The sequence below is a fragment of the Agromyces sp. PvR057 genome, from assembly GCF_040547485.1.
In the GTDB taxonomy this organism is placed as follows: Bacteria; Actinomycetota; Actinomycetes; order Actinomycetales; family Microbacteriaceae; genus Agromyces.
On the sequence record NZ_JBEPPT010000007.1, the window covers coordinates 1 to 57,132 of the forward strand.

General features: G+C 70.9%; 49 protein-coding genes (1 of these 49 only partly in view). 24 read left to right on the plus strand and 25 right to left on the minus strand.

Annotation, left to right across the window (positions count from 1 at the left end):
- The 7 genes from ABIC29_RS18670 to ABIC29_RS18700 all read right to left on the minus strand — a co-directional run.
- A partial coding sequence (locus ABIC29_RS18670) for a hypothetical protein (protein ID WP_158551821.1) occupies positions 1-2,351 on the minus strand: 2,351 nt, incomplete at its 3' end.
- A 196-nt stretch (positions 2,352-2,547) separates the two neighbouring features.
- On the minus strand, positions 2,548-3,756 hold the full coding sequence (locus tag ABIC29_RS18675; protein ID WP_354247953.1) for an ABC transporter ATP-binding protein: 1,209 nt from the start codon (positions 3,754-3,756) through the stop codon (positions 2,548-2,550).
- A complete protein-coding gene (locus ABIC29_RS18680; RefSeq protein ID WP_116083304.1) occupies positions 3,756-4,619 on the minus strand; it encodes an ABC transporter permease in 864 nt (287 codons plus the stop codon). Before ABIC29_RS18680 ends, ABIC29_RS18675 begins: the two co-directional genes overlap by 1 nt.
- A 40-nt stretch (positions 4,620-4,659) precedes the next feature.
- A complete protein-coding gene (locus ABIC29_RS18685) occupies positions 4,660-5,826 on the minus strand; it encodes an alginate O-acetyltransferase AlgX-related protein (RefSeq protein ID WP_116083301.1) in 1,167 nt (388 codons plus the stop codon).
- A 29-nt stretch (positions 5,827-5,855) separates the two neighbouring features.
- Complete coding sequence (locus ABIC29_RS18690) at positions 5,856-7,079, minus strand: acyltransferase family protein (protein WP_116083299.1); 1,224 nt, start codon at positions 7,077-7,079, stop codon at positions 5,856-5,858.
- Positions 7,079-8,998 (minus strand): rhamnan synthesis F family protein, encoded by a 1,920-nt coding sequence (locus tag ABIC29_RS18695; protein WP_116083296.1) that lies wholly within the window; start codon positions 8,996-8,998, stop codon positions 7,079-7,081. The genes ABIC29_RS18690 and ABIC29_RS18695 overlap by 1 nt, the downstream gene beginning before the upstream one ends.
- 31 nt (positions 8,999-9,029) lie before the next feature.
- Positions 9,030-10,076 carry a glycosyltransferase family 2 protein gene (locus tag ABIC29_RS18700; RefSeq protein ID WP_158551820.1) on the minus strand — a complete coding sequence of 349 codons (1,047 nt, stop codon included), beginning with the start codon at positions 10,074-10,076 and terminating at the stop codon, positions 9,030-9,032.
- A gap of 275 nt (positions 10,077-10,351) precedes the next feature.
- On the opposite strand from ABIC29_RS18700, the gene ABIC29_RS18705 reads away from it, so the two are divergent.
- Positions 10,352-11,413: an NAD-dependent epimerase/dehydratase family protein gene (locus ABIC29_RS18705; RefSeq protein ID WP_354247958.1), complete on the plus strand. Its 1,062-nt coding sequence runs from the start codon at positions 10,352-10,354 to the stop codon at positions 11,411-11,413.
- 36 nt (positions 11,414-11,449) lie between these two features.
- Positions 11,450-12,442, plus strand: coding sequence for a glycosyltransferase family 2 protein (locus tag ABIC29_RS18710; protein WP_354247961.1), 993 nt, complete (start codon positions 11,450-11,452; stop codon positions 12,440-12,442).
- A 12-nt stretch (positions 12,443-12,454) separates the two neighbouring features.
- Here the strand turns inward: ABIC29_RS18710 and ABIC29_RS18715 are convergent, their stop codons facing one another.
- From ABIC29_RS18715 to ABIC29_RS18725, 3 genes are all read right to left on the minus strand, one after another.
- Positions 12,455-13,756 carry an O-antigen ligase family protein gene (locus tag ABIC29_RS18715; protein WP_116084746.1) on the minus strand — a complete coding sequence of 434 codons (1,302 nt, stop codon included), beginning with the start codon at positions 13,754-13,756 and terminating at the stop codon, positions 12,455-12,457.
- Positions 13,753-15,189 (minus strand): O-antigen ligase family protein, encoded by a 1,437-nt coding sequence (locus ABIC29_RS18720; RefSeq protein ID WP_354247964.1) that lies wholly within the window; start codon positions 15,187-15,189, stop codon positions 13,753-13,755. Before ABIC29_RS18720 ends, ABIC29_RS18715 begins: the two co-directional genes overlap by 4 nt.
- Before the next feature lie 158 nt (positions 15,190-15,347).
- Positions 15,348-16,526, minus strand: a complete 1,179-nt coding sequence (locus ABIC29_RS18725; protein ID WP_116083282.1) for an acyl-CoA dehydrogenase family protein — start codon at positions 16,524-16,526, stop codon at positions 15,348-15,350.
- 104 nt (positions 16,527-16,630) lie between these two features.
- On the opposite strand from ABIC29_RS18725, the gene manA reads away from it, so the two are divergent.
- Positions 16,631-17,944 carry a mannose-6-phosphate isomerase, class I gene (manA, locus tag ABIC29_RS18730; protein WP_354247967.1) on the plus strand — a complete coding sequence of 438 codons (1,314 nt, stop codon included), beginning with the start codon at positions 16,631-16,633 and terminating at the stop codon, positions 17,942-17,944.
- A 57-nt stretch (positions 17,945-18,001) separates the two neighbouring features.
- On the opposite strand, the gene ABIC29_RS18735 is transcribed toward manA, so the two are convergent.
- The gene (locus tag ABIC29_RS18735; RefSeq protein WP_354247970.1) at positions 18,002-18,988 is read right to left on the minus strand and encodes a GlxA family transcriptional regulator; all 987 of its coding nucleotides are present in this window, start codon (positions 18,986-18,988) and stop codon (positions 18,002-18,004) included.
- 112 nt (positions 18,989-19,100) lie between these two features.
- On the opposite strand from ABIC29_RS18735, the gene ABIC29_RS18740 reads away from it, so the two are divergent.
- From ABIC29_RS18740 to ABIC29_RS18760, 5 genes are all read left to right on the plus strand, one after another.
- Positions 19,101-19,241 carry a hypothetical protein gene (locus ABIC29_RS18740; RefSeq protein ID WP_354247972.1) on the plus strand — a complete coding sequence of 47 codons (141 nt, stop codon included), beginning with the start codon at positions 19,101-19,103 and terminating at the stop codon, positions 19,239-19,241.
- Positions 19,242-19,276: 35 nt separating this feature from the next.
- Positions 19,277-20,245 (plus strand): UDP-glucose 4-epimerase GalE, encoded by a 969-nt coding sequence (gene galE, locus ABIC29_RS18745; RefSeq protein ID WP_354247975.1) that lies wholly within the window; start codon positions 19,277-19,279, stop codon positions 20,243-20,245.
- Between the two features lie 192 nt (positions 20,246-20,437).
- Positions 20,438-20,758: a WhiB family transcriptional regulator gene (locus tag ABIC29_RS18750; protein ID WP_082462249.1), complete on the plus strand. Its 321-nt coding sequence runs from the start codon at positions 20,438-20,440 to the stop codon at positions 20,756-20,758.
- Between the two features lie 123 nt (positions 20,759-20,881).
- Complete coding sequence (locus ABIC29_RS18755) at positions 20,882-24,106, plus strand: glycosyltransferase (protein ID WP_354247978.1); 3,225 nt, start codon at positions 20,882-20,884, stop codon at positions 24,104-24,106.
- Complete coding sequence (locus tag ABIC29_RS18760) at positions 24,096-25,562, plus strand: DUF5719 family protein (protein ID WP_354247981.1); 1,467 nt, start codon at positions 24,096-24,098, stop codon at positions 25,560-25,562. The genes ABIC29_RS18755 and ABIC29_RS18760 overlap by 11 nt, the downstream gene beginning before the upstream one ends.
- Positions 25,563-25,628: 66 nt before the next feature.
- Here ABIC29_RS18760 and ABIC29_RS18765 read toward each other — a convergent pair whose 3' ends face one another.
- Positions 25,629-26,069, minus strand: coding sequence for a hypothetical protein (locus tag ABIC29_RS18765; protein ID WP_055859648.1), 441 nt, complete (start codon positions 26,067-26,069; stop codon positions 25,629-25,631).
- A gap of 44 nt (positions 26,070-26,113) precedes the next feature.
- Here ABIC29_RS18765 and ABIC29_RS18770 point away from each other — a divergent pair, with 44 nt between their 5' ends.
- The 3 genes from ABIC29_RS18770 to ahcY all read left to right on the plus strand — a co-directional run bounded on the left by ABIC29_RS18770 (position 26,114) and on the right by ahcY (position 29,313).
- Positions 26,114-26,332, plus strand: coding sequence for a DUF3499 family protein (locus ABIC29_RS18770; protein WP_116083265.1), 219 nt, complete (start codon positions 26,114-26,116; stop codon positions 26,330-26,332).
- Positions 26,329-27,765, plus strand: coding sequence for a phosphomannomutase/phosphoglucomutase (locus ABIC29_RS18775; protein ID WP_354247985.1), 1,437 nt, complete (start codon positions 26,329-26,331; stop codon positions 27,763-27,765). The genes ABIC29_RS18770 and ABIC29_RS18775 overlap by 4 nt, the downstream gene beginning before the upstream one ends.
- A gap of 69 nt (positions 27,766-27,834) precedes the next feature.
- Positions 27,835-29,313 carry an adenosylhomocysteinase gene (gene ahcY, locus ABIC29_RS18780; RefSeq protein WP_354247988.1) on the plus strand — a complete coding sequence of 493 codons (1,479 nt, stop codon included), beginning with the start codon at positions 27,835-27,837 and terminating at the stop codon, positions 29,311-29,313.
- Between the two features lie 55 nt (positions 29,314-29,368).
- On the opposite strand, the gene ABIC29_RS18785 is transcribed toward ahcY, so the two are convergent.
- The gene (locus ABIC29_RS18785) at positions 29,369-30,217 is read right to left on the minus strand and encodes an RDD family protein (protein ID WP_354247991.1); all 849 of its coding nucleotides are present in this window, start codon (positions 30,215-30,217) and stop codon (positions 29,369-29,371) included.
- 17 nt (positions 30,218-30,234) lie between these two features.
- Here ABIC29_RS18785 and ABIC29_RS18790 point away from each other — a divergent pair, with 17 nt between their 5' ends.
- Positions 30,235-31,230 carry a stage II sporulation protein M gene (locus ABIC29_RS18790; protein ID WP_354247994.1) on the plus strand — a complete coding sequence of 332 codons (996 nt, stop codon included), beginning with the start codon at positions 30,235-30,237 and terminating at the stop codon, positions 31,228-31,230.
- A gap of 147 nt (positions 31,231-31,377) precedes the next feature.
- Here the strand turns inward: ABIC29_RS18790 and ABIC29_RS18795 are convergent, their stop codons facing one another.
- The 6 genes from ABIC29_RS18795 to ABIC29_RS18820 form a co-directional block, all read right to left on the minus strand.
- Positions 31,378-32,136, minus strand: a complete 759-nt coding sequence (locus ABIC29_RS18795) for an aquaporin (RefSeq protein WP_116083253.1) — start codon at positions 32,134-32,136, stop codon at positions 31,378-31,380.
- Positions 32,137-32,419: 283 nt separating this feature from the next.
- A complete protein-coding gene (locus tag ABIC29_RS18800) occupies positions 32,420-33,757 on the minus strand; it encodes a DUF58 domain-containing protein (protein WP_354247996.1) in 1,338 nt (445 codons plus the stop codon).
- A 1-nt stretch (position 33,758) separates the two neighbouring features.
- Positions 33,759-34,745, minus strand: coding sequence for an AAA family ATPase (locus tag ABIC29_RS18805; RefSeq protein WP_116083248.1), 987 nt, complete (start codon positions 34,743-34,745; stop codon positions 33,759-33,761).
- Positions 34,742-36,121 (minus strand): DUF4350 domain-containing protein, encoded by a 1,380-nt coding sequence (locus ABIC29_RS18810; RefSeq protein ID WP_354247999.1) that lies wholly within the window; start codon positions 36,119-36,121, stop codon positions 34,742-34,744. Before ABIC29_RS18810 ends, ABIC29_RS18805 begins: the two co-directional genes overlap by 4 nt.
- The gene (locus ABIC29_RS18815) at positions 36,118-36,822 is read right to left on the minus strand and encodes a DUF4129 domain-containing protein (RefSeq protein WP_354248002.1); all 705 of its coding nucleotides are present in this window, start codon (positions 36,820-36,822) and stop codon (positions 36,118-36,120) included. Before ABIC29_RS18815 ends, ABIC29_RS18810 begins: the two co-directional genes overlap by 4 nt.
- Entirely contained in the window at positions 36,819-38,147 is a 1,329-nt protein-coding gene (locus tag ABIC29_RS18820; protein ID WP_354248005.1) for a DUF7847 domain-containing protein, read from the minus strand. Before ABIC29_RS18820 ends, ABIC29_RS18815 begins: the two co-directional genes overlap by 4 nt.
- 182 nt (positions 38,148-38,329) lie before the next feature.
- Here ABIC29_RS18820 and mtrA point away from each other — a divergent pair, with 182 nt between their 5' ends.
- The 6 genes from mtrA to secA all read left to right on the plus strand — a co-directional run bounded on the left by mtrA (position 38,330) and on the right by secA (position 47,108).
- The gene (gene mtrA / locus ABIC29_RS18825) at positions 38,330-39,010 is read left to right on the plus strand and encodes an MtrAB system response regulator MtrA (RefSeq protein WP_116083239.1); all 681 of its coding nucleotides are present in this window, start codon (positions 38,330-38,332) and stop codon (positions 39,008-39,010) included.
- A 5-nt stretch (positions 39,011-39,015) separates the two neighbouring features.
- Positions 39,016-40,707, plus strand: coding sequence for an MtrAB system histidine kinase MtrB (mtrB, locus tag ABIC29_RS18830; RefSeq protein WP_354248008.1), 1,692 nt, complete (start codon positions 39,016-39,018; stop codon positions 40,705-40,707).
- Positions 40,700-42,391, plus strand: coding sequence for an LpqB family beta-propeller domain-containing protein (locus tag ABIC29_RS18835; RefSeq protein WP_116083233.1), 1,692 nt, complete (start codon positions 40,700-40,702; stop codon positions 42,389-42,391). Before mtrB ends, ABIC29_RS18835 begins: the two co-directional genes overlap by 8 nt.
- 96 nt (positions 42,392-42,487) lie before the next feature.
- Positions 42,488-43,261: a ComF family protein gene (locus ABIC29_RS18840; RefSeq protein ID WP_116083231.1), complete on the plus strand. Its 774-nt coding sequence runs from the start codon at positions 42,488-42,490 to the stop codon at positions 43,259-43,261.
- Between the two features lie 101 nt (positions 43,262-43,362).
- Positions 43,363-44,064: a ribosome hibernation-promoting factor, HPF/YfiA family gene (gene hpf / locus ABIC29_RS18845; RefSeq protein WP_116083228.1), complete on the plus strand. Its 702-nt coding sequence runs from the start codon at positions 43,363-43,365 to the stop codon at positions 44,062-44,064.
- 251 nt (positions 44,065-44,315) lie between these two features.
- Positions 44,316-47,108, plus strand: coding sequence for a preprotein translocase subunit SecA (gene secA, locus ABIC29_RS18850; protein WP_116083226.1), 2,793 nt, complete (start codon positions 44,316-44,318; stop codon positions 47,106-47,108).
- A gap of 80 nt (positions 47,109-47,188) precedes the next feature.
- On the opposite strand, the gene ABIC29_RS18855 is transcribed toward secA, so the two are convergent.
- Positions 47,189-47,620 carry an Rv3235 family protein gene (locus ABIC29_RS18855; RefSeq protein ID WP_354248013.1) on the minus strand — a complete coding sequence of 144 codons (432 nt, stop codon included), beginning with the start codon at positions 47,618-47,620 and terminating at the stop codon, positions 47,189-47,191.
- Positions 47,621-47,794: 174 nt separating this feature from the next.
- Between ABIC29_RS18855 and ABIC29_RS18860 the strand changes: the two genes are divergently transcribed.
- The gene (locus ABIC29_RS18860) at positions 47,795-48,403 is read left to right on the plus strand and encodes a hypothetical protein (RefSeq protein WP_116083223.1); all 609 of its coding nucleotides are present in this window, start codon (positions 47,795-47,797) and stop codon (positions 48,401-48,403) included.
- 95 nt (positions 48,404-48,498) lie between these two features.
- On the opposite strand, the gene ABIC29_RS18865 is transcribed toward ABIC29_RS18860, so the two are convergent.
- A complete protein-coding gene (locus ABIC29_RS18865; protein WP_158551817.1) occupies positions 48,499-48,792 on the minus strand; it encodes a helix-turn-helix domain-containing protein in 294 nt (97 codons plus the stop codon).
- A gap of 121 nt (positions 48,793-48,913) precedes the next feature.
- Between ABIC29_RS18865 and ABIC29_RS18870 the strand changes: the two genes are divergently transcribed.
- Genes ABIC29_RS18870 through ABIC29_RS18880 form a run of 3 tightly spaced genes read left to right on the plus strand, consistent with a single transcriptional unit; the run spans position 48,914 to position 52,343 of the window.
- Entirely contained in the window at positions 48,914-49,537 is a 624-nt protein-coding gene (locus tag ABIC29_RS18870) for a hypothetical protein (RefSeq protein WP_158551816.1), read from the plus strand.
- Positions 49,534-50,790 (plus strand): CpaE/TadZ family protein, encoded by a 1,257-nt coding sequence (locus ABIC29_RS18875; RefSeq protein ID WP_116083215.1) that lies wholly within the window; start codon positions 49,534-49,536, stop codon positions 50,788-50,790. The genes ABIC29_RS18870 and ABIC29_RS18875 overlap by 4 nt, the downstream gene beginning before the upstream one ends.
- Positions 50,791-50,849: 59 nt before the next feature.
- Entirely contained in the window at positions 50,850-52,343 is a 1,494-nt protein-coding gene (locus ABIC29_RS18880) for a sensor histidine kinase (RefSeq protein WP_116083212.1), read from the plus strand.
- A 72-nt stretch (positions 52,344-52,415) separates the two neighbouring features.
- Here ABIC29_RS18880 and ABIC29_RS18885 read toward each other — a convergent pair whose 3' ends face one another.
- Positions 52,416-52,664, minus strand: a complete 249-nt coding sequence (locus tag ABIC29_RS18885; RefSeq protein ID WP_055859573.1) for a WhiB family transcriptional regulator — start codon at positions 52,662-52,664, stop codon at positions 52,416-52,418.
- Between the two features lie 203 nt (positions 52,665-52,867).
- On the opposite strand from ABIC29_RS18885, the gene ABIC29_RS18890 reads away from it, so the two are divergent.
- Positions 52,868-53,326: a hypothetical protein gene (locus ABIC29_RS18890; protein WP_354248019.1), complete on the plus strand. Its 459-nt coding sequence runs from the start codon at positions 52,868-52,870 to the stop codon at positions 53,324-53,326.
- 67 nt (positions 53,327-53,393) lie between these two features.
- Here ABIC29_RS18890 and bcp read toward each other — a convergent pair whose 3' ends face one another.
- Genes bcp through aroA form a run of 3 tightly spaced genes read right to left on the minus strand, consistent with a single transcriptional unit; the run spans position 53,394 to position 56,333 of the window.
- Entirely contained in the window at positions 53,394-53,870 is a 477-nt protein-coding gene (gene bcp / locus ABIC29_RS18895) for a thioredoxin-dependent thiol peroxidase (protein ID WP_116083210.1), read from the minus strand.
- Between the two features lie 58 nt (positions 53,871-53,928).
- The gene (gene rsgA / locus ABIC29_RS18900) at positions 53,929-54,966 is read right to left on the minus strand and encodes a ribosome small subunit-dependent GTPase A (protein ID WP_116084741.1); all 1,038 of its coding nucleotides are present in this window, start codon (positions 54,964-54,966) and stop codon (positions 53,929-53,931) included.
- Complete coding sequence (aroA, locus tag ABIC29_RS18905; protein ID WP_116083207.1) at positions 54,963-56,333, minus strand: 3-phosphoshikimate 1-carboxyvinyltransferase; 1,371 nt, start codon at positions 56,331-56,333, stop codon at positions 54,963-54,965. The genes rsgA and aroA overlap by 4 nt, the downstream gene beginning before the upstream one ends.
- A gap of 166 nt (positions 56,334-56,499) precedes the next feature.
- Here aroA and ABIC29_RS18910 point away from each other — a divergent pair, with 166 nt between their 5' ends.
- Positions 56,500-57,132, plus strand: the 5' portion of a protein-coding gene (locus tag ABIC29_RS18910; RefSeq protein ID WP_116083205.1) for a sigma-70 family RNA polymerase sigma factor. The gene runs 9 nt beyond the window's last position; the window shows 633 of its 642 coding nt (coding positions 1-633); its start codon is at positions 56,500-56,502; the stop codon falls past the right edge of the window.

The following is a 57,132-nucleotide window of genomic DNA, read 5'->3' on the forward strand; positions in this document are numbered from 1 at the left end:
AAGGTCGTTCCGCCGTAGGTGTTGGCGGCGACCTCGAGCCATCCGCCGTTCGTGAGGATGAAGGCGCGGGAGTCCGAGAACAGCCGCAACGGGAGTGCTCCGCTGCTCGCGACCAACGCGAACGACTCCGGTGCGAGGCGCGTCGCCGTATGACCGATCATGCCGATCGCCGCGGCCGAGAGATCGTGGTTCCCTCCGGGCGTCGCCGTGCGGAACGCACCCGAGCCGTTGGTGAACAGGCCCGACGCGAGCACCGGCGCGCCGACGCGAGCCCTGGTCACGGTCGCATCGGTCAGTGCGGTCGTGCCCATGGGCACCCCGTACGCCTTGAGGACGGTCGGATCCGGGGTCTGGCGGCGCAGGCCGGACTGCATGAACCAGATGCTGCCGTCGGACATCCTGACGAGGCTCGTGAGGACGCCGCCGTTCGCCGTCGTCGCGAGCTGCGCCGACGAGATCGACGGGATGGCGGAGCAGAGCTGGCCGAAGTCGTTCGCCTGCGGGCAGCCGGTGAAGCGGTAGTGCTTGCCGCCGTCCATCAGGTACATCGCCCCATCCGGCGTGCGACCGGTCGTGACACCGGACATGACGGTCAGTTCGAGGACGCCGGTGAGGGCACCGTCCGCGAGGATCAGGACCGTCTTGGAGACGCCGAACGACGCGCTGATGGAGTCGATCTCCGCCTGGTCGGCCACGGGTTGGCGGTAGCCGCCCGTGATGAGGTAGGTGCGGCTCGACGAGTTCTCGCGTACGAAGTGCGGCGACGACTGCTTCGCCAGCACGGGGATGGCGGTCGTCGCGCCGGTGCCGAGATCGGTGAACAGCCCGGTGCCGCCGTAGAGCGCCGGATCCACCTCGAGCCAGCCGTTGACCGCGAGCACGTAGGCGCGACCGCCGCTCTCCATGCGCAGGGGTGCAGAACCGCCGCTCGGCAGTCGATCGAACGAGTACGGATGCAGTCGGATGCCCGATGCGACGGTGTTCCCGACGACGGTCGGGAGACCGAAGGACCCGGCGGGGGTGAGGACCCGGTACCGGCCTGCGCCGTCCGTGTAGAGCTTGTCGCCCACCACCGGAGCGCCGATCTGGTTGCCGCCGATCGAATGGTTCGACAGCGACACCGCATTCGACGGGATCCCGTAGGGCGCGAGCAGTGACGGGTCGGGCGTCTCACGCCGCGCACCGCCCTGCATGAGCCAGAGACTGCCGTCGTCGAGGCGCACGAGGCTGGTGAGGTAGCCGCCATCCGCGAGGAGTGCCGACTGGGCTCCCGAGAGCATCGGGATGCCCTCGCAGGCCTGCCCGAAGTCGTTCGCCTGCGTGCAGTTCGTGCGGAACCGTCGGTTCCGGTCGATGTAGAACAAGGAGCCGTCCGTGGCCTTCACGGTGCGCTGCACCGCCGGCCCCTCGGCGTACGCGGAGAGCTGCGCCCATGACACGTCCCGCACCTCGCCGAGCGAGGAGTACTGGGCGAGCATCTCGCTCGACGTGAACGGATAGCGTCGGCCGCCGCTCGCGAGGAAGACCGTGCTCGTCCCGGCCTGCCGGATCAGGTTGGCGATCGGTGCGGTCGGCGAGCCGAACCAGTCGGTCCAGATGCGCCAGAAGTTCCGGTTGCCGTAGGCGGAGCATCCGTCGCCGGTGCCGTAGAGGTTCGCGAGCGCGGCGGCGTTGGGCTGGTACGGCGTGTAGTTGTACAGGCCTGCGGTGGCGGAGTTCCGGATGAAGACGGCACCGCGTCCGCAGGCGGCGTTGGGGTGGTACAGCACGTTGTTCCACGCGTTGGGCTGGTGGTTGAACGAGCGCGGATTCGCCCGATACACCTGGAACATCCGGGCGGCGTTGTAGACCTGGTAGAAGAAGCCGCCGTACGAGGGATCGCACGGAGCCGTGTCCGGGCAGCCGAACCCCGTCGCCGACTCGAACGCGCCGCGGCTGGGCGAACTCGAGGTGACGAGGCTCTGCTCCTTCTGCAGGAGCACGATCAACGCGATCTGGCTGATTCCGCAGGCGTTCCCTACACGGGCGATGATGCTCGCCGCGCTCTCGTTGCCGACGCCCGACATCGGCTGGCAATAGGAGGTACCGGCCATGGAGGGCGTGTTCTGCCGGTAGTTGAACAGGCACGCGAATGATGAGGAGCAGCTGGAGTTGCGCGACGAGAGGAAGTTCTGCACGTCGGGCGCGGTCATGGCCCAGCCGTTGTAGAAGTTCTCGTCGCTGACGATGTACCCCGGATCGAAATCGGATGCGACGGCGGCAGCGGCCGGCTCCGTCGGCGGCGCGAACGCGGTGAGCGTTGCTGCGGCGACGGTGAGCGCGACGACCCACGTGACCATTCGTCGAATCACGACGCTCTCCCCCCGGCGCTGCCCCCGCGCGCTCGTCTCACCGTACGACGGTTTGCGACGATGGGCCAGCAACCGGAGGCGCGGGTTCCGCAAGACGCAGATCCGGGAGCGCGACCGGTCAGGGGAAGCCACCCGGACTCGGGGCGGGATCAGGCGTGCTGCAATCCGCCCCGGAGGCCGGACGGCCGCACCGGGACTACACGAGCGGGCGCGGGGGAGAGACGTTGGTGAAGGTGCTGCCGAAGGTCGTCACGCCGCCGGACTCGGTCGGAGTGCCGTGGAGGACGTCGACGCGGACGGCCTTCTGGAGGGCGTCGTAGACGTGCGTCGCCGCGTGGTCCTGGAGGGACGCGCTCACGTCGAACGTGCCGGGCCGGAGGGGGAGCGCCGGGATCTCGATGTCGACGCTGCCGACGCCGGGCCGGATGCTCTCGACCACGTATCCCGCGTCGAGGGAGTGGTGGCCCCAGACGAACACCCCGTCGCGGGTGTCGATCGACGCGCCGAACGTGGGCCGCGGGATCTCGATGTCCGACTCGTAGTGCAGACGCAGGGTGACGTGGTCGCCGGTGCGCGTGGTTCGCGTGTCGGCACCGTCGACGAGCCATTCGATCGACGAGATCCTCGCCTCGCCGGAGCCGAAGCGGGTGCCTCCGCTCTCGACGCGTCGGACGCCGTGCTCGGCGTTCGCATACGAGTCCACGATCGTCATCGCGTCGCCGACGTCGATGACCTTGCCGTTGCGCAGCCACGCCGCCTGGTCGCAGAAGGTGCGCATCTGGTCGATCGCGTGGCTGACCACGATCACGGTGCGTCCGGCAGCCTTGAACTCCGAGAACTTCTCCATGCACTTCTCCTGGAACTGCAGGTCGCCGACCGCGAGGACCTCGTCGACCAGGAGGATCTCGGGCTCCACGTGGATGGACACGGCGAATCCGAGGCGCACGTACATGCCGCTGGAGTAGTTCTTGACCGGCTGGTCGATGAATCGCTCGACCCCGGAGAAGTCGACGATCGAGTCGAACTTCGCATCGATCTCGCGGCGCGACATTCCGAGGATCGTGCCGTTCAGGTAGACGTTCTCGCGTCCCGACAGGTTCGGGTGGAACCCCGACCCGACCTCGAGCATGGCCGCGAGGCGCCCGTCGACCGTGATGCGCCCGGCATCCGGTGTGAGGATTCTGGCGATGGTCTTGAGCAGGGTCGACTTGCCGGAGCCGTTGTGGCCGAGCAGGCCGAAGGTGGTCCCGCGCGGAATCTCGAGCGACACGTCGTCGAGCGCGAGGAAGTCCTCGTACTTCGCGCGACGCCCCGCCAGGAGCGCGGCCTTCAGGGACTGGTTCCGGTCGGTGTAGACGCGGAACGACTTCGTGACGTTCTCGACACGGACTGCGAGGTCTTTCATCACAACTCCTCGACCACTCGGGACTGCTTGGCTCGGAACACGAGCGCGCCGACGGCGAGTGCTCCGAACGCCCACAGGGTGCACGACAGCCAGACGCCGGGCGGGGGCGTCACGAAGTGGTAGATGATCGCCCGGAACGCCTCGAGGAACTGCTCGGCCGGATTGAGCCGGAAGATGGCCAGCAACGGGATCGGCTCGCCGTTGATCGAGACTCCGGATTCGTAGAGACGGATCGAGGCCTGCGCGACGAGCGTGATCGGGAACACGACGCCCGAGGCGTACATCCAGACCTGACTGAACAGGCCCCACAGGTACTCGATGTCGCGGAACCAGACGACGCCGATCGACAGCAGCAGGCCGACGCCGGTGCAGAAGATCGCCGCGAGGAGGACGAACACGAGCAGGACCGGGATGCCGAGCAGAACGCGCGGTCCGCCCACGAACGCCATGATCACGACCACGACCAGCAGTTCCGTGAGGAACGTCACGATCGTCGCGATGATCGCCGAGACGACGAGGACCGCGCGCGGGAAGTAGACCTTGGTGAGCAGCCCGGAGTTCGAGAGCAGCGAGCTCATGCCGACGCCGATCGCGCCGGAGATGAAGGTCCACGACACCACGCCGACCGCGATCCAGAGCGCGAAGTTCTGGATGCCGGAGTTGATGCCCTCCGGCGCCTCGCCCGCGAAGATCAGCCCGAAGACGACGCTGTAGACGGCGATCGTGACCAGCGGGCTGATCAGCGACCACGCTCGACCCAGCACCGTCTTGTTGTACTGCGCGCGAACCTCGCGCATGGCGAGCGTCCAGGTCAAGGCGACCGCACGACGAAGGTCGTCGCGGCCAGGTCCGTTCGTACGCATCAGACCTCCGATCCGTCTGGGCAGGGAAGCACGTTCACGCTCACTCCGTCGGGGGAGGGAAGTTGAGGTGGCGCTGTGCGACCTCGAGGATGACGACGTCGGGGTGGTGCTCGTCGATGAGCGCTCCGAGGTCTGGGAGCTCGCTCGGCAGATCGAAGTTGTGGCGGACCTGCCACGTACGGCTGAACGTCTGCTGCCACGGAACCGAGAGGGCGTTGCCCTGCGAGTCGCGGAGGATGAGCGCCGACGAGTCGTTCTGCGCGCCGTCCGTGGTCGTCGAGACCGGGAGCAGGCTCAGGTCGGTGCCCTTCTCGCCCGCCACGACCGTGACCGCACCGTCGGCGCCCGTCACGGAGACGGGCTGGAGCGGGTCGGTGTAGTCGGGCGTCGTCCAGTCGGGGACCGGGCTGGAGAGGCCATAGCCCGCGAACTCGTTGAAGTCGTCGACGGTGTTGACGCCGTCGATGGGCAGCGCGCTCATCTCGCCGAGCTCCGGGGAGCCGGCGCTCATGCACTCCGAGATCGTCTTCCAGGCGACGTAGCCGCCGTAGTCGGTCCAGTGGCTGTTGACGCGGCTGTAGACGGGGTTCTCCGCGCTCTCGTCGTCGAGCGCGGCGCGCACGTCGATGATCGGGAGATCGGTGGAGGCCGGCAGCAGCTGGTCGAGCGGACCGGATCCGCGGATGTCCTGGGCCCATGCGGGGAGCTTCTCGTCGTAGATCGCCCACTTCGCCGGAGCGATCACGATGTAGAACGGGATGCCGGCCGCCTCGGCGGTGTCGCGCATCTCGGCGAGGTAGTCGTGCCATGCCGTGACCTCGTCGACGGAGAGCGCGCGCCGTCCGACCGCCTGCGAGAAGTTCATCGCCTGGATGTCGTTCCAGAAGACGAAACCGTCTTCGCCGAGGACGTAGTCGTTCGCGAGGTCCGCCGCGTGGGCGTCCCAGACCGACTCGGCGGCCTCGGCGTCACCGTCGAGCCACGGTTCCTGTGCGGGAGGGGTCACCGGCAGCGTGCATGCGCTGCCGAGCTCTCCCGCGCCCGCTGCATCGGTGGCGATGGGCGCAGCGTCGGCGGGGAACGGCGACGCGTTCTCGAGCTTGCGGTCGACGTAGAATCCCGTCGCGGCGGCCCCGGTCGAGAGCACGACGAGGATGATCAGCGGGACGTAGAACAGGCGGCTCCAGATCGATCTGGTGCGGTGCACTTCCTGATCGGGTGGAAGTTCGCGGAGGCTCACGGCTTCTGCTCCCCTGCTTCAGGCTCTCGCAGCGTGGCCGCGAATCGGGTGGACGAGTACATCGGGTTGACGAGGCGACGTTTCAACCTGAGGCTGACCGGCGCCCAGCGGTCGAGCAGCCAGGCCAATGGGGCCGGTGTCCAGTTCTTGAGGCTCATCGCCGGCTTCTCGATGAGATGCCAACTGATGAAGGCGAGGATGTGGCACGCGATCACGATCACGACGTGGTAGACGAGCCATCCGCTGTTCTGCAGTCCGAAGAACGCGGCGAGCGTCATCACCGGCCACGCGAAGATGTAGATGCCGTATGAGAGGTCGCCGTACTTCTCCCAGTGCTGGAGCTTCGTCGCACGGATCGCGATCCACATCAGGAAGTACTGGAATCCGTACTGGCCGTAGGCGAGCCAGCCGCCGATGTTGTACGTGACGATCGCGACGACGAGGGCGCCGACGGCCAGGCGGTCGTCGATGGGGATCTTCTTGCCGAAGAGGGCGAAGAGCATGCCGAACGCGAAGGGACCGAGGAAGAGGAGGTTGTAGATGTTCTGGAATGCCGGGACCACGTGCTGCAGGTCGCCCGCGTACGCCCACTGCATCGAGCTGAGCACGATGATGATGCCGGCGACGGCGCCGGCGAGCCACCGGTGGGCGAAGACGCCGAAGAGCCCGAGGATGCCGACGAGGATGTAGGCGCGGAACTCGTACATGAGCGTCCAGGCGGAGCCGTTCCAGTCGTAGCCCCCGTGGATCGTCGCGAACGGGAGTTCCGAACCCATGCCGGCGATGTTGTGCTGACCGAGCACGAGCCACATGTTGTTGAAGAAGTACGTGAGCGGGGAGTCCTCGGTGGCGCTGAAGTACCCGTCGATGCTGCCGTTCTCCTGCACCCATCCGATGGGGCCGAAGATGAACGCGACCGTCAGCAGGGTGAGCCACCACGCGGGCAGGATGCGCAGGGCGCGGCGCCAGAAGTACCGCAGCGTGGACGACCGGCCCATCCGGCTCTGCGTGATGAGGAAGCCGGAGAAGAAGAAGAAGCCCGCGACGGCGACGCCGCCGAGCGACTGCTCGTCGCTCAGCTGGGTGCCGAGGTCCTGCCCGCCGTAGAAGCCGCCGATGGGCCCCGCGTGCGAGAAGATGACCATGAACGCCATGAGCCATCGGAGGAAGCCGATGCTGTTCGCCCTCGGGTCGAACGCCTCTGCCAGTGTCTTCGGCATCAGCGGCCGACTCCCTTCTTGACCGCCCGAGCGGACCTGCCGGCGGTGCGGTACACCGTTCTCATGGCGGCGTAGACGTGCACGAGCACCCTCGCGGAGCGCGGATGCCGCTGATTGACGTACATCTTCAGGTAGCCGACCGGGTCGCTCGCGCCCGCGCCGGCGTTGTTCTGCAGGCTGTGCACCTGGTCGATCGGATATCCCGAGACGACCGAGCTCATCTGGTCGAGCTTGTACTCCAGCAGCGTGTGGCTGATCGCGGCGTACTCGGCGTTCGCCACGGTGCGCGAATGGAAGCCGAGCTGGCCGGCCGCATACGCGACGATGCGTTCCTGGACGTGTGCGAGGCTGCCGTCGCGGTGATCGGTCTCCGGCGCGTACTCGTCGTACGACCACTCGACGTCGGTGAGCAGGCGCAGGGCCTCGGGACGGGCGATGAACATGGCGCCGAGCGGTGCGAGCGGGGACGCGTCGTCGAGCGGCACGTGGATGCCGAGCTTCTTCGAGAGCACGCGGGTCGGTTCGAGGTTCGCGAACCACGCGTGGCCGAGGGTCGGGTATCCGATGTGGATGGTGGGAGGGAACACGAGCCCGAGGCCGGGCTCCTGCTGGAAGAGTGCGAGCGCGTTCGCCGCATAGCCGGGCGAGTTGAGCAGGTTGTCGAACTGCTGGCGCTTGAAGAAGTTCCCGGCGTTCGGACCCTGCTGGACGGTCTTCTTCGAGTGGATCTTGACGACGAGGTCGTACTCGTCGCTGATGAGCACGTCGCGGGTGCCGATGTAGAAGGCGCTCAGGTCACGGCCGCGGTTCGAGGGCAGCACGCGGACGTCGACGCGTCCGAGCCGCTCGTCGTTGCGGCCCGCGATGATCCCGCGGATGGTCTCCGCCTTCTGCTCGGTCGTCGTCGTGGCGTACAGGTCGTACGTCGAGGGCAGGTAGGCGAGGCGGTCGAGCAGCTCGTCGGTCATGTCCTCGTAGAACACGTGCACCGCCGCCGCGATGCGGAACGGCTTGGACGCATCGTAGTTCTGAGCCGTCTCGGGGAGGATCTCGAGCATGGCGGCGTTGGTGTTGAGGACCTTGGGCTGGGCGTTGCGCGCCATGTTCTGCAGCACCAGATCGATGGGATATCCGTGCTCCGCTGCGGCATCGAGCAGCCAGCGGCCGATGATCGCCTCGCGGTCCAGATAGAGGGGGCTGTGGAAGAACGGACGTCGCTTGAGGACGGGGCATCCGTCTTCGATGAGCGACTGCGCGCTGACGAACGCCGGGTGGTCGCTCGGATAGTCCTCTTTGGGGAACGCGAGTTCGTAGCTGAAGCCGAGCGTGGCGAAGTGGTCGGTGAACTTCGACTCGTGGCTCAGGATCGAGTCGACGTAGGAGGTGATCATCGGCATCTCGGACCAGTAGGCCGCCCATTCCGGACTCTGGAACATGCTCCGGCGCACGGCGATCCAGTGGGACTGGATGTGCGCGTGCATGGTTCCGGTCTCGGTGTACGGGTTGGGGGTGATGCCCGCGTGATCGGTCATGCCCCAGAAGTCGACCTGTTCCGCATCCATGCGCTCGAACACCGGGCCGAAGCTGCCGACGGGGCCGAACCAGGTGTAGTTCATGAGGATGAGCTCATCGAACTCGGCGAGCCGCTCGGCGCCGAACTCCGCCAGCGCGCTCTTGTAGCCCCAGACGTCGAAGCCGACGTTCTCGCGCTGCCAGACGGTGTCGGCGACGCCCTCGAGCGCGGTCCGCCCCTCGTCCGTCAGGGCGCCGTTCACGACCACGAAGATGTGATCGGCGAACGGACGCAGGCGCTCGAGCTTGTACGGGATGTAGTCGTCGATGATCCCCTGGGGGTCGTAGACGAGATAGAAGATCACGCGTCGTCCGCCCTGCGGGAACGCGCTCGTTTCATCCGTCACTCTTCACCAACTCCTTTGATCTGCCGAACGCTCAGTTCGACTCCGTCGCGTCGGCCTGCGTGCCGTTGCCGCGTCCGCGGCCTCGGACGCGAGCGACCGCGCGGTCGTATCTGGCGCGGAAGGTCCGCGATTCGAGCTCGTCCAGGCGGTGCTCGAGGCCGTCGAGCGAACGTGCGATCCAGCCCAGATGGTTGCTGATGGTCTCGAGCCGTTCGGCCACCTGATCGAACCGGAGATCGGATCGGTGCATGATCTCCTCGCGGCCCCAGCGCTGGCGCTCGGCGTCGCGACGGAACAGCTCGGCCGTGAAGAGCACGTCGCCCAGCCCGTGTCCGCTCTGGACGTCGCGCCGGAGGAATCCGTCGCGCACGGTGAGGTCGTGCGCCAGGTGCAGGTCCGCATCGGCGTGCACGCTGTTCCCGAGGACGCCGGTCTGCTGCTCCCTGCGGTGCCAGAAGGCCAGGGGTGCGCCGTCGATGAACGCGATGGTCGTGACGGCGAGGAGCTTCAACGTGAAGTCCCAGTCCGCCAGCACGGGGAGGCTGCCGTCCCATCCGCCGACCTCGTCGAACCGCTCGCGTCGGACGATGAGCGAACTCGGGGGGACGTACCCGCTCAGGGCGGTCTCGAACAGGGTCACGCGCGACGAGTCGGACTTCAGGATCTCTCGCCCGAGCTCGACGACCTCGTCGCCGACGATCTCCTCGTAGACCACCTCGGTGCGCACGGCGACACCGCCGTCGTCACCGTGCTCGAGCACGGGGAGCGCGGTCTCGAGGTACGTGGGAGCCCAGCTGTCGTCGTCGTCGTGGAACGCGACGTACGGAGCGGTCGAGGCGTGCACGCCGACGTTCGTCGCCTCTTCTCGGCCGACGGAGACGGGGTTGTGCACGATGACGACGTCGGCGAGGTCGGGGTGCCTCGCAACGGCGTCCTCGACGGTCCGGAGTTCGCCGCCGTCGTTGACGATCACGAGCTGGTAGTCGCGGCGGGTCTGTCCTGCGACGCTGCGGAGCGCCCGTTCGAGCAGCACTGCGCGGTCTCGGGTGCGCATGATGACTGCGACGCTGCTCGTCATTCCGCTCCTTCCTGCAAAACGCCCCGGCGAGAAGGCACGCGGGGACGACGTGCAGAGCCGGGGATCGCAGATGATCATACCCGGCCCTTCCTGAAGTCGTGACCCGAGCGCGCCCGTCGCCGGTGGGCCACGCGCCCGCAGGTCGCCATCGACGGCGGATTTCTATAGGATTCGGGAACCCCCTTCCACCACCGCAGTGACACTGTCTGATCGCAGTCTCGTCGTTCGCGAAGGTCTTTCGTGTGCGGGGTCGGAATGAGAGGAGCGCGTTCGAGATGACCGCGATCGGCACGGTACTGGTCACCGGAGGCGCCGGCTTCATCGGCTGCGCGCTCTCGCAGGCCCTCGCGGGATCCGCCGAGCGCTGGGTTGCGCTCGATTCGCTGCATCCGCAGGTGCATGCCGAGCGGCAACGACCTGCCGCGCTGCATCCGACGGCCGAGCTCGTGATCGCCGACGTGACCGATCGCGCGGCATGGGACGCCCTGCTCGAGGACGTGCGTCCCGACGTCGTCGTGCACCTGGCCGCCGAGACCGGCACCGCCCAGTCGCTCGACGAATCGACGAGGCACGCATCCGTGAACGTCGTCGGCACGACCACGATGCTCGACGCGTTCTCCGCGATCGGGCACACGCCCGCGCGCATCGTGCTCGCCGGAAGTCGGGCGGTCTACGGGGAAGGCGACTGGATCGATGCGGACGGGCACGTGTTCCAGCCCGGCATGCGGTCCCACCGCCAGCTGGAGTCCGGGCAGTGGGACTTCCCGGGAGCCACGCCCGTCTCGAGTCGGGCGGACCGCACGACCCCCTCGCCCACGAGCGTCTACGGGGCGACGAAGCTCGCGCAGGAGCACATCCTGCGGGCCTGGTGCGGCAGCCGCGATTCGGACCTGTCCGTGCTCCGCCTCCAGAACGTCTACGGGCCGGGGCAGTCCCTGACCAACCCCTACACGGGCATCGTCTCGCTCTTCTCCCAGCTGGCCCGCCGCGGCGAGTCCATCCCCGTCTACGAGGACGGCCGGATCACCCGGGACTTCGTGTTCATCGACGACGTCGTCGACGCCTTCGTCGCGGTGCTCGCCGAGTCGAGGTCCGAGCCCGACGAGTGCTACGACGTCGGCCTCGGCACAGCTCACACGATCATGGAACTCGCGATCGCGATCGCCGAGTTCCACGGTGCCCCGCAGCCCGCGGTGAACGGCGCGTTCCGAGACGGCGATGTGCGACACAGCGCCTGCGAGATGGATCGGACCGTCGACGCACTCGGGTGGCGGCCGGTGTGGACGCTCGAACAGGGCATCGCGGCGCTGCAGGAGTGGATCGATTCGCGTGTCTGACGGCGCCCCGTCGCGCGAGGCGTGAGGAGGCAGGACGTGAGTCGTGATCCCGCATCCGTTTCGGTCGCGCTCGGCACGCACAACGGCGCGTCCTTCGTGCGCGAACAGCTGCTGAGCATCCTCGCCCAGACCAGGCCCGTCGATCAGATCGTCGTCTCCGATGACGCATCGGCCGATGCCACGGTCCGGATCATCGAGGCCGTCGTGCGCGAGCACGAGCAGTCGACCGGCCGCGCGCCGGAGCTCGTCGTGCTCCGGAACCCGGTCGCGTTGGGCGTGACGGCGAACTTCGAACAGGCGCTCGGCGCCGCCTCGGGCGATGTCGTGATCCTCTGCGACCAGGACGACGTGTGGCATCCCGACCGCGTCGGCGCGGCGCTGCGCGCCATGCAGGGGGAGCGCCGTGTCGACCTGGTCGCCTCCGATGCGCGCCTGGTCGACGGGGCCGGCGAACCGCTCGGGCGAACGCTGTTCGACACGCTCGGGGTCGATGCATCGCTGCAACGCCGCCTGCAGTCGGCCGACGCGTTCGACGAACTCCTCCGCCGCAACGTGGTGACCGGCGCGACCGTGCTCGTCACGCGCGACCTCATCGAACGGTCGACGCCGTTCCCGACCGCGTGGGTGCACGACGAATGGCTGGCGATGGTGGCCTCCGTCCGCGGCGGCATCGCCCTCGTCGAGCGCCCCCTGCTCGACTACCGGCAGCACGCATCGAACCAGATCGGCGTGTCGAGGCTCAGCCTCCGCGGCCGGTTCGCACGACTCGGCGAATCACGCACCGACCGCAACGCGAGACTGTTCGACCGGGCGGCCCAGCTCGCCGATCGGCTGCCGCGGCTCACCGACGACGAGCGCGTGGCGGCCGCCGTTCGCGAGAAGCTGGCGCACGAGCAGGCCAGGCAGGCCCTGCCGGCGTCGAGGGTGCGACGACTGAAGCCGGTGCTCCGTGGGTGGCGCTCGGGTGGCTACCGCCGATTCGGTCTCGGCGCGCAGGACGCCCTGCGCGACCTGGTTCAACCGGTCTGAAGCCGCATCCCGTCAGGCCCGAGGCTCGACGGCAGGCGTGGGCGGTCGGTTCGCCGCCAGGGCGTCGCGCCAGCTCATGTCGCGGGCGGCCTTCACGGCGCAGACGATGAGCAGCATCCATCCGCCCTCGGTGATCGCGAAGCTCTCGGCGAACGAGGTCACGGCGATGATCACGAGCATGAGCGCGGGCCAGAGGTAGACCACGCTCCGGCGCCCGGTCGCCAGCATCCAGGCGCGCACGAGCGCGACGCCGATGAGCGCGGCGAAGAGCAGGACGCCGATGACGCCCACCTGGAAGTACACGTCGACGTAGGCGCTGAGCGCCGAGGACTGCTGCCGGCCGGTCGCCGCCTCGATCCAGCTGTAGGGGGAGGAGTCCGGCCATGAGCCGACCCATCCCCAGCCCTGCAGCGGGTTCAGCGCGAGATACCGGGATGCCTCGCGCCAGACGTCGAGGCGGACATCGAACTCCGCCCGGGCGTCGAGGAGTTCGATGATGCGGATGCGCAGGAGCCACGCGGTGACGAGCACCGCGATCGAGGCGACGAGCAACGCGATCTGCCAACGCCACCTCGTCGCGGGCTCGGCGCGGCGGAGGCCGTAGATCGCGGCGAGGGCGACGAGCGCGACCGCGAGGGCGATCCACGCGGCGGGCGAGCCCGAGAGCACGACGCAGGCGAGCGCGAGCGCGATCGACGCGATCGCGGTGATCCGGGGAAGGATGTGCGTCCGCCACTCGACGATGAACGTGAGCAGCGCGACGACGGCGATGAAGCCGAGCAGGTTCCGGGAACCGAAGATGCCCTGGATGGGCCCGAAGGTCGTGATGTCGCCGCGAATGCCGAGGAAGGCGATCGGCAGGTCGAGCAGGATGCCGGAGAGCACCTCGAGCGCGAGGGAGACCCCGAGCAGCACCCTGGTGACATCGCCGAATGCGCGCACGATCTGGATCGTGTCGCGCATCAGGGCGACGTAGACCCCGATGAAGGCGAACCCGATGAGGTAGGCGACCCGCATGGCGCTGGCGGCCGGCGTGGTGCTCCAGAGCACCGAGGCCGCGCACCACCCGACGAACACGAGGATCGTGAGGGGCAGGATGCCGTACCACTCGACCGCCCGCCACCTCGCCACGAGCGAGCCGGCGCAGAGCGCGAGCAGGCAGGCGAGCATCGCGAGCAGCCCGGGCCATCCGATGAGGCTGCGGATCAGATGCGTCGAGAAGGCGGTGCCGATGGCGGCCATCGAGAGCGCCTGGGCGAACCTGGCGGAGCCGACGAAGTCGCGCAGCGGCCTGAGGGCGGTGGCGTCGATCATGCGGGCGGCTGGGGTGCCGGCGGCCGGGGTGCAGGCGGTGCAGGCGGTGCGGGGGGCGTCGCTGCCGAGGAGGTCGGCGGCTCGGCCACGGCGACCGCGTGCGAGCGTGCGGGTCGCGGTTCGGCGGGCAGCGGGTCGTTCGACCACTGCCTCCGCTTCGTGGCCCACGCGATGGCGATGAGCAGCAGCCAGCCGATCTCGATGAGGAGGCGGCTCTCGGCGAGGCTCTGCCCGAGCAGGGCGACGAGCACGAGCAGGGGCAGCAGCGACGCGGCGGAGTACGGGATCGGCCGGCCCGCGACATCCCGAGGCTGATCGACCGCGAGGAACCACGAGCGCCACAGTGCGCCGATCACGATGGCGGCGAAGGCGATGAGGCCGAGGATGCCGAGCTGCATCCACATGTCGAGCCAGGCATTGTGCGCCTGCAGGTACGTGACGCCCTTGCGCACCGCGAGATCCTTGAAGGGCTCGACCCACGGCACCCAGTAGCCGACGTACCCCCACCCGGCGACCGGGCGCTGCTGGGCCAGCTCGATGACGCTCGCCCAGATGTCGGTACGACCGGTGAGGTCCTCGCCCTTGCCGAACAGCTGCAGCAGCAGGTTCCACGAGAACACGAGCACGGCGACGGATGCCGCGAGCACGCCGGCAGCGGCCCAGTAGACCTTGCGGCGGTGCCGGGCGCCGACACGCCGCGTCCACAGGGCGAACACGAGGGCGACGGCCACCGCCGCGGCGACCAGGATCACGGTCGACGATCGCGTGAGCGCGAACACGAGGCCGGCCGTGACGAGCCACGAGATGCCGGGAGCGCGGCGCATGCTGCCGGCGGCGAGGAGGCAGCCGAACACGATGATGCCGAGCAGCGCGATCATGCCGAGCAGGTTGCGGCTCGCGACGATGCCCTCGATCGGTCCGCCGTGCAGCAGGAGCCCGCGCGACCAGTAGAACGCCATCGGCAGCTTCTCGCCGGTGACCTCGAAGTCGGGGAAGTTCGGCAGCAGGGGTTCGCGCACGAAGAGCGCCACCCACAGCTCGAAGACGATCGAGAGGGCGAGGATCCACTTGATCGCCGAGGCGAGCGACGCGACGATGCGCGACCACGGCAGGCAGAGCACGAGGGCGACCGCGGCGAACGTGGTGACGCCGCAGATCGCGAGCCCGAGCGCCGTCGCACCCGGATAGAACGACCACGCGAGGGAGGCGGTCGCGAGCAGCAGGAACGCGAAGGTCGACGTCGGCGTGCGGCGCCAGCTCCAGTGAGGGCGCACGTGCACGATGAGCAGGATGCCGCCGACCACGACGATCGCGACGGCGGCGCCGAACCCCCACCAGCCGAGCAGGTTGCGCCAGAACTGGCCGGCGAACGCCGTGAACAGCACGAACGTCGCGTACGCGCCCGCGAGGGCTGGGCGGCGAACGGGGCTCATGCGGTCAAGGCTATCGCGCGCGATGTCGCGAGCCGGTTGCGACCTGGCATCGAGGGCGTCGGCCGGCGTCGGCGAGTACGACGGATGCCGCGGGCGAGGGCTCGCCCGCGGCATCCGATCGCCGTCGTGGTCGGGGCGCGGCCGGCGCGCCCCACAGATCACACGAACGCGGCGCTGCCCGTGATCTTGCGGCCGACGATGAGCGTGTTCATCTCGCGCGTGCCCTCGTAGGAGTAGAGGGCCTCGGCGTCGGCGAAGAAGCGGGCCACGTCGTACTCGAGCGTGATGCCGTTGCCGCCGCAGGCCTCGCGGGCCCAGGCGACGGTCTCGCGCATGCGGGCGGTCGTGTAGGCCTTCGCGAGGGCCGAGTGCTCGTCGCGCTGCTCGCCGCGGTCGAGCATCTCGGAGACGCGCACGACCATGCCGAGCGACGCGGTGATGTTGCCGAGGCTCTTCACGAGGAGGTCCTGGATGAGCTGGTGCGACCCGATGGTCTTGCCGAACTGCACGCGCTCGCCGGCGTACTTCACGGCCGCCTCGTAGGCGCCGATCGAGGTGCCGACCGCGGCCCACGCGACCTCGGCGCGGGTCAGGCGCAGCACGCTCGCGGTGTCGCGGAAGGAGTTCGCGTTCTGCAGGCGCAGCGACTCGGGAACGACGACGTTCTCGAGCGTGATGTCGGCGTTCTGCACGGCGCGCAGGCTGATCTTGCCCTGGATCTTCGTGGCGGTGTAGCCGGGCGTCGAGGTTGGGACGATGAAGCCCTTGACCTGGTTGTCGTCGACGTCCTTCGCCCAGATGATCGTGATGTCGCTGAAGGTGGCGTTGCCGATCCAGCGCTTCGCGCCGTTCAGCACCCAGGTGTCGCCCTCGCGCTTCGCGGTGGTGCGCAGGCCCTGCGCCGAGTCCGAACCCGACAGCGGTTCGGTGAGGCCGAAAGCACCCAGGACCTCGCCGCTCGCGAGCTTCGGGATCCACTCCTCGCGCTGCTCCTTCGAGCCGCAGACGCTGATGCTGCCGGTCGCGAGCCCGTTCTGCACGCCCACGAAGGTCGCGACGGACGCGTCGACGCGCGCGAGCTCCATGGCGACGAACCCGCGGAACACCGCCGAGTTCTCGAACGGCTTCGTCTCGTCCCAGCCGTACGAGAGCACCCCGAGCTCGGCGAGCGGCTTCACGATCTGCATGGGGAATTCGGCGCGCTCCCAGTGGTCGCCGACGATGGGCTTCACGTCGGCCTCGAGCCAGGCGCGGAGCTCGGCGATGGCCTGCTTCTCGCGGTCGGTGAGAAGGGATTCGTAAGCGTAGAAGTCGCTCGCGAGCGGCTCGAAGGTCATGACAGCTCCAATACGTCGTCGGATGCCCCGAGCCTACGTCCGTCATCCGATCGTCATCCGGCCGTTGGTAGCTTTGAGGGAATTCTCGGAAGGGGCCACACGGGATGTTTGTACCCATCGGCAATACCCCGCGCGACTACGCGTGGGGCTCGACGACGGCGATCGCGGAGTTCCGCGGAGCGCCCGCGACCGGGGCCCCGGAGGCCGAGCTCTGGCTCGGCGCCCACGCCGGATCGCCCGCGCGGATCACCGGTCGTCCGGCCCCGGATGGCGCCGGATCCATCGCGTACGGCGACCTCGCCGAGTGGATCGCGGCCGACCCGGTCGCCGCGCTCGGCCCCGCGCTCGCGGCACGGGGCGCCCGCCTGCCCTTCCTGCTGAAGGTGCTCGCCGCCGCCGAGCCGCTGTCGTTGCAGGCGCACCCGACCCCGGAGCAGGCTCGTGCCGGCTTCGCGCGCGAAGAGGCGGAGGGGGTCGAGCTCACCGCCTTCGACCGCAACTACAAGGACGAGTTCCACAAGCCGGAGCTCATCGTCGCCGTGAGCGACACGTTCGACGCGCTCTCGGGCTTCCGCCCGCTCGAGGAGGTCGCCGGCGTGCTGCGGGTGCTCCGCGAGGCGGATGCCGCCGCGGCCGACCCGCAGCCGGCCGCCCTCGACCTCCTCGCCGGCCATCTCGACTCGGCGCAGCCGCTCCGCGACACCGTCGAGTGGCTGCTCCGCGACGGGCGGGGCGGCGACACGGGGGAGGCCTCGTGGGTGATCGAGCGCGTGACGGCCCTCGCGGCATCCGCCGTCGCCCTCGACTCGGCGTACGCGCTCTCGTTCGACACGGTGGGCGCGCTCGCCGCGGCGTACCCTGGCGACCCCGGCATCGTCATCTCGCTGCTGTTGAACCGGGTGCGCCTCGTGCGCGGCGAGTCGCTCTCGCTCGCCGCCGGCAACATCCACGCCTACCTCGAGGGCCTCGGCATCGAGCTCATGGCCGCGAGCGACAACGTGCTGCGAGGCGGTCTCACGCCGAAGCACATCGACGTCGCCGAACTGCTCGACGTGCTCGACTTCACGCCGATCGCCCCGCCCGTCCTCGCGCCCGAGCAGGTCGGCCGGGGGGTCGAGGTCTTCCGTCCCGACGTGCCTGACTTCGTGCTCTACCGGGTCGAGGTCGGCGAGGTCGGCGAGGTCGGCGGGGCGGTCGAGGGGCCGACGGCGGACGTCGGGGGGCCGGATGCCGCGGGCGCGCCGATCGTGCTCGACGGCCCCGCGATCGTGCTCGCCGAGGGCGGCGACCTCGTGGTCACCGGCGCCTCGGGCGCCGCATCCGTCGCCCGTGGCGATGCGCTCTACGTCACGCCCGACGAGCGGCGGCTCATCGTGGCGGGCGCCGGCATCGCGTGGATCGCGACCACGGGGCGCTGACGCGCCCTTCGGGCGGCGCGATCGTCGCCGCGCCTCCTCGAGACGGATGCCCCGGCCTCAGGCCGAGCGTGCGACGAGGCCCTCGTCGACCGACCCGGCGCGCACGCCGAACAGGCGCCGGTAGGCGGTCGGCGTGGTCTGCAGCACCTTCACGAAGTGATGGCGCATCACGGCGGACGCGCCGAATCCGGTCTCGCGGGCGATCTCCTCGAGCGACAGGCCCGTCTCCTCGAGGAGCTGCTGCGCTCGCAGGAGGCGCTGTCGGTTGAGCCACGCGTTCGGCGTCGTGCCGGTCTCGGCGCGGAACCGTCTGGCGAAGGTGCGCGGCGACATCAGTGCCTTGCGTGCGAGCAGGTCGACGGTGAGGTCCTCGTCGAGGTGCTCGAGCATCCATGCCGTGACCGTGGCGAACGAGTCGCTGTGGCATTCGGGCACGGGGGACTGGATGAACTGCGACTGGCCGCCGTCGCGCTGCGGCGGCACGACCATGCGCCGGGCGACGATGTTCGCGGCGCTCGCGCCGAGTTCGGTCCGCACGATGTGCAGCGCGGCGTCGATGCCGGCCGCGGTGCCGGCTCCGGTGACGATCCGGCCGTCCTGCACGAAGAGCACGTCGGGGTCGACCTCGGTGTCGGGGAACATCTCGGCCATCTGGTCGGTGTACATCCAGTGCGTGGTCGCCCTGCGGCCGGCGAGCACGCCGGCGTGACCGAGCGTGAAGGCGCCGGAGCAGACGGAGAGCACCCAGGTGCCCCGGGCGACGGCGTGACGGATGACGTCGAGCACGCGTTCATCGGGCTCGGTGCCCACGACGGATGCCGGCACGGCGACGAGGTCGGCCGTGTACGCGAAGTCGAGGTCCTCGTGCACGACGACGTCGAATCCCATCTTCGTGGAGATGGGCCCGGGCTCGGCCGCGACGACGTGGAAGTCGAAGGTCGGACCCCCCTGTGCCGAGCGGTCGATGCCGAAGACCTCGCAGACCACGCCGAACTCGAACGGGGCCATCTGGGGGAGCGCGATGCACGCGACGGAGTTGAGCACGGGGCCTCCTCGGCGGTGGATGTACCTGGCGGAATCGTGATGGCAGGAAATGAACGGCTTGTGTCAAGCCTGCCACTTTCGGCAGGATATGACAACACCGAGAATTACTGCCATGACCATTCTCCTGATCCTCACCATCACCGCACTGGTCGTCTGGGCGGTCGCCGGAGCAGTCCTGTCGGCGGCGCACGACGGATACCACCGCATCGACGCTCGCGACACGGCCCGCCGAACCCCCGTTAGCATCGATTGAGGCCTGCCGCCCGGGCGCGCCCGGAAAGGCAGGACATGAGCTGGCTCGTCACCGGAGGCGCCGGATACATCGGGGCGCATGTCGTCCGCGCATTCCGCGCGCAGGGCATCGACGCCGTCGTGATCGACGACCTCTCCTCGGGCAAGGAGGGGTTCGTGCCGGCCGGCGTACCGCTCGTCCGCGGCTCGATCCTCGACGGTGCACTGCTCGAGGCGACCATGACCGAGCACGCCGTGCAGGGCGTCGTGCACCTCGCGGGCTTCAAGTACGCGGGCGTCTCGGTCACCCGGCCGCTGCACACCTACGAGCAGAACGTGACCGGCACGGCGACGCTGCTCTCGGCCATGGAGCGCGCCGGCGTCGACCGCATCGTCTTCTCGTCGAGCGCAGCCGTCTACGGCACGCCCGACGTCGATCTGGTGACCGAGTCCACCGCGAAGCACCCCGAGTCGCCCTACGGCGAGTCCAAGCTGATCGGCGAATGGCTCATCGCCGATCAGGCGAGGGCCACGAGCCTGCGGCACACGAGCCTGCGGTACTTCAACGTGGTCGGCTCCGGAACGCCGGAGGTCTACGACGCGAGCCCGCACAACCTGTTCCCGCTCGTCTTCGACGCGCTGCTCGACGGCCGCACGCCCCGCATCAACGGCACCGACTACGCCACGCCCGACGGCACGTGCGTGCGCGACTACATCCACGTGGCCGACCTCGCCGCGGCGCACGTCGTCGCCGCGAGGCGGCTCGACGCGGGCGAGCCCGTCGAGCCCGTCTACAACCTCGGCTCGGGCGACGGCGTCTCCGTCCGCGAGATCATGGACGCCATGGCCTCCGGCACCGGTATCGCGTTCGAGCCGGAGATCGCCCCGCGCCGCGCCGGCGACCCGGACCGCATCGTCGCCTCCGGCGACCTCGCGGCGCGCGACCTCGACTGGCGCATGCGGCACACGCTGTCCGACATGGTCACGAGCGCCTGGGAGGCCCGGCGGTCGGCGACCGAGGTCTGAACGACCCGCCGCGGCATCCGCTGCGCCGACCCAGATCACAACTCGTGCCGTGGTCGGCGTGTCGATCGCGTGTCGAAGCCTCGACGCCCGATCGAGGGTTTACGATCTGCGACTTGACTCTCACGAACTACACCGGTGTAATTGTTCAAGACACACCCTCTGGGTGGTCGGTACAACTGGGTGGGAGACGATATGAGCAATCCTGAATATCGTTCTGGAGTACCTGACGATTGGTTCGTCGATCCGGTTCGGCTCGGCGTTCCTGGGGTTCGTCCGGGGGCCGGCGACGACAATCCGTTGGCATGGCAGAGCGACGCATTGTGCGCGCAGACCGATCCGGAGGCGTTCTTCCCTGAGAAGGGTGGCTCCACTCGCGACGCGAAGAAGATCTGCACGGGCTGCGAAGTCCGCGCCCAGTGCCTCGAATACGCGTTGGGCAACGACGAGCGCTTCGGGATCTGGGGCGGACTCTCCGAGCGCGAACGCCGCAAGCTTCGCAAACGCGCGGTCTGAGCGAGTGCGCGCCGTCACCGGTCGAAGGTGGCGGCGCGCGCTCCGCATTCGCGCCGCGAACTGATTCGGGGCGCGCCCGGGGAGTTCCGGATGCCGCGCCGAGGGCCGCTTAGGCTGGCCACGATGTTCCCCAGAGTCACCGCCGTCCTCGTCGCTCGCCACGGCGGCGACCGTCTTCGGCACACGCTGAACGCCGTCCGTGCGCAGAGCCGAGAGCCTGACGCGCTCGTCATCGTGCTCGCTCGACCCGAGGGCGATGCCCGCGAGATCGCGGCGACCGCCGGTGCCACGCACGTGGTCGAGTCGAACGAGGCGCTCTCGTTCGGCGAGGCCGTGCGCTCGGGCGAGCGCATCCTCGACGCTCCCGCCGACGACACCGACACGCTGTGGCTGCTCACCGAGGATTCGGCGCCCGAGCCGGGTGCCCTCGACGCCCTGCTGGCCACCATCGTGAACGGCCGCTCGATCGCGGTGGCGGGTCCGAAGCTCGTGGGCTGGGAGGCACCAGACCAGCTCGTGAGCCTCGGGCGCACCATGACGCGCTTCGGCCGGTCCGTTCCCGTCGTCCCCGACGAACTCGATCAGGGCCAGCACGACGATCGGAGCGACGTGCTCGGCGTCGACCCGGCTGGCATCCTCGTACGACACCACGTCTGGCAGTCGCTCGACGGCTTCGATCCCGCGCTTCCCGTCGTGGACGACGGACTCGACCTCGGCGTTCGGGCCAGGCTCGCCGGTCACCGTGTCGTGGTGGTGCCCGATGCCAGGGTCCGCTTCGCGCGCGACGGCATCGCGGGCCCCCGTGAGCCGAGCCGCGGTTCGGCGAGACGCAGGCGCGACCGTCTCGTGCGCGCCGCGGCGCTGCACCGCCGCCTCGTCTCTGCGCCGGCCGCGGCCGTGCCGTTCCACTGGCTCACATTCCTCCCGCTGGCGTTCCTCCGATCGATCGTGAGCCTGCTCGGCAAGCGGCCCGGCGCGATCCCCGGCGAGTTCGCCGCCGCGCTCGGCACGATGTTCTCCGGTGCGCGGGTCCCCAGGTCGCGCCGGGTGCTCGCGGCGGCGCGCACGACCAAGTGGTCGGCCGTCGCCCCCCTGAGGCTTCAGCCGGACGAGGCACGGCGGCGCCGCGAGGCCGCGGCCGAAGCCAGGCGCATCCGCGCGCGCGGCCGCACCGACGACGTGCAGTTCATCGGCACGGGCGGCGGATGGGTGCTGCTCGTGTCGGCCGTGGCATCCGTCGTGCTCTTCTCGTGGCTGCTCGGTGCCGGCGGCATCGGCGGCGGCGGACTGCTGCCGCTCTCGAACGGCCTCGCCGAGCTCTGGCGCAACGCCGCCTACGGGTGGCGCGACGTCGGCGCCGGATTCGTGGGCGCGGCCGACCCGTTCGCGGGCATCCTCGCCGTGCTCGGGTCGATCACCTTCTGGACCCCGTCGCTCGCACTCGTCGGGCTCTGGCTGCTCGCACTTCCCGCTGCGGCGCTCGGCGCCTGGTTCGCGGCATCCCGCCTCACCGAGCGCGGTTCGATGCGCGCGCTCGCGGCGGTGCTCTGGGTGTTCGCGCCCATGTTCCTCACGGCCCTCGCCGACGGGCGTCCGGGCGCCGTCATCGCGCACGTCCTCCTCGGATGGCTCGCATACGCCATGCTCGGCGCCGCCCGCTCGTGGTCGTCGGCCGCGACGGCATCGCTGCTCTTCGCGGCCGTCATCGCCGCGGCTCCGAGTCTCGCGCCGGCGCTGCTCATCGGCTGGATCGTCGCGCTCGCGACGAGCGGCCGGGCCGCCGTCAGGTTCGCCTGGCTGCCCGCGCCCGCGCTCGCACTGGCCCTGCCGCTCGTGTTCGATCAGCTCACCGGCGGCACGGCGTTCGGCCTGCTCGCCGATCCCGGACTTCCGCGAGGCAGTGCGACCCCGACGCCCTGGGAGCTCGCGCTGGGGCTGCCCCAGGCCGGCTGGGGAGGCTGGCCCGAGGCCGTCGCGTCGATCCCCGCGCTCTCGGGCATCGACGCGTTCACGACGATGATCGTGCTCTCGGCGCTGCTCGTGCCGCTCGCGCTGGTCGCCCTCGGGGCGTTCTTCGCCCCCGGCATCCGCACGGTGCTGCTGACCGTCGCGACCGTGCTGATCGGCTTCGCGACGGCGTTCGCCGCAACCCTCGTGTCGGTCGCGATCGCGGGACCGGAGGTCGTCGCGGTGTGGTCCGGGGCCGGGCTCAGCCTGGCGTGGCTCGGCGTGGTCGTGGCGGTCGTGGTCGCCGGCGACGCCCTGCGGCGCTTCCGCGGCGGCGTGTTCGCCGTGCTCACCGTGTGCGCGCTCATCGCCGTGATGCCGACGCTGGGCTCGCTCGCGACGGGCAGCGCGGTCGTCGGACCGGCCGCCGAGCGCTCGGTGCCCGCGTACATCGTCGCCGAGGCCGACGCCGATCCGCGCGTCGCGACCCTGCGCATGCAGCCGCTCGACGACGGCGGGCTGCGGGCCACCCTCGTGCATGGACTCGGCGAGACCCTCGACGACCAGTCGACGCTCGCGCAGACCCGTACCGAACTCACCGAGGACGAGCGCGAGCTCGCGAACATCGCCGGCAACCTCGCGAGTCGCAGTGGCTTCGACGCGGATGCCGCCGTGCGCGAGTTCGGCGTCTCGTTCGTGCTGCTCGAGTCGGCGTCCGACGCGAACGCGGCGGCGACCGCCGATCGTGCGCGCATCGCGCTCGACGGCAACGCCGCGCTGACCCCGGTCGGCGCGACCGACTTCGGCACGCTCTGGCGCTTCGTCGATGCCGAGGCGGATGCCGAGGCCACCCGGATCCCGACCGACACCGGGTGGATCGGCGGCGTGATCACGGGCGTGCAACTGCTGGTGCTGCTCGTGACCCTGCTGCTCTCGATTCCGACGGGCGCCGGACGCGAGGTCGACCGCCGACCCGTACGAGCGCCGCGGACGCGCAAGGCGAAGGTCGTGCCGGCCGCTGAGCCGGACGCCGAGGCCGACGCGGGGGGCGGAGTTGACGTCGCGCCCGGAGCCGACGCCGACCCCACCGCGGAGCCGGGCGCTGAACCTTCCGCTGAACCCGAACCCGGGCCCGCCGGGGCCGGGGGTCAGGATCCCGAGCCTGATCCGGCGCCGGAGTCCGCGCCGGAGCCCTCGTCACCGTCCGAGGCCGAGCCGATCGCTGAGGCGCAACCGCAGTCGGAGGCCGCCCTCGAGCCGGCCCCGAAGCCCGAGCGCGCCCCGCGGCCGAAGCGGAAGCCCGAGCCCGCGCCCGAGCCCGAACCCGAGCCCGAACCCGAACTCGAGCCCGACGACCCGACCGACCGACCCGACGCAGGGGAGGCCCCCGATGCCCGTTGACCGCAGCAGGATCGTCCGCATCGGGGTGAGGTCCCTGGCCGCCCTCGCGACCGCCGCCGTCGCGGTGGGCGTGGTCGGCGCCGCGGCGCTCGGCACCTGGCCGTCGCATCGTGCCGAGGCGCCGTCGGCCGTCGTGCAGCCCGAGGCGGTGAGCCAGCAGCGCGTGTGCCCGGGCCCGGTCCTCGCGATCGGGACGGACGCCTCCGATGCGACCGGGATCGAGTCGGTCGGCTCGGCATCCGTCATCACCGCGACCGATCCCGACGACGTCGACCTCGAGCAGTCGTGGCTCGCCGTCGCCGACGACCCGGAGGCGCCGGAGGACTCCGGCCCCCTCGTGATCGACGCCGCCGCCGGCCTGGTCGACCCCGGCATGCTCGCGGGGGCGCAGTCGCAGACCGTGCGCTCCGAGACGCTCGGCGGGTTCGCCGCGGCATCCTGCACCGAGGCGGTCGAGGAATCGTGGCTCGTGGCCGGGTCGACGACGGTCGGCCGCAGCAGTCTCGTGCTGCTCTCGAACCCGACGGACGTCGCCGCGACGGTCGACGTGCGCGTCGTCGGCGAGGCCGGACCGGTCGAAGCCCGTTCGGCGATCGGCATCACCGTGCCCCCGCACACGCAGCGCGTGCTCTCGCTCGCCGGCCTCGCGCCGAACGTCGCGTCTCCGGTGGTGCACGTGACGAGCACGGGCGGCTCGATCGCTGCGTCGCTCGAGCAGAGCGTCGTCGAGGGTCTTGCACCTGCGGGCCTCGAGCTCACGGGGCCGACGGCCGCGCCATCCGACCGGCTGGTGATCCCGGGTCTCGTCATCGCCGACGAGGGCGGCGTGCACGCCGATGAGGACCACGCGGAGGGCGACGCGTTCGCGGCCCTTCGGCTCTACAGCCCAGGCGACGAGCAGGTCGAGGTCTCGATCGGCATCGTGCCCGTCGGTGGCGGCGGTGCGGGCGACTCCATCGACGTCGCCCTGCAGCCGGGCACGGTGAGCGACGTCCCGCTCGGCGACCTCGCGGCCGGGACGTACACGGTGCGCGTCGACGCCGACGGGCCGCTCGTGGCCGCCGCCCGTTCGACCGTCATGGCCCTGGCCGATGATGAGGACGGGCAGGCGACGGATGCCGCGGTGCCGGCCGATCTGGCCTGGTTCGTCGCCGCGCAGCCCCTGCTCGACTCGGCGGTGGTCGCCGTCGCGTCCGGTGCCTCGCCGACGCTGCACCTCGCCGCCGGCGGTTCGGGAGCCGAAGCGGTGACCGTCACGATCGACGGCGCGACGAGGGATGTGGAGCTGCCGTCGCTCGGCTCGGTGTCGGTGCCGCTGGAACCCGGGACCGTGCTGCTGCAGGGCGTCGAGGGGGTCTCGGCTTCGATCACGTATCGCGGTGCCGATGCGCTCGCCTCGTTCGCGGTCGCCCCGCCGGGGCCGCTGGACTCGCCGATCCGCGTCTACCCGCGCTGAGCGGGCGTCACGGCCCGAACGTCACGTCCGTCCTCGCATCGAAGCGTCTCGCGCGCGAATGCGAGCTCAGAGGTGACGGTAGCGCCCCGGCGCGAGCTCCCAGGGATCCTTGTCGAGGAACTCGGCGACCGCTCGGAACACGCAGCTCTCGATGAGCAGCTTCTCGTCGCGCTCCTCGCCCTCCTGCAACCGCAGGAACCGCACGATCGGCAGGCGGTGGAACGTGATGCGGCGCTCGTCGTGCGCGACTTTCCACCGGTCGATGTGATCGACGTGGATCGCCTCGGCGGGCGCCTGCGTGACCTCGAAGACGACGCCCTCGAGTTCGGGCCAGAGCCCGCGCAGGTACGACGCGGTGCCGGCGACGGTCGCGTCGAAGTCCTCGAGCCTCGTCGAGAGCGGTTCGAGGTGCGGGCCGGTCACGGCCGAGCGCATGCCGCGACCGTGGCGGTCGCGTGCGAGTCGCCTCGGCGAACGCGGGGTGGCGACACGGCGGGATCGAGGCATGCCTCCATCGTAATGTCCGGCCGCATCGCTACAGTGGTCGAGCCATGAAGAGACGTTGCTCACGCACCGCATGCCCCGCCGAGGCGGTCGCGACGCTGACCTTCGACTACGCCGACTCGATGGCCGTGCTCGGCCCGCTCTCGGTGACGCGCGAGCCGCACGGCTACGACCTCTGCGCGACCCATGCCGAGCGCACCTCGGCACCCGTCGGTTGGCAGATCGTTCGGTATGTGACGCCCGGTCGGGTAGATTCCACGGCATGACGAACGCCGAGAATCCTGTCGACCGCGAGCGACTCAGCTCGATCGTGAAGGCCTACGACGTGCGCGGCATCGTGGGCGACGCCCTGACCGAGCAGTCCGTCGAGGCCCTCGCCGCCGCGTTCGTCGACGAAGTCGGCGCCGCAGGAGGCAGGGTCGTCGTCGGCCACGACATGCGCGACTCCTCGCCAGGGTTCGCCGCGGCGTTCGCCCGCGGCGCGACGAGCCGTGGTGCCGACGTCGTCGCGATCGGCCTCTGCTCGACCGACGAGAGCTACTACGCGTCCGGCATCCTGAACGCGCCGGCGGCCATGTTCACGGCGAGCCACAACCCCGCCGCCTACAACGGCATCAAGTTCTCTCGCGCCGGTGCCCAGGGCATCTCGCTCGACACCGGCCTCGCGGCGATCCGCGACCGGGCGGGCGACTACCTCGAGCAGGGCGGCGTCTCGTCCGTCGAGACGCCGGGCTCGGTGCAACCGCTCGACGTGCTCGCCGACTACGCGGCCTACCTGCGCTCGCTCGTCGACCTCACCGGCATCCGCCCCCTGAAGATCGTCGTCGACGCGGGCAACGGCATGGGCGGGCTCACCGTGCCCGCCGTGCTCGGCACCGCTGCGGGGCTCGCCGAGCTGCCCCTCGAGATCGTGCCGCTCTACTTCGAGCTCGACGGCACGTTCCCCAATCACGAGGCGAACCCGCTCGAGCCCGCGAACCTCGTCGACCTGCAGCAGGCCGTCGTCGAGCACGGCGCCGACCTCGGCCTCGCGTTCGACGGCGATGCCGACCGCTGCTTCGTGGTCGACGAGCGGGGCCTCGCCGTCACGCCGTCCGCCGTCGCCGCGATCGTCGCCGTGCGCGAGATCGCCCGCGTCGCGGCCCTCGGCGAGACCGAGGTCAACGTGATCCACAACCTCATCACCTCGCGCTTCGTGCCCGAGACGATCGAGGCGGCCGGGGCGAACCCGGTCCGAACGCGCGTCGGCCACTCGCTCATCAAGGACCGCATGAAGGAGACCGGCGCGGTCTTCGGCGGCGAGCACTCCGCGCACTACTACTTCCGCGACTTCTGGGGCGCCGACAACGGCATGCTCGCGGCCATGCACGTGCTCGCCGAGTTCGGCGCGCAGCAGGCGCCGCTCTCCGAGCTGGCCGACCGCTTCACGCCGTACGCGCTCTCGGGCGAGATCAACTCCGTCGTCGACGACGTGCCGTCGGCGTACACGCGCGTGGTCGAGGCGTTCACGGGTCGCGGCGAGTTCGACGAGCTCGACGGCCTCACGGTGTTCGGCACCACCTCCGAAGACGAGCCGTTCTGGTGGTTCAACGTGCGGCCCTCGAACACCGAGCCGCTGCTCCGCCTGAACGTCGAGGGTGGGGATGCCGCGACCATGGCCGTCGTCCGCGACGAGGTGCTGGAGCTCATCCGCGCCTGAGCGACATCGATCCGGGCGCCCTCGGCGTCCGGATCGCGCGCCGCCCGGCGAGCCTGCGACAATGGACGCATGACGCTCGCCGAGACATCCGCACTCCCGTTCAAGGTCGCCGACCTCTCGCTCGCCGAGGCCGGTCGTCACCAGCTCCGCCTCGCCGAGAACGAGATGCCCGGGCTCATGTCGCTCCGTGAGGAGTTCGGCGCGTCGCAGCCGCTCGCCGGCGCGCGAATCGCCGGCAGCCTGCACATGACCGTGCAGACCGCGGTGCTCATCGAGACGCTCGTGGCCCTCGGCGCGCAGGTGCGCTGGGCGAGCTGCAACATCTTCTCCACGCAGAACGAGGCCGCAGCGGCCATCGCGGTCGGCCCCGACGGCACCCCCGAAGACCCCAGGGGCGTTCCGGTGTTCGCGTGGAAGGGCGAGACGCTCGAGGAGTACTGGTGGTGCACCGACCGCATCTTCGACTGGAGCGCCGAGGCCGCCGCCGCGGGGGCCGATTGGATCGGCCCCAACATGATCCTCGACGACGGCGGTGACGCGACCCTGCTCGTGCATGACGGCCGCACGTTCGAGGCTGCGGGCGCCGTGCCCGAGACCCCCGCCGACGCGAGCCACGAGTACCGCGTCGTGCTCGACACGCTGCGCCGCTCGCTCGAGGTCGGCGGCGACCGCTGGACGCGCATCGCCGAGGAGCTCAAGGGCGTCACCGAAGAGACGACCACTGGCGTGCACCGCCTCTACGAGCTGCACGCCAAGGGCGAACTGCTGTTCCCGGCGATCAACGTCAACGACTCGGTCACGAAATCGAAGTTCGACAACAAGTACGGCATCCGGCACTCGCTGCCCGACGGCCTCAACCGCGCGACCGACGTGCTCATGGGCGGCAAGGTCGCGTTCGTCGTCGGCTACGGCGATGTCGGCAAGGGTGCGGCCGAGGCCCTCCGCGGCCAGGGCGCGCGCGTCATCGTGTCCGAGGTCGACCCGATCTGCGCGCTGCAGGCGGCGATGGACGGCTACCAGGTCGCCAGGCTCGAAGACGTCGTCGGCGAGATCGACATGGTCATCACCTGCACGGGCAACAAGGACGTCGTGCGCCTCGAGCACATGCTCGGCATGAAGCACCTCGCCATCGTCGCGAACGTCGGGCACTTCGACAACGAGATCGACATGGCCGGCCTCGAGTCGCTCGAGGGCGCCGTGCGCGTCGAGATCAAGCCGCAGGTGCACGAGTGGCGCCTGCCGACCGGCCGTTCGATCCTCGTGCTCTCCGAGGGCCGCCTCATGAACCTCGGCAACGCCACCGGCCACCCGTCGTTCGTCATGTCGAACTCGTTCACCAACCAGGTGCTCGCCCAGATCGAGCTCTGGACGCGCCCCGAGCAGTACCCGATCGGCGTCTACGTGCTGCCGAAGCACCTCGACGAGAAGGTCGCGCGACTCCACCTCGACTCGCTCGGCGTGGTGCTCACCGAGCTCAGCCCCGAGCAGGCCGCCTACATCGGCGTGCCCGTCGAGGGCCCCTACAAGGTCGACCACTACCGGTACTGATCGAGCGGTTCCGGATGCCGCTGGCGCGCGCCTGCGGCATCCGTCCCGCCTGTGCTCAGCGTCGCGGGAAGCCCGCCGGCGCGGCGGTGAGCACGGGTTCGAGGCTCGCGAGTCGTGCCTGCTCGAGTTCGAGCGCGCGCGCGTCGCGGGCACGGCGCAGGGCGACCACGCCGGCGAGGAACGGCTCGGGCGCGGCATCCGGCACCGGCGCGACGTACGGCGCGACCTCGGCTGCGAGCGACGCGGCCAGGCGGGTGCGGCTCTCGGGTGCCAGCTGCGCGACGTTCTCGAAGTACGAGGCGACGCGGCGGGCGAGCGGGTCGGGCAGCCGCGCGACGTCGGCGATCGAGGCCCACGAGACGAGCTCGGTCGGCACGCCGAACGCGTTCGACCGGACCGCAGGGACGCGCTCGACCTGGGCGTGGGTTCCGGCGAGCAGGTCGCCGAGGCGCTTCGACGACGGGTTCAGGAAGCCGACGAGCACCGCCAGCCCGCCGAACGTGAGGTAGATCTCGAGCACGCCGGTCAGCGCGCGGATGAAGGCGTGACGGAACCCGATCGACCCGCCGTCGTCGCGTACGACCCGGAGGCCGAGCGCGAGCTTGCCGAGGGAGCGGCCGCGCGAGGCGGTCTCGACCGCGGTCGGCAGCACGATGATGACGAGCACGACCCCGCCGATCGCGATCGCGCGGAACGCGGCGCCGTCGACGGTGAGGCCGGCGCCGGTCGCGATGAGCGCCATGCCGACGAGCAGCACGAGGCTCACGACCACGTCGATCATCGTTCCGGCGCCGCGGATCAGGGCGGACGCCGGTCGCAGGTCGAGCGCGACGGCCTCGCCGATGACCACGCCCTCGTCGTCGTGGCGGGCGGCACCGGTGCGGGCGTGCGACACGTCGACCATGGCTAGTATTCAAGCAGATGGACCTCGACGCGCTCGCCACCGCCCGCCATGACGCATGGCAGCGGCTCGACGCGCTCGGCAGGGCGAGCCGGCTCTCCGGGCCCGAGTCCGATGAGCTCATCGAGCGGTACCAGGGCGCGGCGTCCGACCTCTCGCTCGTGCAGACCACGGTCGGCTCGACGGCGCTCGGCGATCGTCTCTCGGTCTCCCTCGCCAAGGCGAGACTCCGGTTCACCGGGGCGCCGGAGAACCCCCTGAAGGTGTTCACGCGGTTCGTGGCGGCCGACCTGCCGGCGGCGCTCTACCGGGTGCGCTGGCTCACGCTCGCGGTGGCCGTCGCGACCGTGGTCGTCGCCGGGCTCTACGTCTGGTGGATCGCCTCCGACCCGCGCGTGCTCGCCACGCTCGGCGACCCCGCCCAGATGCAGCAGCTGGCCGACGAGGGCTTCGTCGCGTACTACTCCGAGAACCCGGCGGCGTCCTTCGCCGGATCGGTCTGGACCAACAACGCCTGGATCGCGGCGCAGTGCGTCGCGTTCGGCATCACGGGCGTCTGGGTGCCTGCGGTGATCCTGCAGAACGCGCAGAACCTCGGCGTCACGGCGGCGGTCATGTTCGCCTACGACGAGGCCGACACGTTCTTCCTCTACATCACGCCCCACGGCCTGCTCGAGCTCACCTGCGTGTTCGTGGCCGCGGCGGCCGGGCTCCGGATCTTCTGGGCCTGGGTCGCGCCCGGCACCCGTCCGCGGGGCGTCGCCCTCGCCGAAGACGCCCGTGCGTTGTTCACGGTCGCCATCGGGCTCGTGTTCTTCCTCTTCGTCTCCGGGCTCATCGAGGGCTTCGTCACGCCCGCCCCGTGGCCGTGGGCCGTGAAGATCGGCATCGGCGTGATCGCCTTCGGCGGGTTCCTCGCCTACATGCTCGTGCTCGGCGGTCGTGCGTACCGCGCCGGGGCGACGGGCGACCTCGACGCGTTCGAGGCGGGCGCCACGCGCATCATCGCCGGCTGAGCGGCATCGGTCACCTGGCGTCGGGCCGCATCGGCACCGGATGCCGGCTCGGTCCGTTCGCCGGCGCCGCACGCCGCGCCATCCGCCCTGGGAAGCGGAATGGCGGATGCCCCGTGGGGACATCCGCCATTCGGTGCGGTGCGTGGACTACGCCGAGAGCCTCGCGGGGCGGTCGAAGACGGCCCTGTAGATGGCGCCGGCGATGATCGCGCCGAGGATCGGGGCGACGATCGAGAGCCAGACCTGGCCGATCGCGTCAGCGCCGCCGTAGATCGCCGTCGCGATCGAGCGCGCCGGGTTGAACGACGCGTTCGAGACGGGGATCGCGACGAGCGCGATCGCCGTGAGGGTGAGGCCGATCGCGATCGGGGCGAAGTTCGAGGCCGAGCGGCCGGCGCTCGTCACACCGAGGATGACGAACAGGAACACCGCCGTGGCGATCGTCTCGACGAGGAACACCGAGAGCAGGCCGTAGCCGCCGGGCGAGAGCACGTCGTAGCCGGTCGACGCGCCCTGGAACACGGCGGTGTCGAACAGCGGTCCCGTCGCGAGGATCCCGAGCAGCGCGGTCGAGGCGAGGATGCCGCCGACGAGCTGGGCCGCGATGTACGGTGCGACCTCGCGCCACGGGAATCGCCCGGCGACGGCGAGCCCGATCGAGACGGCCGGGTTGAAGTGGCCGCCCGAGACCGGACCGAACGCGTACGCGCCGACCAGCACGCTCAGGCCGAGCGCCAAGGCGACGCCGAGGAAGCCGACGTTCAGGCCGCCCTCGCCCGCGGCGAACCCGGCGGCGAAGATCGCGGTGCCGATGACGCCGAAGACGAGGATGAAGGTGCCGAGCACCTCTGCGGTGAGCTTCTGCGCGGTCGACGGGGTGTCGACGGCGGGTGCGGTTTCGGACATGACCGATCCTTTCGGAGGGACGATTGGGTGGGACGAATGTGGCGAGTCGGAACGGCGACCCCCCGCCGCCGTTCGGTGCGACGTTATCGACCGTGCCGTCGCCGACGGGGGACATCCGCCGCCCATGCCCAAATCGTTATCCGAACGGACTCCGGGGCGACACATGCGGAAACACGCCGACGCACGGCGTCGGAACCGTGGCCGCAACTCCCGCGTCGGACGGTGCGTCGGGCGGGCCGGCGCGGGCACGACCGCGCAGGACAGGCGTCGCCGCAGGCGCCCGTCAGAGCAGGCCGGCGGCCTTCAGCTCGAGGTAGCGGTCGGCGAGCGCCGGCGGCAGGTCGCGCGGCGCGGCCGACACGGTGTGCGCGCCCGATTGCCGGATCGCCGCAGCGACCCGGTCGACGTCGAGGCGCGCGCGCTCGGAGGCCGCGGCCAGGTACACGTCGTCGAGCGTGTCGCGGCGCGCGGCGGCGGTATCCGCCTCGGGGTCCTGCACGGACGCCACGATCACGCTGTGCCTGGCCGTCAACTGCGGCAGCACCGCGAGCAGGCCGCGCGCCGACCCGGGGGAGTCGGCGGCCGTGAGCAGCACGACGAGGGCCCGTCGGCTCGTGACCGCCCGCACCTGCGCGGGAAGCCCCGTCCAGTCGGCCTCGATCAGCTCGGCCTCGACGCCCGCCATCGAGTCGACGAGCCGGGCGAGCAGTTGCGATCCCGAGACGCCGGTGACCCTGGCACGCGCGCGCCGGTCCCACGCGAGGAAGTCGACGCGGTCGCCCGCGTGCGTGGCGAGCGCGGAGAGCAGGAGCGTGGACTCCCACGCGGTGTCCAGCCGCGGCTCGTCGGCCACGCGCGCGGCCGCCGTGCGCGACGTGTCGGCGACGATCACGATGCGACGATCCCGTTCGGGCCGCCAGGTGCGCACCATGAGCCTGGTGCCCCCGCGCGCCGCAGGGTCGACGTGCCTGGCGGTCGCGCGCCAGTCGATCGAGCGCACGTCGTCACCGCGCACGTACTCGCGGATCGAGTCGAACTCGGTGCCCTGGCCGCGCACGAGCATGGGCGTGCGACCGTCGAGCTCGCGCAGGCGGGTGAGCCGCGACGGCAGGTGCACACGCGAGTGGAACGGCGGCAGCACGCGCAGTCGCCCAGGCGCCGACAGCGTCGCCTGACGGCACCACAGCCCGAGCGGGCCCGCCGAACGCACCGTCACGTGCTCGGTGCGGCGGTCGCCCCGCCGCCACGGCGTCAGCTGCAGGCGGATGCTGCGGCGCTCGCCCGGCCCGACCGCGAGCCGTGAGCGGTTCGCGCCGGCGACCCCGGCCGACGGTTCCCAGCCGTCGCGCACGGTCGCGCGGAGCATCCGCTCGCCCGTGTTCACGATCGCCAGCCTCGACACGACGGGTTCGCCGAGGCGGACCCTCGCCGGGAGGTCGCGCACGAGCATCACCCGGCGCGGCGATGCGGCGAGCGAGAGGTCGACCGCGCCCAGCCCGATCGCGAGGGCGAGCCACCCGAGCAGCGCGAACCACGCGGCATCCGCCCCCGAGGTGCCGAGCACGACGACGGGCACGACGCCGAGGGCGACGAGCAGCACGAACCGACCGGTGACCGCCATCTCAGAGGGGGACCTGCACCTGCTGCATGATCGCGCGCAGCACCGCGTCGACCGAGACGCCCTCGAGCTCGGCCTCCGGCCGCAGCTGCACGCGGTGACGCCAGACCGGCAGCAGCATCGCCTGGATGTGGTCGGGGGTCACCGAGTCGTAGCCGGAGAGCCAGGCCCACGCCTTCGCCGCGGCGAGCAGTCCCGTCGTCGCACGAGGGCTGACACCGAGCCGCAGCGACGGGCTCAGGCGGCTCGCCCGCGCGAGGTCCACGAGGTACGCGAGCACGTCGTCGGCCACGCGCACCGCCGACGCGGCGGCCCTGGCGGCCTCGAGCTCGGCCGCACCGAGCACGGACTGCACGCCGGCCGCACCGAGGTCGTGGGGGTCGAAGCCGTCGGCATGGCGGCGCAGGATCGCGAACTCGGCGTCGCGCTCGGGGATGTCGAGCACGAGCTTCAGCAGGAACCGGTCGAGCTGCGCCTCCGGCAGCGAGTAGGTCCCCTCGTACTCGATCGGGTTCTGCGTCGCCGCCACCAGGAACGGGTCGGGCAGCGGGCGCGTCACGCCGTCGGCGGAGACCTGGCGCTCCTCCATGGCCTCGAGCAGGGCCGACTGCGTCTTCGGAGGCGTGCGGTTGATCTCGTCGGCGAGCAGGATGTTCGTGAACACCGGGCCCTCGCGGAACGCGAACTCGCCCGTGCGCGGGTCGAACGCGAGCGAACCGGTGACATCTCCCGGCATCAGGTCCGGTGTGAACTGCAGGCGCCTGGTCTCGAGGTCGAGCGTGCGGCTGAGCGTGCGTACGAGCAGGGTCTTCGCGACGCCGGGCACGCCCTCGAGCAGCACGTGGCCACGCGCGAGGAGGGCGATGATCAGGCCCGTGACCGCGCCGTCCTGCCCGACGACGGCCTTGCCGACCTCGAGGCGGACGCGGTTCAACGCGTCTCGCAGGTGGGCGTCGGCGGGGCGGGTGCTCACTGGCGTCGTGTCGGTCATCGCTGCCTTCCTGGCGTGTCGTCTGTGGTGGTCGAGGGGGTCGGCGCCCGGCCGGGGCCCGGCGCGGGCCGGGAGCCCGGCGTGCGCGCCGCCGGTGCGGGGGCGCCGCCGGCATCGGTCGTGATCGCCGCGGTCACGTCGCGTTCGAGGTCGTCGAGCGCCGCCGCGAGCGCCACGAACCGGCGGTCGTCGCCGGGCTGCTCGTCGACGAGCAGGTGCATGACGGATGCCGCATCGCGCCCGCTCGCCGTCGCGGCCGCCCGCGCGACCGCCGTGACGTCGCTCGAGCGGGGCAGGCGCAGCACGCCGGCCAGCCGCCGGATGGTCGCGACGCGCATCTGGTCGAGGGCGTGCGTGCGTTGCGTCGACCGCGCGTAGAGGCGGGCGCGGCCCTGCCTCGTCTCGCCCGCGGGCACCGTCACCGGCAGGCGCTCGACGACGAGCGGCCCGAGCCGGCGGCCGCGCCAGAGACCGGCGACGACGGTCACGACGAGCGCGAGCACGAGCACCGGGCTGACCCACCCGGGGGTGAGCTCGCCGAGCGTCGGCGCCGTGGTCGCCTCGGCGTCGGCCGGGCCCGGCAGGTACCAGACGAGGTCGGGTGTCGCGCCGAGGAGTCCGATCGCGAAGGCGGCGTTGCCGGCCTCGTCGATGCGGGCGTTCTCGAAGACCGTGGTGGCGCCGACGAGCGACAGCCGATCGGATGCCGCGTCGGGCCCGTCGGCGAGCGGCCCGACGGCCGCGGCGAAGCCGTCGTCCTGCGCGAAGCAGCCCTGCCATCCCGCCTCGCGGGCGCCGTCGTCGACCGTGAGCAGGCGCTGCCCGTCGGAGAGGCCCTCGGCGCGGGTCGCCGGGCGAGCGTCGCAGGAGACGTCGTCGATCTCGCCGTCGGCCGCGCCGGCCATGCGCACGCCCGGCGCGAGCGACTCGAGCGCGCGGAACCCGGGTTCGACGACGACGAGGCGCGCACCGCTGCCGGCGAGCTCGTCGAGTCGGTCGGCGTCGAGCATCGCGTATTCGTCGAAGAGGAGCAGGGTGGCGTCGTCGTCGGCCGACTCGACGGCATCGAGCGCGGCGTCGAGCGAGCGCGCCGCGGTGACGCTCACGCCGTGCGCCCGGAGGACCTCGACGAGTGCACCGGAGCCCGCCGAACCCGGGCTCTCGGGATCGAGCAGTCCCGCCTGCGCGCGGATGCCGCCCTGGATCACGAACAGCACGATCGTGCCGACGGCGAGCACGGCCGCGAGCACGAGCCAGGTGCGTCCGCGCCGGAGCAGCGCGCGCGGCGTCGGCGTGATCGCGACGGCGTCGGTCGCGGTGCCGGTCGCCGCTGCGGGCTCGGCGTCGCGCCGGCGGTCGGGTGCGGTGACGCTCATCGCACCGCCTCGAACCCGGTGCCGGCCTCGACCTCGGCGGGCAGGTCGGCGGGGCGCAGCGGGCGCATCGCGGCCAGCTCCCGGTCGAGCGCCGTCATCCGCTCGTAGGTCGCCGCATCACCCGCTGACCCGAGGTAGCGCACGTCGTCGAAGGCTGACGCGGCCTCGGCGAGCGAGACCCGCGCGTCGGGGAACGGCCGGGCCGCGGCATCCGCGACCGCCGTCGCCGTGGTGCCCGGGTGCACGTGCACGAGCTCCCGCTCGACGAGATCGCGGACGACGGCGCGGAACCGCTCCTCGATCGCGAGCGGCCAGGCGTGCTCGCGTGCCGCGGCCTCGGCCGAACGGCGGATCGTCGCGGCGTCGCGCAGGTCGCCCTCGAAGGACGCGAGGTCGGCGGTGCGGCGGCGACGGCGCAGGCGGGGGAGTCCGAAGACGAGCAGGCCGACCACGACGAGCACGAGCACCGCGAGCACGACGAGCAGTGCGATCACCCCGCCCGGCACGGCGCCGGCACCGTTCAGCAGGTCGAGGAACCAGTCGCGGATCGACTGCGCGAAGAGGTCGAACGCGTTCGGCTCGGCCGCTCGGTACCTCGGCTTCGACAGTTCGTCGAGCAGCCATCGGCGGGCCTCTTCGGCATCGGGATCGAGCGGTTCCGCACCCGGGCCGAGCGCGCGGACCGCCACGGCCGCGATCATGCGGGAGCGCCTCCGGACGGCACCGGGCTCGGGTGGAGGTCGCCGTGCACGGCCCACGGGTCGCCGACCGGCTGCCCGGCGTCGCGGAGTTCGACGTGGCGCGCGAGTTCGAGGTCGAGTCCCTCGGTGCGCATGCGCAGGTCGATGTAGATCACGCCGACCACGGCGGCCTGCACGACCGTCGTGATCGCCCCGATGACGATCGACAGCACGGCGGTCACGACGGCGAAGATGATCGCGATGGTGATCGCCGAGCCCGTGTTCGTCGGGTCGACGATCGCCGGCAGCAGGCTGCCGATCAGGGAGATGGGCTGCACCACGACCTGCGAGGCGACGTTCAGGATGAGCCCGACGAGCAGGAGCGTGCCGAGGGTGCGCCAGAAGTACCCGATCGTGAGGCGCCACGAACGGCGCATCGCCGCCGCGATGCCGGAGCGCTCGAGCACGATGATGCTCGGGACGAGCGAGAGCCGCACGCCGATCCACCATCCGACGACCGCGAGGCCGAGGCTGAGCAGCACGACGACCACGATGCTGACGCCGAGCCCGACGGGGGAGGAGACGGCGCCGAGCACGATGATGCCGACGAGGAGCGCGAGCACGACGAGCAGCGCGAGCGTGACGAGGAGGGTCCACCCGAGCAGAGCGCCGAAGCGCGGCAGCGTGCGACGCCACAGCGCACCGAGCGAGAGCTTCTCGCCGAGCGTGCCGGTGGCGACCTCGACGATCATGAGGCCCTGCAGGAACGCGCCGGCGACGACCGAGACGCCGACCGCGAAGAGCATCGTGAGCACGACCGCCGCGATCGAACCGGGCAGCAGTTCGTCGACCTCGCTCGGGCTCGCCGAGTCGAGTCGGCCGATGAACCAGATCATCACCGGGACCATGACGGCCGCGGCGAGGATGGCGGCGGCGAGCTGCACGAGGAGGCCGCTGCCGAACGTGGCGGCCGGGTTGCGCCGCAGCGTGCGGAACGGGGCCCAGAGCAGCGTGCCGAAGCCCAACGGCCGCAGCGGCAGCAGGCCGGGCTTGGGCGGCGCGGTCCACGCCGGGCCGCCGAGGGGCGCGCCGTACTGGGGCGCGCCGTACTGGGGCGCGCCGTACTGCGGTGCGCCGTACTGCGGTGCGCCGTACTGCCCGCCGTACGCCGGAGCCCCGGGCGGTGCGCCGTACTGCCGAGCCGCGGGCGGTGCGCCGTACGACGGCGGCGCCACAGGCGGGAGCGGCGGTGCCACCGGGGGTGCTGCGACCGGGGGCACCTGCGGTGCGGCGGCGTCGGGGCTCGGCTCGGGCGCTCCGGGCGCTCGCCAGTCGTGTTCGGCCACCTCGTCGTGCTCCTTCCGCTGCGGATTCCCATGCTCGCATATCGCGGAGCGGCGCATCGCCCCGATCCGCGCCCGCCCGCGGCATCCGCCCCGTCGTCGCAGCGAGCCACTACGCTTGTGACACCGCCAATCGCGCCCGGAGCGATGCACAGGCTCCGGCGCAGCATCACAGGAATGAACCGATGACTTCACGAGTACTCGTCGTCGACGACGACACGGCCCTCGCCGAGATGATCGGCATCGTGCTGCGCACCGAGGGGTTCGATCCGGTGTTCTGCGGCGACGGTCCGAGCGCGCTCGCGGCGTTCCGCGAGACGCGGCCCGACCTGGTGCTGCTCGACCTGATGCTGCCCGGCATGGACGGCATCGAGGTGTGCGCCCGCATCCGCGCCGAGTCCGGCACGCCGATCATCATGCTCACGGCGAAGAGCGACACGGCCGACGTCGTCAAGGGGCTCGAGTCCGGCGCCGACGACTACATGGTCAAGCCGTTCAACCCCAAAGAGCTCGTCGCCCGCATCCGCACGCGCCTCCGCCCGACGCCCGAGTCGTCCGTCGAGACCTACGCGGTGGGCGACCTCACGATCGACGCCGCCGGCCACGAGGTGCGCCGTGGCGACGAGCGCATCTCGCTCACGCCGCTCGAGTTCGACCTGCTGCTGACCCTCGCCTCCAAGCCGCAGCAGGTGTTCACGCGCGAGATGCTGCTCGAACAGGTGTGGGGCTACCACTACAAGGCCGACACGCGGCTCGTGAACGTGCACGTGCAGCGGCTCCGGGCGAAGGTCGAGCACGACCCCGACAACCCGCGCATCGTCATGACCGTGCGCGGCGTCGGGTACCGGGCCGGCGCGACCACCTGACGGCAGTGGCCACCGCCGTCGACGACTCGCGTGCCACGGGCTCGTGGCGTGCCGTCCGGCGACGCCTCCTGGCGGTGTGGCGTCGCTCGCTGCAGGTGCGCACGGTCTTCATCACGCTCGGCCTCTCGAGCCTCGCGATCCTCGTGATCGGGCTCTACATCTCGTTCAGCGTCGCCTCGAACCTGTTCCAGGACCAGCGCTCGCGCGTGCTCGAGGCATCGAACAACGCCACCGCCGCCGCACAGCTCATCCTCGACTCCTCTGACGCGGCCGACCGGGGCTCGCTGCAGCTGCTCATGAAGGCCACCCTCGACACCGTCACGAGCATCGCCGGCACGAACGACGTGGCGCTGTTCCGCGACCCGGAGGCCGCCCCGAGCACCAACGCGCCCCCCGACCGGCTGAGCCCCGATCTCGCCGGCGTCATCTCGCCTGAGCTCCGCGCGCAGGTGCAGCAGCACACCGAGCGTCAGTACTGGCAGTCGGTCGCCCTCGAGAACTCCTCGGGCGGCACCGACCCCGGCATCGTCGTCGGCAGCGTGCTCCAGGTGCCCGCCGGAGCCGGCCGCTACGAGCTGTACATCGGCTACAACCTCGCCGAGGCCGAGCGGACCCTCGCGTTCATGCAGGTCACCGGCACCGTCGGCGCGCTCGCGCTCCTCGCCCTGCTCAGCGCCATCACGCTCGTCGTCGTGCGCGGCGTGATCGAGCCGATCCGCACGACCGCGTCGACGAGTCGTCGCCTCGCCGCAGGCGATCTCAACGTGCGCATCCCCGAACGCGGCGAAGACGAGCTCGCATCGCTCGCGGCATCCTTCAACGGCATGGCCGACAGCCTGCGCGAGCGCATCAGGGAGCTCGCCGAGCTCTCGGTCATGCAGCAGCGCTTCGTGTCGGATGTCTCGCACGAGCTGCGCACCCCGCTCACCACCATCCGGCTCGCCGGCGACGTGCTGTACGGCCAGCGCGAGGACTTCGCCGGCCCGACGGCGCGCACGGTGGAGTTGCTGCACACGCAGACCGAGCGGTTCGAACGCCTGCTCGCCGACCTGCTCGAGATCAGCCGCTACGACGCCGGTTCGGTGACCCTGACCACCGAGCCGACGAACCTCGTGCACCTCGCCGGCGACGTCATCGAGTCCATGAACGGCCTCGCCCGCGAGCGCGGCTCCGAGCTGCGCCTCGAAGCACCGGGCGGCCACCTCGACGCCGAGGTCGACCCGCGCCGCATCCGCCGCATCGTCACCAACCTGCTCGGCAACGCGATCGAGCACGGCGAGGGCCGGCCCATCGTCGTGGCGGTCGACAGCAACGCCACGGCGATCGCGCTCTCGGTGCGCGACTACGGCCTCGGCATGTCGCCAGAGGCGGCCGAGCGCGTCTTCGACCGCTTCTGGCGTGCCGACCCGAGCCGCGTGCGCACCATCGGCGGCACCGGGCTGGGGCTGGCGATCTCGCTCGAGGACGCCGTCGCGCACGGCGGCCGGCTCGACGTGTGGTCGCGCCCCGAGCAGGGCAGCGTGTTCCGACTCACCCTGCCCCGGTCGACCCACGTCGGGGGCGAACCCGCCGGCCCCGGTGCGGTCGTGCCGCCGTTGCCGCTCGAGCCCGACGATCCCGGTGCTGCGGGGCCGCCGCCGACGGCCTCCGTCGGCGCGATCCTGCCCGACGACGATCGCGAGGTGCACGATGCGTAGGGGCCTGCTCGCGGCATCCGTCGTCGTCCTGTCATTGCTGCTCACCGGGTGCGTGTCCATTCCGAGTTCCGGAAAGGTGCAGCAGGGCGATCCTGCGCCGACCGACGCGTCGTCGCTCGACCTCGACATCCTCGTCGACCCGCCGATCGTCGACGGCACGCAGCAGCAGATCCTCGAGGGCTTCCTCACCGCCGCGCTGAGCCCGCAGAACAACTACCGGGCGGCGTACGACTTCCTCACCCCGGCGTTCGCCGAGGAGTGGCAGGCGGACACCGGCGCCACCATCGACGTGCTCGCCGACCGCAAGTTCGAGACCGTGTCCGACACCGAGCAACGGCTGACGGCGACCCCGGCCGCCTCGCTGCGGAACAACGGCCAGTACGAGGTGGCCGCATCGGAGGCGCCGCTCGAACTCGACTACCGGTTCGAGCAGGTCGACGGACAGTGGCGCATCTCGAGCGCGCCCTCCGGCATCGTCATCGACGTGGCGAACTTCGCCCAGGTGTTCCGCGAGTACACGCTGTACTTCTTCGACCCCGTCTTCCGCTACCTGGTGCCGGACTCGCGCTGGTTCGCAGGCCGCGACTCGGCGCAGACGAGCGTCGTGCAGGCCCTGATCGCCGGCCCCGCCGAATGGCTCGACCCCGGCGTGGTCTCGGCGTTCCCAGAGGGCACCGAGCTCTCGCCCGCCGCGGTCCCGATCTCCGGCCGCGTCGCCGAGGTGTCGCTCACGGGCGCCGCCTTCGACGACGTCTCGGCCGCGCAGCGCATGCAGCTGCAGCTCGACGAGAGCCTCATCGGCAGCGTGCGCAACGTCGGCGACGTGTCGCTCATCCTGAACGGCGTCGAATCGGATGCCGGTGAGCCGGCCGATCCGCCGGCGCGCGATCCTCGGGTCGACCCCCGACCGGTCGTGTTCGACGGCGAGACGCTCGGCTACCTCTCGACCTCGGGCGACGGCATCACCCCGATCGAGGGACTGTCGGGGCAGGTCGCCAGGGCCGCGGCCACGGGCGCGGCGATCGGTCCGGACGCCGAGACTGCGGCGATCCTCAACGATGCGGGCGTGTCGGTGGTCACGACCGGGCAGGAGGAGCCGCTGCTCGTCGATCCGCGGGCCGGTCTGATCACCCCCGCGGTCGACCGCGCCGGCATCGTCTGGTCGGTTCCGGCCGCTGCGCCTTCCGAGCTGGTCTGGTTCACGCCCGACGGGCAGGCGTCCGGGCGGGTCGAGGTGCCCTGGTCCGGATCGTCGATCTCCGCGATCGAGGTGTCCCGCGACGGCACGCGCATGCTCGCGCTGCTCGGCGACGGCACCCGGACCTACTTCGTCGTCGCCGCGATCGAGCGCAACGTCGACGGAACCCCGATCGAGCTCGGCAACGCGGTGCTCCGGCTCGCCGAGGTCGACGGCGTGCCGCTCGACGTCGCATGGATCGACGGTCGCTCGGTGGCCTCGCTGACTCTCGTCGGCGGGGATTCGACGCGCATCGTCACGCAGGACCTCGGCGGCTTCGCAACCACCCGCGACGGTCCGGTCGACGGCCGGCAGCTCGATGCCGGCAACAGCTTCCGCGATGTGCGCGTGCTCACCGGATCTGGTTCCCTCGTCGTGCAGAGCGGCGTCGGGTGGCAGGAGCGGGCGAACGGCATCCGCTTCGTCGCGGCGCAGCTGCCGGGCTGACCCCGACCGCTCCTCCCCGGGCTCGCGCTCGGCCGGGCCGACCCGCTCGACGCGGGCGAGGGGCGGATGCCGCGGCGCGCCGGGCAGGCTCGAGACATGTCTGCGCTGCGGGACCCTCGAGCGTCGTCGACGCCGTCGGGCCGAGATCGCTCTGACGGCCCTCGCTCGATCGGTGCGATCGCTGTCGAGCTCTCGCGTGCCGCGCTCGCCGACGCCGTCTCGACCCTGATGCCGGTCGCCTGCGCCGGCTGCGGCAGGCCCGACCTCGCGATCTGCCCGGTGTGCCGTGCCGCGATCGCCGCGGCTCGGCCGGTCGAGGTGTCGCGCGCGGGTCTTCGGGTGCATGCGGGCCTCGAGTACGGCGGCGTCGCCGCCGCGCTCATCGGCGCCTTCAAGGACGGCGGGCGTGCGGATGCCTCGAGGGTGCTCGCCCCGGCGCTCGCGGCATCGATCCGCGCCGCGCTCTCCGGCATTCCGCGTGGATCGGCGGGCGCACGCGGCGCGGGCATCCTCGTCGCGACCGTGCCCTCGACGCGCGCGGCGCTCATGGCTCGCGGATACCGCCCCGTCCCGATGCTGCTCGCCGCGTGCGGCCTCCGCGCGATGCCGGTGCTGCGGCTCGCGCGCGACCGCGACGACCAGGCCGGGCTCGGCGCCGCAGCCAGGGCGGCGAACGCCGAAGGCGGGCTCGTGGCGCGCGAGCGCCTCGACGGGAGACGGTTCCTGCTCGTCGACGACGTGCTGACGACGGGCTCGACGCTGCTCGAGGCGCGCCGAGCGCTCGTCGCCGCGGGTGCGAGCGTCGAGGCGCTGGCCGTGCTCGCCGAGACCCCCCTCCGTCTCGGGCGACGTTCAGGATCCTCACGGTGAACAGATGGTGACATCCGGTGGTTCGCAGACTACGGTGGCAGGACAGGCGTGGTCCAACCACCCTTCAGAACCGGGTGACACGTCGGTGGATGGAGGTCGTCATGGAACTGAACATCGTCGGACGAAACCTGGGGATCACGGATCGATTCCGTACCTATGCGACCGAGAAGTCGGAGAAGATCTCCCACCTCGCCGACCGAGCCATTCAGCTCGACGTGAAGCTCTCACGGCACCACGAGAAGAACGGCAACACCGGGCCCGACCGTGTCGAGCTCACCCTCGTCGGCAAGGGCCCCGTGGTCCGGGCCGAGGCCGACGGCTCAGACAAGTACGCGGCGTTCGACGTCGCCCTCGGCCGGCTGCTCGAACGCATCCGCCGGGCGAAGGACCGGCGCAAGGTCCATCGAGGGCAGCACCGGCCCACATCGATCCGCGAGGCCACCGATCTCGGATTCGCCGAGGTGGGCGTGCAGGCCGCGCGCCCCGAGGTGCTCGAACAGGTGCGCACCGGCTCGATCCCGATCATCGACGAGAACACGTCGGTCCCCGAGGACGACGACGTGTACTGCCCCGTCGTCATCCGTCGCAAGGTGTTCGCGATGGCGCCCATGACCGTCGACGACGCGCTCTCGTTCATGGAGCTCGTCGGTCACGACTTCTACCTCTTCGTCGACTCCGAGTCCGGCCGGCCGAGCGTGGTCTACCGCCGCAAGGGCTGGGACTACGGCCTCATCGGGCTCGACGAGAGCGCCGACGCGTTCACCGATGACGAAGAGGTCTCCCTGCAGCGCGCCAGCGCGTAGCTGCGACATCCGTCGCCCGAACCGGGCGGGCAGCGCCATCGACTCCGAGATCCGCGAGTCGGTGGCGTTGCCGCGTTCGCGACGGGCGAATTCCGATCGGGGCGCACAGGCCGCTCGCCGCCGCCGCCCAGCCGGGTGCCCGCTAGCATGGCTATGATGCCGTCGATACGGCGCAACCGGCGTGCCTTCGGCGTTCCACCCGAGGGACGTTCCACCGAGACATGGCGCGCCGCAATGACAGGAGATCATTCGTGGCTTCGATTCTGGAGAAGGTCCTCCGCGTCGGCGAGGGCCGAACCCTCAAGCGACTGCAGAATTACGCGGCGGCCATCAACGCGCTCGAAGACGACTTCAAGGCCCTCACCGACGAGGAACTGAAGCACGAGACCGTCGAGTTCCGCGAGCGGTACGCGAGCGGCGAGTCGCTCGACGACCTGCTCCCCGAGGCGTTCGCCGCCGTTCGCGAGGCGAGCCGTCGAACCCTCGGCCTACGTCACTTCGACGTGCAGCTCATGGGCGGCGCGGCCCTGCACCTCGGCAACATCGCCGAGATGAAGACCGGTGAGGGCAAGACCCTCGTCGCGACCACGGCCGCGTACCTCAACGCGCTCGCGAGCCGCGGTGTGCACGTCATCACGGTCAACGACTTCCTCGCGAGCTACCAGTCGGAGCTCATGGGCCGCGTGTTCCGCGCCCTCGGCATGACCACCGGATGCATCGTGGCCGGCCAGAACCCGCAGGTGCGCCGCGAGCAGTACGCCGCCGACATCACGTACGGCACGAACAACGAGTTCGGCTTCGACTACCTGCGCGACAACATGGCGTGGCAGACGGCCGACATGGTGCAGCGCGGCCACTTCTTCGCGGTCGTCGACGAGGTCGACTCGATCCTCATCGACGAGGCGCGCACGCCGCTCATCATCTCCGGCCCGGCCTCGGGCGAGGCGAACCGGTGGTTCGCCGAGTTCGCGAACCTCGCGCGCCGCCTCACGCCGGGCGAGGACTACGAGGTCGACGAGAAGAAGCGCACCGTCGGCGTGCTCGAGGCCGGCATCGAGAAGGTCGAGGACTACCTCGGCATCGACAACCTCTACGAGTCGGCCAACACGCCGCTCATCTCGTTCCTGAACAACTCGATCAAGGCCAAGGCCTTGTTCAAGCGCGACAAGGACTACGTCGTGATGAACGGCGAGGTGCTGATCGTCGATGAGCACACCGGCCGCATCCTCGTCGGGCGCCGCTACAACGAGGGCATCCACCAGGCGATCGAGGCCAAGGAGGGCGTGCAGGTCAAGGCCGAGAACCAGACCCTCGCCACGGTCACGCTGCAGAACTACTTCCGCCTGTACGAGAAGCTCTCGGGCATGACCGGCACCGCCGAGACCGAGGCCGCCGAGTTCATGTCGACGTACAAGCTCGGCGTGGTCCCGATCCCCACGAACAAGCCGATGCTGCGTCTCGACCAGCCCGACCTCGTCTACAAGAACGAAGAGGTCAAGTTCGCCCAGGTCGTCGAGGACATCGTCGAGCGCCATGAGAAGGGCCAGCCCGTGCTCGTGGGCACCACGAGCGTCGAGAAGAGCGAGTACCTCTCGCGCCTGCTCGCCAAGAAGGGCGTGCGCCACGAGGTGCTCAACGCGAAGAACCACGCGCGCGAGGCCGCCATCGTCGCCCAGGCCGGCCGCTACGGCTCGGTCACCGTCGCCACGAACATGGCCGGCCGCGGTACCGACGTCATGCTCGGCGGCAACGCCGAGTTCCTCGCGGTGCAGCAGATGCACGAGCGCGGGCTCAGCCCCGTCGAGACGCCCGACGAGTACGAGGCCGCGTGGGATGCCGTGTTCGATGCGGTCAAGGCCGAGGTCGCCACCGAGGCCGAGCGCGTGCTCGAGGCCGGCGGACTCTACGTGCTCGGAACCGAGCGGCACGAGTCGCGCCGCATCGACAACCAGCTCCGCGGTCGTTCCGGTCGTCAGGGCGACCCGGGCGAGAGCCGCTTCTACCTGTCGCTGACCGATGACCTCATGCGCCTGTTCAACGCGGGCGCCGCCGAGAGCCTCATGTCGCGCGGTGTGCCCGACGACGTGGCCATCGAGTCGAAGGTCGTCTCCCGCGCCATCCGCTCGGCGCAGTCGCAGGTCGAGGCGCGCAACGCCGAGATCCGCAAGAACGTGCTCAAGTACGACGACGTGCTCAACCGTCAGCGCGAGGCCATCTACGGCGACCGTCGCCACGTGCTCGAGGGCGACGACCTGCACGAGCGTACGCAGCGCTTCCTCGAAGACGTCGTCGACGAGGTGCTCGACTCGCACACCGCCGAGGGCAACCCCGACGAGTGGGACTTCGACGCGCTCTGGACCGAGCTCAAGACGCTCTATCCCATCGGCATCACGATCGACGAGGTCGTCGCGGAGGCCGGCGAGAAGGGGCGCGTGAACCGGCAGTTCATCCGCCGCGAGATCATGTCCGACGCGAAGCTCGCATACGAGCGGCGCGAGCAGCAGCTCGGCAGCCCCGCGATGCGAGAACTCGAGCGACGCGTCGTGCTCTCGGTGATCGACCGCCGTTGGCGCGACCACCTCTACGAGATGGACTACCTGAAGGACGGCATCGGCCTGCGTGCCATGGCGCAGCGCGACCCGCTGGTCGAGTACCAGCGCGAGGGCTACGCGATGTTCCAGCAGATGATGGGCTCGATCCGCGAGGAGACGGTCGGCTTCCTCTTCAACCTCGAGGTCGAGGTCGCGCCGCAGGGCGTCGGCGCGACGATCGAGGCCAAGGGACTCTCTCGCCCGACGGCTCCGCAGGACAAGCTGAGCTACTCCGCTCCGAGCGACTCGGGCGGCGTCGAGGTGCGCAACGAGCGCGGACAGGTGCAGCAGGCGGCGACGCAGCGCGCCCGCCGTGCCGTCGCCGAGGCGCAGTCCCAGCCGCAGCCGGCTGCCGATCAGGCGCGCGGCGCCTTCGGTCAGCGCAGCGGAGAGGGCGACGCTGCTCCGCAGAATCGCGCAGAGCGCCGAGCCCAGGAGCGCAAGGGCAACTGAGTCAAGCGAGAACGGGGTCGATCATCCGCTGGATGATCGACCCCGTTCTGCGTCTGCCGAGACGCGGCAGGGCGAAGGGCTCAGAGCACCGTGATGGCGCTCGCCCGCCAGCGCTGGTCGAACCCCTCGAGGCGGATGGCCACCGCGCGGACCCGGTGCGGTTGGTGCACGAGCACGACGGCCTCGACCACCCCATCGGCGGGCTCGGTGGAGATGACGCGTCCGAGCCGGAAGACCGGACGCTGCGGGGCGACCCCCTTGACCCGGCGAGAGCGGTTCGCGAGCACCACGCGCATCGAGAGGCTGCGGTAGACGTCATCGGTCACCCAGCGGGCCAGTTGCTCGAGGTCTCGAGCGCCGGCCATCACCTCGACGACGCAGTGCGTGAGGCTCTGCAGCATGGACGAGGGATCGGGCAACTCGGCGCGCCGTGACGCCTGCGGACCGAAGAACTCGTCGTCGTCGATGAACGAAGTGCGCGCGTCGGTGCGCAGGGCGGGGCGTGCGGGCATCGGTGCTCCATCGGGAGGGACGGCGTGAGCCGAGGGGGTGGCCGCCCCCGAACGGGGGGCGTTTCGGGTGACCCTGCGATGAATGTATGAGCGGAACGGAATACGTGTCAAGGGCCGGACGCGATCTGTGGAGAACCGTGACTGCGATCGCGACACCGCGGGTAACGTGCCTGCATGCGGTGGGACCTCCTGTTCGACGACCTGGAGGCGCGACTCGATCAGGAGCAGCGCGACGAGGAGCGCGCCCTCGCGCTCGAAGAGGAGCGACTCCGCCTCGGTCGCATGGGTCTCCGCGACCGGTTCGCCGGCATGTCACGGGCGATCCACGACGATCTCGCGGCGTTCATCCGGGTCGAGCTGCGCACCGGTGCGACGCTCGCCATACGGCCCTCGGCCTTCGGTCGCGACTGGATGAGCGCCGATCAGCTCGACGGCGATCGCAGCGGCCGTCACTGCATCGTGCCGTTCGACGCGATCGCCGCCGTGCTCGCCGGTCCGGCCCTGCTCGAGCGCAGCCTCGCCCCGCTCGACGAGGTCCCATCGAGCCTGACCGACCGGATGGGACTCGCGTTCCCGCTCCGCGACCTCAGCCGGCGCCGTGCGGCCGTGCACGTGCTGACCGAGAGCGGCCGGGTGCACGGCACGATCGACCGCGTCGCACGTGACCACCTCGACCTCGCACTCCACCCCGCGGGCACGCCGCGGCGCGAGCGCGAGGTGCAGGGCTACCGCATCGTGCCGCTCGATCGCGTGATGCTCGTGTCGTTCGGCCCGCAGAACTGAGCGTCAGGGCGTCGAAGCGTCAAGCCGTCAAGCGCCGGGGCTCCAGGGTGTCAAGCGTCACGGTTCGTCGCACTCGTGTGGCGAGGGAGCGGCCGTCAGGGGTGGAGGCGTCGCGGGCCGAGTTTCGTGACGTTCGAGAAATCGGCGACGTCGGCGAACTCGCCCTGCTCCCAGAGCGCGGATCGTCGGGTCTCCTCGAGCCGGAAGTCGATCCAGAACTCGAGCTGCGTGCGCTCGATGCGCCACGGGCCGGTGTCGCCCACTCGGAGCGCCGGCAGCTCGCCCGACCTGATGAGCCCGTCGATCGTGGCCGCATCGACCTCGAGCATCTGCGCGGCGTCGGCGATGGACAGGAACCGTGCCAGGTCGCTCGCATCGGATGTGCTCATTTCTCGATTATCGACCGGCTCGGGCGATCCGTGCCTCGATGTGGATAACTTCACGGTGTTTCGGCAGGCATCCGGAACGATGGTCAGCGGTGCGGCGGTCGGCGCCGCCGAAGGGAGCAGGATGCCTCGTCGCTCGGAGCGCGGTTCGATCCGCATCGACCCACGCCTCGTCATCGGCGTCGTGCTGATCGCGGGTTCGACGGCCGGCGTGTACGCGCTGGTCAGCGGGCTCGACGATGCGACCGAGGTGTACCGGGCGGCCGAGACCCTCGTGCCTGGCGACCGCATCCGCTCGTCGGATCTCGTGGTGGAGCGCGTGCGCTTCGGATCGAGCGAGGTGCGCTACCTCGAGCCCGAGGCGATTCCAGACGCCGGGCTGATCGTGACGAGCACGGTCCGTGCCGGTGAGCTGGTGCCGATGGGCGCGGTCGACGACGTCGACCGCGCCGGCCTCGCCACCGTCGTCGTCACGAGCCGGGCCGCACTTCCCGAGAGCGTGCGCCGGGGCGCCGTCGTCGACGTCTGGTCGGCGAGGCAGGTCGAGCGCGGCGAGTTCGAGCCGCCGGCCGTCCTCGTGCCAGAGGCCGAGGTCGCCGCCGTCACGGGCGGCGGCGGCATGGTCGACAGCGGGAGCGTCGCCGTCGAACTGCTCGTCCCGCGCGAGCGGGTCGCCGCGCTGCTCCAGGCGCTGGCCGCCGAAGACGCGATCGATCTCGTGCCCGCGCGACCGCAGGCCGCGCGGTGAGCCGTCTCGCCTTCGCGCTCGACCCCGCGACCGAGGACCGGCTCCTGCCCGATGCCGTCGAGCACGGGCACCTCGTCGTGGGTCGCGCCCTCGACAGGGTCGACCTCATCGCCGCACTCGACGCGATCAGGCCTGAAGTCGTGCTCGTGAGCGCGGGCCGCGCAGCCCTGACCTCCGCGCTGCTCGAGGCCTGCGACGTCAGGGGCGTCCGCATCGTCGCGCTCGCGGCGAACGACGCAGAGCGTGCGCAGGCGCGTGCACTCGGACTGCACGAGGTGTTCGAGCTCTCCGCGACCTGGCGCGAACTCGAGGCGATCGTCAGCGGGGGAGTGCCGGTGCCCGCGCGCATGCCAGACCCCGCGACCGGAGGCGCTCGCGCGAACGCGGCATCCGTCATCGCGGTCTGGGGCCCGGCGGGAGCGCCGGGGCGCACGACCGTGGCCGTCAACCTCGCCGCGGAGCTCGCCGATGCCGGGCACCGCGTGGCCCTCGTCGATGCCGACCCGTACGGCGGCGCGGTCGCTCCTTCGCTCGGCCTCCTCGACGAGGCGCCGGGGTTCGCCTCGGCCTGCCGACTCGCGGGATCCGGCGCGCTCGATCACGGCGAGCTCGAGCGCATCGCGCAGCGCTACTCGAGTGCGCGCGCCTCGTTCGAGGTGTTCACCGGCCTCGTGGGCCCGAGTCGCTGGCCGGAACTCGCGCGCGACCGGGTCACCAGTGCACTCGGCGCCATGCGCGACTGGGCCGAGTACATCGTGGTCGACACCGGATTCAGCCTCGAACACGATGAAGAGCTCACGAGCGACCAGTTCGCCCCGCGGCGAAACGCCGCGACCTTCGCCACGCTCGCCCTGGCCGACGAGGTCGTCGCCGTCGGGCTCGCCGACCCGGTGGGGTTGTCGCGTCTGCTCCGCGGGCACGCCGAGCTCGTGGAGCATGTCGATCCCGCCCGGGTCAGGGTGGTCGTGAACCGGGTGCGCACGAGCGCGCTCGGCATCGACGCCTACGGCCAGGTGCGCCAGACGATGCGTCGGTTCGCCGGGCTCTCCGAGGTGGTCCTGCTGCCGCACGACGGCCGCGCCGTCGACGCCGCGATCCTCACGGCGAGAACGCTTCGCGACGCGGCGCCGAAGTCACCCCTCCGCACGGCGCTCCGCGGGTTCGCGCACGACGCGTTCCTCCCGGTCGTGCCCGTCGAGCGGCGTCGGCGCTTCGCCGCGCTTCGCGCCGAGGCGGGGTTCGCCGCAGGCTGAAACCACGTGCAGGTGGCGCTGGGGCCGCCGCCGCGGCATCCGACCAGTACGCTTGACCCGTGTCGACCCTCAGTGATCTCGTCCTCGCCCAGGGCCGCAGCAGTCAGGCCGATGTCGACTGGCTGCACATGCTCGTCGGTGATCTGCAGCTGCTCGCGGACCTCGCGTTCGCCGACATCGTGCTCTGGGTGCCCTCCGGTGACGACGATTTCGTCGCCGTCGCGCACTCCCGCCCGTCGAGCGCGGCCACGCTGTTCTATCGCGACTTCGTCGGTCAGCCGATCAAGTCTCAGTGGCGTGCGCTCGTCGACGAGGCGTTCGACGGGGCGCATATCGCGGACTCCTCGGCGCCCGACTGGTACGAGGAGATGCCGACGCGCGTGCGCGCCGTGCCGGTCATGCGCCGGCTCGCGGCGACCGGTACCAAGGTCGCGCCCGAGCCCGTCGCCGTGATCACGCGCCACACCAACCTCGGCGCGACGCGCACGGCGAGCCGTCAGGAGCTCACGTTCAACGAGTGCGCCGACGAGCTGTTCGAGATGATCGCGTCTGGCGACTTCCCCGACCTCGGTGCCCCGACGGGCCCTCGACGGGGTGCTCCGCGCGCCTCCGACGGGCTCATCCGCCTCGACGTCGACGGCATGACGACCTTCGCGAGCCCGAACGCGCTCTCGGCGTTCAACCGCATGGGCTTCGACGACGAGCTCGAGGGCGAATCGCTCGCCGAGGTGACCACGCGACTGCTCGCGGGCAAGCTCGTCGTCGACGAGTCGCTGCCGCTCGTCGTGACGGGCCGGGCGCCATGGCGCACCGACGTCGAGTCTCGCGGGGTCACCGTGTCGCTCCGCGCGATCCCGATCCGTCGCAGGGGCGAACGCATCGGTGCGATCGTGCTGAGCCGCGACGTGACCGAGTTGCGGCACCAGGAGCAGGAGCTCATCACCAAGGACGCCACGATCCGCGAGATCCACCATCGCGTGAAGAACAACCTGCAGACCGTCGCGTCGTTGCTGCGCATCCAGGCCCGCCGCACCCACTCCGACGAGGCTCGCGACGCGCTGACGCAGGCGATGCGTCGCGTCGGCGCGATCGCCGTCGTGCACGACACCCTGTCCGAGGGGCTCACGCAGAACGTGGACTTCGACGCGGTGTTCGACCGCGCGCTGCTGCTCGTCGCCGAGGTCGCCTCGGCGCACAACACGACCGCGCATCCCAAGCGGTCCGGATCGTTCGGCGTGCTGCCGAGCGAGTACGCGACGCCGCTCGCGCTCGCCCTCACCGAACTCGTCACCAACGCCGTCGAGCACGGACTGGCCGGTCAGGAGGGCGACGTGGAGATCACCGCCGACCGATCGGACACCATGCTCACGGTGCAGGTGCGCGACACCGGGTCCGGCCTGCCCGAGGGCAAGGTCGGGGAGGGCCTCGGCACGCAGATCGTCCGCACCCTGATCCAGGGCGAGCTCGGCGGCACGATCGACTGGCACACGGTCGTCGGCCGTGGAACCGAGGTCACCATCGAGGTGCCGTTGCGCTGGATCACGTCGGTCTGAGCTCGGACGCACGGAACGACGCCGTGGCCTCGAGGGCCACGGCGTCGTTCCGTGCTGTGGTGCAGACCTGGGTCAGCCGGCGCGGCGTGCGCGGGCAGCGCGGCGCTTGAGTGCGCGGCGCTCGTCTTCGCTGAGGCCGCCCCAGACGCCCGAGTCCTGGCCGGTCTCGAGGGCGTACTGCAGGCAGATCTCGGTGACGGTGCATCGGGCGCACACGGCCTTCGCCTTCTCGATCTGGTCGACGGCGGGACCAGTGTTGCCAACCGGGAAGAAAAGCTCCGGGTCAGCCGTGAGGCAGGCGGCCTTGTCGCGCCAATCCATGAAGATGCTCCTTGCGATGTGTTTCGTTTGCAGACGCGCACGATTGCGCAAGCCGTAGCCGGCTGTGCTGCTTGGGGGAAAGGCCGAATTACGGGAAGTAGGATCGGTATCGATCGGCTCACGTCCCTGTGAGCATCAATTCGGCCTCATAAATGTTCGCATAGCGACGAGGGCGAATCAATAGCCGTGAATGGGATAACGCTGTGAATACCGACGAAGATCGCGCCAACATGCCGCAGGACGCATCCGACGCGGGCGGGGTGCGTGCCGCGCTGATCACCGTCAACGCCGTGCTCGTGCTCGAGGCGCTCGGGCTCGTCGCCGTCGTGGTCTGGCTGGTGGTCGACCTGCTCTCGATGGCGCCCTCGTCGTACGCGACGGCCATCGCGCTGCTCGTGCTCGTCGTGCTGGCCGCGGTGTGGGTCGTGGCGGTGGCGATCGGCTCGTTCCGCCGTGCGCCGTGGGCGCGCGCGTCGGCGATCGTGTGGCAGGTGCTGCAGGTGTCGATCGCGGTCGGCGCGTTCCAGGGCATGTTCGCGCGTGCCGATGTCGGCTGGGTGCTGCTCGTGCCGGCGATCACGGTGATCGGTCTGCTGCTCTGGACGCCCGTGCGCGTGGCCTACACGCGCGACGACGCGGAACGGGCGCCGCACGGCGCATGAGCGTCGCGGGCGCCCGTCGGGGTGTCCTGCGTGCCGCGGTCGGTCGAGCGACCGGCGCGGCGACGGCCTAGCCGTCGAGTCCGAGCTCGCGCCGCACGCGTGCGACGTGGCCGGTGGCCTTGACGTTGTACCAGGCGTGCTCGATGACGCCGTCGACGCCGATCACCATGGTCGAGCGGATCGAGCCGACCACGGTCTTGCCGTAGAGCTGCTTCTCGCCCCAGACGCCGTAGCGCTGCTGCACGGCGAGGTCCTCGTCGGAGAGGAGCGTGTAGTTCAGCCGGTCGCGCTCGGCGAACCGGGCGAGCTTCTCGACGGCATCCTTCGAGACGCCGATGACGCGCACGCCGGCCGACGCGAACGAGTTGAGGCTGTCGCGGAAGTCGCATGCCTCGGTCGTGCAGCCGGGCGTCATCGCCTCGGGGTAGAAGTACAGCACGACCCGTTCGCCGCGCAGCTCCGAGAGCGTCGTCGGGGTGCCGTCCTGGTCGTTCAGGGTGAAGTCTGGTGCGAGGTCGCCGGGGGCGAGTCGTGCGTCGGTCATGCTTCCATGGTGGCACGACGGATGCCGCGAACCGCCCGTGAGCGACTGGGGCCGTCGCTCAGCGGAACGTCTCGAGCAGCCGCTGCAGTGAGTCGAGGCGCGCGCGCCCGGTGTCGCCGAGCTCTCCGGCCTGGACGGCCTCGACGATGGCGCAGTCGGGTGCGTCGGGCAGGTGGGTGCAGCCGCGCGGGCACAGCTCGGCGATGCGCGCGAGGTCGCTGAAGGCGCCGAGGATGTTCGACGGGTCGACGTGCCCGAGCCCGAACGATCGCACGCCGGGGGTGTCGATGACCCAGCCTCGCCCTGCGGGGGAGTCGAGCCTGAGCGAGACGGTCGACGAAGAGGTGTGGCGTCCGCGTCCGGTGACGGTGTTGACGACGCCGGTGGCGCGGTCGGCTCCTGGCACGAGTGCGTTCACGAGCGTCGACTTGCCGACGCCGGAGTGGCCGACGAACACCGTGCGGTGGCCCACGAGCTCGGCGGTGATGAGCCCGAGCGGCATGTCGTCGGTGCGCGAGCGCACGACCGGCAGGTCGAGGCCCGCGAAGTTCTCGAGGAATTCCGAAGGATCGGCGAGGTCGGTCTTGGTGATGCAGAGGATCGGCTGGATGCGCGCGTCGTACGCGGCGACGAGGTATCGGTCGACGAGCCTGATGCGCGGCTCGGGGTTCGCCGCGGCGACGACGATGAGCATCTGGTCGGCGTTGGCGACGATGACGCGCTCGACGTCGTCGGTGTCGTCGGCGCTGCGCCGGAGCAGGGTGCTGCGTTCGCGAACGCGCACGATGCGCGCGAGGGTGCCGACGTCACCGGTCGCATCGCCGACGAGGTCGACGTGGTCGCCGGTCACGACGGACTTGCGGCGCAGTTCGCTCGCCCGCGCGGCCGTCAGGGTGCGCTCGTCGGGGCCGTCCTCGTCGATGAGCACCGTGTAGCGGCCCCGGTCGACGCCGAGCACGAGACCCTCGACGGCGTCGGCGTGCTGCGGGCGCACCTTCGTGCGGGGCCGGCTGCCGCGTCGATTGGGACGCACCCGGATGCTCGACTCGTCGAACTCGGGTTCGTCGTCGTCGCCGTCAGCGTCCCACCAGCTCATGCGAGCATCTGCTCCCACAGCGCCGTGAACTGGGGCAGGGTCTTGCTCGTGGAGCCGATGTCGTCGATGATCACGCCGTCGACGCCGAGTCCGACGATCGCGCCCGTGGTCGCCATGCGGTGGTCGGCGTAGGCGCGCCATGGGCCGCCGTGCAGCGGGGCGGGCACGATGCGCAGGCCGTCGTCGAGTTCGCTCACGTCGCCGCCGAGGCCGTTGAGCTCGGCGACGAGCGCGGCGAGCCGGTCGGTCTCGTGGTGGCGGATGTGCCCGATGCCGGTGAACGTGCTCGGATCGTCGGCGAAGGCCGCGAGCGCCACGAGGTTCGGCACGAGCTCGCCGGCCTCCGACAGGTCGAGATCGGCTCCGCGGATGCCTCGGCCGCCGTCGCTCGAGCGCTCGGGCGCCTGCACGGTGAGCCGGTCGCCCGCACGTTCGACGCGGGCTCCGAATCGGGGGAGCAGGTGTTCGAGCTGGGCGCCGACCTGGGTGGTGGACTCTGGCCACCCGACGATGCTCACGCTGCCGCCCGCGACGAGGGCGGCGACGAGGAACGGCGCCGCGTTCGACAGGTCGGGCTCGATGGCCACGTCGATCGCGCGGATCGGCCCGGGAGCGACGACCCATCGGCCGGGTTCGGGCGAGTCGACCTCGATGCCGCGCTGCCGCAGCGTCTCGATCGTCATCTCGATGTGCGGCAGGCTCGGCAGGCGCTCGCCGGTGTGACGCAGGTCGAGTCCACGCTCGAACCGGGCGGCGGAGAGCAGCAGCCCCGAGACGAACTGGCTGGAGGCCGACGCGTCGAGTTCGACCACGCCGCCCTCGACGCGTCCGGTGCCGTGCACGGTGAAGGGGAGCGCGCCGCGGCGGTCGTCGTCGAGGTCGACGCCGAGTGCGCGGAGGCCCTCGATGGATCCGCCCATCGGCCGGCGGCGGGCGCCCTCGTCGCCGTCGAACGTGGTGGGGCCGAGGGCGAGTGCCGCGACCGGCGGCACGAAGCGCATGACGGTGCCGGCGAGGCCGCATTCGACGGTCGTGGAGCCGAGGAGCTCGTCGGCGGGGATGACGCGGAGGTCGTCGCCGAACCCGCCGGTCGCCGGCATCCGCTCGAATCGTGTGCCCAGGGCGCGCAGCGCGTCGATCATGAGTTCGCTGTCGCGCGACCACAGCGGCGCGTGCAGCGTCGAGGGGCCGTCGGCGAGGGCCGCGAGCACGAGTTCGCGGTTCGTCAGCGACTTCGACCCCGGCAGGGCGAGCACCGAGTCGAGGGGCTGCGCGGCCACGGGCGCGAGCCACCCCGGGTCGGGCTCGGTCTCCCGGCGATCGCCGTAGGGATCGAACTCTGGCTCGGAATACTTCTGGATCTGCATCGGTTACCAACAGTAGCGTTCGCGAACGCGGAAGGAGTTGATGCGCGTGCCCGTGGCAGAGCTGCGTACCCCGATGGCCACGACGTCCCACCCAACGTCGGCTCCGCTGTCGACCCGTGGTCGACGCAGGGGGTCGTCACAGGGCGACGGCCTAGGATGGCGGGTGATGACTGCCGACGAGATCGACACCGCACCGGAGTCCGAGCGTCCGCTCGGCGAGCTGTTCGAAGAGCAGGCGCTGCCCTTCCTCGACCAGTTGTACGCCGCGGCGCTGCGCATGACGAAGAACCCCGCCGACGCGCAGGATCTCGTGCAGGAGACGTTCGTGAAGGCCTATGCGGCCTTCGGCCAGTTCACGCAGGGCACGAACCTCAAGGCGTGGCTGTACCGCATCCTCACGAACACCTTCATCAACACGTACCGCAAGAAGCAACGCGAGCCGTACCAGGGCACGATCGACGAGTTGGAGGACTGGCAGCTCGGCGGTGCGGAATCGACCACGGCGCGATCGACGCGCTCTGCCGAGGCCGAGGCGATCGACCACCTGCCCGACAGCGCCGTCAAGGACGCGTTGCAGGCGCTGCCCGAGGACTTCCGCCTCGCGGTCTACTTCGCCGATGTCGAGGGCTTCTCCTACCAGGAGATCGCCGACATGATGAACACCCCCATCGGGACCGTGATGAGCCGACTGCATCGAGGCAGGCGGCTCCTCCGCGAGTCCCTCGCCGAGTACGCGCAGGAGCAGGGCATCGCCACTGCCTCGGCGTCGACCACCAAGAGGCAGAAGCTGCCGAGGAGC

Coding starts and splice junctions, on each gene's coding strand:
- ABIC29_RS18675 (WP_354247953.1), bottom strand. CDS start 3,756: ATGAAAGACCTCGCAGTCCGTGTCGAGAACGTCACGAAGTCGTTCCGC.
- ABIC29_RS18680 (WP_116083304.1), bottom strand. CDS start 4,619: ATGCGTACGAACGGACCTGGCCGCGACGACCTTCGTCGTGCGGTCGCC.
- ABIC29_RS18690 (WP_116083299.1), bottom strand. CDS start 7,079: ATGCCGAAGACACTGGCAGAGGCGTTCGACCCGAGGGCGAACAGCATC.
- ABIC29_RS18700 (WP_158551820.1), bottom strand. CDS start 10,076: ATGACGAGCAGCGTCGCAGTCATCATGCGCACCCGAGACCGCGCAGTG.
- ABIC29_RS18705 (WP_354247958.1), top strand. CDS start 10,352: ATGACCGCGATCGGCACGGTACTGGTCACCGGAGGCGCCGGCTTCATC.
- ABIC29_RS18715 (WP_116084746.1), bottom strand. CDS start 13,756: ATGATCGACGCCACCGCCCTCAGGCCGCTGCGCGACTTCGTCGGCTCC.
- ABIC29_RS18720 (WP_354247964.1), bottom strand. CDS start 15,189: ATGAGCCCCGTTCGCCGCCCAGCCCTCGCGGGCGCGTACGCGACGTTC.
- ABIC29_RS18725 (WP_116083282.1), bottom strand. CDS start 16,526: ATGACCTTCGAGCCGCTCGCGAGCGACTTCTACGCTTACGAATCCCTT.
- manA (WP_354247967.1), top strand. CDS start 16,631: ATGTTTGTACCCATCGGCAATACCCCGCGCGACTACGCGTGGGGCTCG.
- ABIC29_RS18740 (WP_354247972.1), top strand. CDS start 19,101: ATGACCATTCTCCTGATCCTCACCATCACCGCACTGGTCGTCTGGGCG.
- galE (WP_354247975.1), top strand. CDS start 19,277: ATGAGCTGGCTCGTCACCGGAGGCGCCGGATACATCGGGGCGCATGTC.
- ABIC29_RS18750 (WP_082462249.1), top strand. CDS start 20,438: ATGAGCAATCCTGAATATCGTTCTGGAGTACCTGACGATTGGTTCGTC.
- ABIC29_RS18755 (WP_354247978.1), top strand. CDS start 20,882: ATGTTCCCCAGAGTCACCGCCGTCCTCGTCGCTCGCCACGGCGGCGAC.
- ABIC29_RS18760 (WP_354247981.1), top strand. CDS start 24,096: ATGCCCGTTGACCGCAGCAGGATCGTCCGCATCGGGGTGAGGTCCCTG.
- ABIC29_RS18765 (WP_055859648.1), bottom strand. CDS start 26,069: ATGCCTCGATCCCGCCGTGTCGCCACCCCGCGTTCGCCGAGGCGACTC.
- ABIC29_RS18770 (WP_116083265.1), top strand. CDS start 26,114: ATGAAGAGACGTTGCTCACGCACCGCATGCCCCGCCGAGGCGGTCGCG.
- ABIC29_RS18775 (WP_354247985.1), top strand. CDS start 26,329: ATGACGAACGCCGAGAATCCTGTCGACCGCGAGCGACTCAGCTCGATC.
- ahcY (WP_354247988.1), top strand. CDS start 27,835: ATGACGCTCGCCGAGACATCCGCACTCCCGTTCAAGGTCGCCGACCTC.
- ABIC29_RS18785 (WP_354247991.1), bottom strand. CDS start 30,217: ATGGTCGACGTGTCGCACGCCCGCACCGGTGCCGCCCGCCACGACGAC.
- ABIC29_RS18790 (WP_354247994.1), top strand. CDS start 30,235: ATGGACCTCGACGCGCTCGCCACCGCCCGCCATGACGCATGGCAGCGG.
- ABIC29_RS18795 (WP_116083253.1), bottom strand. CDS start 32,136: ATGTCCGAAACCGCACCCGCCGTCGACACCCCGTCGACCGCGCAGAAG.
- ABIC29_RS18800 (WP_354247996.1), bottom strand. CDS start 33,757: ATGGCGGTCACCGGTCGGTTCGTGCTGCTCGTCGCCCTCGGCGTCGTG.
- ABIC29_RS18805 (WP_116083248.1), bottom strand. CDS start 34,745: ATGACCGACACGACGCCAGTGAGCACCCGCCCCGCCGACGCCCACCTG.
- ABIC29_RS18810 (WP_354247999.1), bottom strand. CDS start 36,121: ATGAGCGTCACCGCACCCGACCGCCGGCGCGACGCCGAGCCCGCAGCG.
- ABIC29_RS18815 (WP_354248002.1), bottom strand. CDS start 36,822: ATGATCGCGGCCGTGGCGGTCCGCGCGCTCGGCCCGGGTGCGGAACCG.
- mtrA (WP_116083239.1), top strand. CDS start 38,330: ATGACTTCACGAGTACTCGTCGTCGACGACGACACGGCCCTCGCCGAG.
- ABIC29_RS18835 (WP_116083233.1), top strand. CDS start 40,700: ATGCGTAGGGGCCTGCTCGCGGCATCCGTCGTCGTCCTGTCATTGCTG.
- ABIC29_RS18840 (WP_116083231.1), top strand. CDS start 42,488: ATGTCTGCGCTGCGGGACCCTCGAGCGTCGTCGACGCCGTCGGGCCGA.
- hpf (WP_116083228.1), top strand. CDS start 43,363: ATGGAACTGAACATCGTCGGACGAAACCTGGGGATCACGGATCGATTC.
- ABIC29_RS18855 (WP_354248013.1), bottom strand. CDS start 47,620: ATGCCCGCACGCCCCGCCCTGCGCACCGACGCGCGCACTTCGTTCATC.
- ABIC29_RS18860 (WP_116083223.1), top strand. CDS start 47,795: ATGCGGTGGGACCTCCTGTTCGACGACCTGGAGGCGCGACTCGATCAG.
- ABIC29_RS18865 (WP_158551817.1), bottom strand. CDS start 48,792: ATGAGCACATCCGATGCGAGCGACCTGGCACGGTTCCTGTCCATCGCC.
- ABIC29_RS18870 (WP_158551816.1), top strand. CDS start 48,914: ATGCCTCGTCGCTCGGAGCGCGGTTCGATCCGCATCGACCCACGCCTC.
- ABIC29_RS18885 (WP_055859573.1), bottom strand. CDS start 52,664: ATGGATTGGCGCGACAAGGCCGCCTGCCTCACGGCTGACCCGGAGCTT.
- bcp (WP_116083210.1), bottom strand. CDS start 53,870: ATGACCGACGCACGACTCGCCCCCGGCGACCTCGCACCAGACTTCACC.
- rsgA (WP_116084741.1), bottom strand. CDS start 54,966: ATGAGCTGGTGGGACGCTGACGGCGACGACGACGAACCCGAGTTCGAC.
- aroA (WP_116083207.1), bottom strand. CDS start 56,333: ATGCAGATCCAGAAGTATTCCGAGCCAGAGTTCGATCCCTACGGCGAT.